The organism is Streptomyces sp. NPDC008137 (assembly GCF_042957035.1).
In the GTDB taxonomy this organism is placed as follows: Bacteria; Actinomycetota; Actinomycetes; order Streptomycetales; family Streptomycetaceae; genus Streptomyces.
Window position 1 is genome coordinate 1 of sequence record NZ_JBIBHN010000029.1, and the last position, 56863, is coordinate 56863.

General features: G+C 72.0%; 49 protein-coding genes and 2 pseudogenes (1 of these 51 cut by a window edge). 24 read left to right on the plus strand and 27 right to left on the minus strand.

The annotated features are described in order from the left end of the window. Together ACFZBT_RS32480 and ACFZBT_RS32485 are read left to right on the plus strand one after the other, a co-directional pair. A pseudogene (locus tag ACFZBT_RS32480) lies at positions 1–237 on the plus strand (hypothetical protein); the annotation flags it as partial. Between the two features lie 13 nt (positions 238–250). After that, on the plus strand, positions 251–1216 hold the full coding sequence (locus ACFZBT_RS32485; RefSeq protein WP_391111458.1) for an EamA family transporter: 966 nt from the start codon (positions 251–253) through the stop codon (positions 1214–1216). On the opposite strand, the gene ACFZBT_RS32490 is transcribed toward ACFZBT_RS32485, so the two are convergent. The 11 genes from ACFZBT_RS32490 to ACFZBT_RS32540 form a co-directional block, all read right to left on the minus strand. Then, positions 1205–2578 carry an MFS transporter gene (locus ACFZBT_RS32490; RefSeq protein WP_391111230.1) on the minus strand — a complete coding sequence of 458 codons (1374 nt, stop codon included), beginning with the start codon at positions 2576–2578 and terminating at the stop codon, positions 1205–1207. The two genes, ACFZBT_RS32485 and ACFZBT_RS32490, sit on opposite strands and share 12 nt — an antisense overlap. A gap of 200 nt (positions 2579–2778) precedes the next feature. Beyond that, positions 2779–3861 carry a zinc-binding dehydrogenase gene (locus ACFZBT_RS32495; protein WP_391111233.1) on the minus strand — a complete coding sequence of 361 codons (1083 nt, stop codon included), beginning with the start codon at positions 3859–3861 and terminating at the stop codon, positions 2779–2781. Between the two features lie 22 nt (positions 3862–3883). Next, the gene (locus ACFZBT_RS32500; RefSeq protein WP_391111234.1) at positions 3884–5272 is read right to left on the minus strand and encodes an aldehyde dehydrogenase family protein; all 1389 of its coding nucleotides are present in this window, start codon (positions 5270–5272) and stop codon (positions 3884–3886) included. A gap of 119 nt (positions 5273–5391) precedes the next feature. Beyond that, positions 5392–6720 carry an ATP-binding cassette domain-containing protein gene (locus ACFZBT_RS32505; protein ID WP_391111237.1) on the minus strand — a complete coding sequence of 443 codons (1329 nt, stop codon included), beginning with the start codon at positions 6718–6720 and terminating at the stop codon, positions 5392–5394. A gap of 183 nt (positions 6721–6903) precedes the next feature. Beyond that, the gene (locus ACFZBT_RS32510; protein WP_391111240.1) at positions 6904–8409 is read right to left on the minus strand and encodes a class F sortase; all 1506 of its coding nucleotides are present in this window, start codon (positions 8407–8409) and stop codon (positions 6904–6906) included. Then, positions 8396–8977 carry a hypothetical protein gene (locus ACFZBT_RS32515; protein WP_391111242.1) on the minus strand — a complete coding sequence of 194 codons (582 nt, stop codon included), beginning with the start codon at positions 8975–8977 and terminating at the stop codon, positions 8396–8398. Before ACFZBT_RS32515 ends, ACFZBT_RS32510 begins: the two co-directional genes overlap by 14 nt. A 93-nt stretch (positions 8978–9070) precedes the next feature. Next, complete coding sequence (locus ACFZBT_RS32520) at positions 9071–10336, minus strand: MFS transporter (RefSeq protein WP_391111244.1); 1266 nt, start codon at positions 10334–10336, stop codon at positions 9071–9073. A gap of 56 nt (positions 10337–10392) precedes the next feature. Next, complete coding sequence (locus ACFZBT_RS32525) at positions 10393–11835, minus strand: citrate:proton symporter (RefSeq protein ID WP_391111247.1); 1443 nt, start codon at positions 11833–11835, stop codon at positions 10393–10395. A gap of 135 nt (positions 11836–11970) precedes the next feature. After that, the gene (locus ACFZBT_RS32530; protein ID WP_391111250.1) at positions 11971–14214 is read right to left on the minus strand and encodes a molybdopterin-dependent oxidoreductase; all 2244 of its coding nucleotides are present in this window, start codon (positions 14212–14214) and stop codon (positions 11971–11973) included. 125 nt (positions 14215–14339) lie between these two features. Further along, positions 14340–14957 carry a TetR family transcriptional regulator gene (locus tag ACFZBT_RS32535; protein WP_391111253.1) on the minus strand — a complete coding sequence of 206 codons (618 nt, stop codon included), beginning with the start codon at positions 14955–14957 and terminating at the stop codon, positions 14340–14342. After that, positions 14954–15565, minus strand: a complete 612-nt coding sequence (locus ACFZBT_RS32540) for a hypothetical protein (RefSeq protein ID WP_391111255.1) — start codon at positions 15563–15565, stop codon at positions 14954–14956. The genes ACFZBT_RS32535 and ACFZBT_RS32540 overlap by 4 nt, the downstream gene beginning before the upstream one ends. A gap of 154 nt (positions 15566–15719) precedes the next feature. On the opposite strand from ACFZBT_RS32540, the gene hmgA reads away from it, so the two are divergent. From hmgA to ACFZBT_RS32555, 3 genes are read left to right on the plus strand one after another with little or no spacing between them, the layout of a single operon-like run. After that, on the plus strand, positions 15720–17036 hold the full coding sequence (hmgA, locus tag ACFZBT_RS32545; protein WP_391111258.1) for a homogentisate 1,2-dioxygenase: 1317 nt from the start codon (positions 15720–15722) through the stop codon (positions 17034–17036). Positions 17037–17062: 26 nt separating this feature from the next. After that, complete coding sequence (locus ACFZBT_RS32550; protein WP_391111261.1) at positions 17063–17812, plus strand: UTRA domain-containing protein; 750 nt, start codon at positions 17063–17065, stop codon at positions 17810–17812. 26 nt (positions 17813–17838) lie between these two features. After that, positions 17839–18993: a type ISP restriction/modification enzyme gene (locus tag ACFZBT_RS32555; RefSeq protein ID WP_391111264.1), complete on the plus strand. Its 1155-nt coding sequence runs from the start codon at positions 17839–17841 to the stop codon at positions 18991–18993. Here ACFZBT_RS32555 and ACFZBT_RS32560 read toward each other — a convergent pair. Continuing rightward, positions 18990–19709, minus strand: coding sequence for a TetR/AcrR family transcriptional regulator C-terminal domain-containing protein (locus tag ACFZBT_RS32560; RefSeq protein ID WP_391111267.1), 720 nt, complete (start codon positions 19707–19709; stop codon positions 18990–18992). The genes ACFZBT_RS32555 and ACFZBT_RS32560 overlap by 4 nt on opposite strands. A gap of 63 nt (positions 19710–19772) precedes the next feature. Between ACFZBT_RS32560 and ACFZBT_RS32565 the strand changes: the two genes are divergently transcribed. Both ACFZBT_RS32565 and ACFZBT_RS32570 read left to right on the plus strand, forming a co-directional pair. Beyond that, complete coding sequence (locus tag ACFZBT_RS32565; protein ID WP_391111270.1) at positions 19773–20729, plus strand: ATP-binding cassette domain-containing protein; 957 nt, start codon at positions 19773–19775, stop codon at positions 20727–20729. Further along, positions 20726–21508: an ABC transporter permease gene (locus ACFZBT_RS32570; RefSeq protein WP_391111272.1), complete on the plus strand. Its 783-nt coding sequence runs from the start codon at positions 20726–20728 to the stop codon at positions 21506–21508. Before ACFZBT_RS32565 ends, ACFZBT_RS32570 begins: the two co-directional genes overlap by 4 nt. A 183-nt stretch (positions 21509–21691) precedes the next feature. Here the strand turns inward: ACFZBT_RS32570 and ACFZBT_RS32575 are convergent, their stop codons facing one another. The 3 genes from ACFZBT_RS32575 to ACFZBT_RS32585 form a co-directional block, all read right to left on the minus strand. Next, the gene (locus tag ACFZBT_RS32575) at positions 21692–21958 is read right to left on the minus strand and encodes a hypothetical protein (RefSeq protein WP_184562045.1); all 267 of its coding nucleotides are present in this window, start codon (positions 21956–21958) and stop codon (positions 21692–21694) included. 126 nt (positions 21959–22084) lie between these two features. Then, the gene (locus ACFZBT_RS32580) at positions 22085–22903 is read right to left on the minus strand and encodes an anti-sigma factor domain-containing protein (protein ID WP_391111275.1); all 819 of its coding nucleotides are present in this window, start codon (positions 22901–22903) and stop codon (positions 22085–22087) included. Further along, positions 22900–23442, minus strand: a complete 543-nt coding sequence (locus ACFZBT_RS32585) for a sigma-70 family RNA polymerase sigma factor (protein ID WP_311124859.1) — start codon at positions 23440–23442, stop codon at positions 22900–22902. Before ACFZBT_RS32585 ends, ACFZBT_RS32580 begins: the two co-directional genes overlap by 4 nt. A 226-nt stretch (positions 23443–23668) precedes the next feature. Here ACFZBT_RS32585 and ACFZBT_RS32590 point away from each other — a divergent pair, with 226 nt between their 5' ends. From ACFZBT_RS32590 to ACFZBT_RS32605, 4 genes are all read left to right on the plus strand, one after another. Continuing rightward, on the plus strand, positions 23669–25201 hold the full coding sequence (locus ACFZBT_RS32590; protein ID WP_391111279.1) for a DUF4331 family protein: 1533 nt from the start codon (positions 23669–23671) through the stop codon (positions 25199–25201). A gap of 111 nt (positions 25202–25312) precedes the next feature. Then, positions 25313–26881: a tetratricopeptide repeat protein gene (locus ACFZBT_RS32595; RefSeq protein ID WP_391111282.1), complete on the plus strand. Its 1569-nt coding sequence runs from the start codon at positions 25313–25315 to the stop codon at positions 26879–26881. Further along, positions 26878–28491 (plus strand): nickel transporter, encoded by a 1614-nt coding sequence (locus ACFZBT_RS32600; protein ID WP_391111284.1) that lies wholly within the window; start codon positions 26878–26880, stop codon positions 28489–28491. The genes ACFZBT_RS32595 and ACFZBT_RS32600 overlap by 4 nt, the downstream gene beginning before the upstream one ends. Positions 28492–28605: 114 nt before the next feature. Continuing rightward, on the plus strand, positions 28606–30237 hold the full coding sequence (locus ACFZBT_RS32605) for a protein kinase (RefSeq protein ID WP_391111287.1): 1632 nt from the start codon (positions 28606–28608) through the stop codon (positions 30235–30237). Between the two features lie 4 nt (positions 30238–30241). On the opposite strand, the gene ACFZBT_RS32610 is transcribed toward ACFZBT_RS32605, so the two are convergent. Beyond that, positions 30242–31048: a GDSL-type esterase/lipase family protein gene (locus ACFZBT_RS32610; RefSeq protein WP_391111290.1), complete on the minus strand. Its 807-nt coding sequence runs from the start codon at positions 31046–31048 to the stop codon at positions 30242–30244. A gap of 280 nt (positions 31049–31328) precedes the next feature. On the opposite strand from ACFZBT_RS32610, the gene ACFZBT_RS32615 reads away from it, so the two are divergent. The 6 genes from ACFZBT_RS32615 to ACFZBT_RS32640 all read left to right on the plus strand — a co-directional run bounded on the left by ACFZBT_RS32615 (position 31329) and on the right by ACFZBT_RS32640 (position 37705). Next, complete coding sequence (locus ACFZBT_RS32615; RefSeq protein ID WP_391111293.1) at positions 31329–32534, plus strand: S8 family serine peptidase; 1206 nt, start codon at positions 31329–31331, stop codon at positions 32532–32534. 481 nt (positions 32535–33015) lie between these two features. Then, positions 33016–33837: a glycosyltransferase gene (locus ACFZBT_RS32620; protein WP_391111296.1), complete on the plus strand. Its 822-nt coding sequence runs from the start codon at positions 33016–33018 to the stop codon at positions 33835–33837. Next, positions 33834–34871, plus strand: a complete 1038-nt coding sequence (locus ACFZBT_RS32625; protein ID WP_391111299.1) for a glycosyltransferase — start codon at positions 33834–33836, stop codon at positions 34869–34871. The genes ACFZBT_RS32620 and ACFZBT_RS32625 overlap by 4 nt, the downstream gene beginning before the upstream one ends. After that, a complete protein-coding gene (locus tag ACFZBT_RS32630; protein WP_391111302.1) occupies positions 34864–35664 on the plus strand; it encodes a polysaccharide deacetylase family protein in 801 nt (266 codons plus the stop codon). Before ACFZBT_RS32625 ends, ACFZBT_RS32630 begins: the two co-directional genes overlap by 8 nt. Positions 35665–35786: 122 nt before the next feature. Then, positions 35787–36881 (plus strand): DUF5925 domain-containing protein, encoded by a 1095-nt coding sequence (locus ACFZBT_RS32635; RefSeq protein ID WP_391111305.1) that lies wholly within the window; start codon positions 35787–35789, stop codon positions 36879–36881. Between the two features lie 50 nt (positions 36882–36931). Continuing rightward, positions 36932–37705, plus strand: coding sequence for a DUF72 domain-containing protein (locus ACFZBT_RS32640; RefSeq protein WP_391111308.1), 774 nt, complete (start codon positions 36932–36934; stop codon positions 37703–37705). 187 nt (positions 37706–37892) lie between these two features. On the opposite strand, the gene ACFZBT_RS32645 is transcribed toward ACFZBT_RS32640, so the two are convergent. Further along, entirely contained in the window at positions 37893–38261 is a 369-nt protein-coding gene (locus ACFZBT_RS32645; protein ID WP_381432482.1) for a GntR family transcriptional regulator, read from the minus strand. A gap of 71 nt (positions 38262–38332) precedes the next feature. Here ACFZBT_RS32645 and ACFZBT_RS32650 point away from each other — a divergent pair, with 71 nt between their 5' ends. Together ACFZBT_RS32650 and ACFZBT_RS32655 are read left to right on the plus strand one after the other, a co-directional pair. Next, positions 38333–39262 carry a GNAT family N-acetyltransferase gene (locus ACFZBT_RS32650; RefSeq protein WP_391111312.1) on the plus strand — a complete coding sequence of 310 codons (930 nt, stop codon included), beginning with the start codon at positions 38333–38335 and terminating at the stop codon, positions 39260–39262. Further along, positions 39243–39743 carry a DUF402 domain-containing protein gene (locus ACFZBT_RS32655; RefSeq protein ID WP_391111315.1) on the plus strand — a complete coding sequence of 167 codons (501 nt, stop codon included), beginning with the start codon at positions 39243–39245 and terminating at the stop codon, positions 39741–39743. The genes ACFZBT_RS32650 and ACFZBT_RS32655 overlap by 20 nt, the downstream gene beginning before the upstream one ends. A 10-nt stretch (positions 39744–39753) precedes the next feature. Here ACFZBT_RS32655 and ACFZBT_RS32660 read toward each other — a convergent pair whose 3' ends face one another. After that, a complete protein-coding gene (locus ACFZBT_RS32660; RefSeq protein ID WP_391111318.1) occupies positions 39754–40386 on the minus strand; it encodes a methyltransferase domain-containing protein in 633 nt (210 codons plus the stop codon). Between the two features lie 138 nt (positions 40387–40524). Here ACFZBT_RS32660 and ACFZBT_RS32665 point away from each other — a divergent pair, with 138 nt between their 5' ends. Next, positions 40525–40659 carry a hypothetical protein gene (locus ACFZBT_RS32665; protein WP_391111321.1) on the plus strand — a complete coding sequence of 45 codons (135 nt, stop codon included), beginning with the start codon at positions 40525–40527 and terminating at the stop codon, positions 40657–40659. Positions 40660–40688: 29 nt separating this feature from the next. Here ACFZBT_RS32665 and ACFZBT_RS32670 read toward each other — a convergent pair whose 3' ends face one another. Further along, complete coding sequence (locus ACFZBT_RS32670; protein ID WP_391111324.1) at positions 40689–41138, minus strand: GNAT family N-acetyltransferase; 450 nt, start codon at positions 41136–41138, stop codon at positions 40689–40691. 182 nt (positions 41139–41320) lie between these two features. Here ACFZBT_RS32670 and ACFZBT_RS32675 point away from each other — a divergent pair, with 182 nt between their 5' ends. Next, positions 41321–42343, plus strand: a complete 1023-nt coding sequence (locus ACFZBT_RS32675; RefSeq protein WP_391111327.1) for a lytic polysaccharide monooxygenase — start codon at positions 41321–41323, stop codon at positions 42341–42343. 109 nt (positions 42344–42452) lie between these two features. On the opposite strand, the gene ACFZBT_RS32680 is transcribed toward ACFZBT_RS32675, so the two are convergent. Further along, entirely contained in the window at positions 42453–43310 is an 858-nt protein-coding gene (locus ACFZBT_RS32680) for an alpha/beta fold hydrolase (protein ID WP_391111330.1), read from the minus strand. 191 nt (positions 43311–43501) lie between these two features. Here ACFZBT_RS32680 and ACFZBT_RS32685 point away from each other — a divergent pair. Further along, positions 43502–43645, plus strand: a pseudogene (locus tag ACFZBT_RS32685) (cupin domain-containing protein); the annotation flags it as partial. A 31-nt stretch (positions 43646–43676) separates the two neighbouring features. On the opposite strand, the gene ACFZBT_RS32690 reads toward ACFZBT_RS32685, so the two are convergent. Both ACFZBT_RS32690 and ACFZBT_RS32695 read right to left on the minus strand, forming a co-directional pair. Continuing rightward, on the minus strand, positions 43677–44660 hold the full coding sequence (locus ACFZBT_RS32690; protein ID WP_391111333.1) for a hypothetical protein: 984 nt from the start codon (positions 44658–44660) through the stop codon (positions 43677–43679). Continuing rightward, positions 44657–48115: a DNA polymerase III subunit alpha gene (locus tag ACFZBT_RS32695; protein ID WP_391111336.1), complete on the minus strand. Its 3459-nt coding sequence runs from the start codon at positions 48113–48115 to the stop codon at positions 44657–44659. The genes ACFZBT_RS32690 and ACFZBT_RS32695 overlap by 4 nt, the downstream gene beginning before the upstream one ends. Positions 48116–48269: 154 nt before the next feature. On the opposite strand from ACFZBT_RS32695, the gene ACFZBT_RS32700 reads away from it, so the two are divergent. Continuing rightward, positions 48270–49274: a DUF3533 domain-containing protein gene (locus tag ACFZBT_RS32700; protein ID WP_391111339.1), complete on the plus strand. Its 1005-nt coding sequence runs from the start codon at positions 48270–48272 to the stop codon at positions 49272–49274. A 245-nt stretch (positions 49275–49519) separates the two neighbouring features. Here the strand turns inward: ACFZBT_RS32700 and ACFZBT_RS32705 are convergent, their stop codons facing one another. The 3 genes from ACFZBT_RS32705 to ACFZBT_RS32715 all read right to left on the minus strand — a co-directional run bounded on the left by ACFZBT_RS32705 (position 49520) and on the right by ACFZBT_RS32715 (position 53483). Then, on the minus strand, positions 49520–50602 hold the full coding sequence (locus ACFZBT_RS32705) for an alpha-lytic protease prodomain-containing protein (protein ID WP_391111342.1): 1083 nt from the start codon (positions 50600–50602) through the stop codon (positions 49520–49522). 447 nt (positions 50603–51049) lie between these two features. After that, complete coding sequence (locus ACFZBT_RS32710; protein ID WP_391111344.1) at positions 51050–51955, minus strand: trypsin-like serine protease; 906 nt, start codon at positions 51953–51955, stop codon at positions 51050–51052. Between the two features lie 322 nt (positions 51956–52277). Beyond that, positions 52278–53483, minus strand: a complete 1206-nt coding sequence (locus tag ACFZBT_RS32715; RefSeq protein ID WP_391111461.1) for a DUF5685 family protein — start codon at positions 53481–53483, stop codon at positions 52278–52280. 288 nt (positions 53484–53771) lie between these two features. Here ACFZBT_RS32715 and ACFZBT_RS32720 point away from each other — a divergent pair, with 288 nt between their 5' ends. Continuing rightward, positions 53772–54209, plus strand: coding sequence for a cell division protein SepF (locus tag ACFZBT_RS32720; RefSeq protein WP_184597617.1), 438 nt, complete (start codon positions 53772–53774; stop codon positions 54207–54209). 51 nt (positions 54210–54260) lie between these two features. On the opposite strand, the gene ACFZBT_RS32725 is transcribed toward ACFZBT_RS32720, so the two are convergent. Beyond that, positions 54261–55451, minus strand: a complete 1191-nt coding sequence (locus ACFZBT_RS32725) for an acyl-CoA dehydrogenase family protein (protein WP_391111347.1) — start codon at positions 55449–55451, stop codon at positions 54261–54263. Positions 55452–56117: 666 nt separating this feature from the next. Continuing rightward, positions 56118–56863 carry the final stretch of an MFS transporter gene (locus ACFZBT_RS32730; RefSeq protein ID WP_391111350.1) on the minus strand. It continues 865 nt past the right edge of the window, so only the last 746 of its 1611 coding nucleotides appear in the window; its start codon lies beyond the right edge, outside the window — the gene reads right to left on this strand; the stop codon is at positions 56118–56120.

Consider the following 56863-nt stretch of genomic DNA (forward strand, 5'->3'; position numbering starts at 1 on the left):
CCGCCCACCGCACCACCTGGCACCGTCCACCGCACCACCTCACCCCGCCCACCGCACCACCTCGCCCGCCCACCGCACCACCTCGCCCCGCCCACCGCACCACCTCACCCCGCCCACCGCACCACCTCACCCCGCCCACCGCACCACCTCGCCCCGGGCCCGATCCACACCGCCATCCCGGTCCGCCCCAGCCCATCGTCCGAAATCCGCGAGCGTCCGCTCCGGTCCCGCCCCTAGCCTCTGGAGCATGATGAACACCTCCCCGTCCCGCCCCGTCCGCCGGGAGGAGCTGCTGGCCGCCGCGGCGGCCGCGGTCACCGTCGTGCTGTGGGCATCCGCCTTCGTCTCGATCCGCAGTGCGGGTGACGCGTACTCGCCGGGCGCGCTGGCGCTCGGGCGGCTGCTGGCCGGGTCGCTGACGCTGGGCCTGATCTGCCTGCTGCGGCGGGAGGGGGTGCCGCCCCGCTCGGCCTGGCGCGGGATCGCGATATCGGGGCTGCTGTGGTTCGGCTTCTACATGGTCGCCCTCAACTGGGGCGAGCAGCAGGTCGACGCGGGCACGGCCGCCCTGGTCGTGAACACCGGCCCGATCCTGATCGCGCTGCTCGGTGCCCGGCTGCTCGGGGACCCGATGCCGCCGCGGCTGCTGGCGGGGATGGCGGTGTCGTTCGCCGGTGCGGTGACGGTGGGTCTCTCGATGTCGGGCGAGGGCGGATCCTCCGTGCTCGGGGTGGCGCTGTGCCTGCTGGCGGCGGTCGCGTACGCCGGTGGTGTCGTGGCGCAGAAGCCGGCGCTGGGCACGGCGAGCCCCTTGCAGGTGACGACGTTCGGGTGCCTGGTCGGCGCGGTGCTGTGTCTGCCGTTCGCCGGGCAGCTCGTCCGGGAGGCCGCCGACGCCCCGGCCTCCGCGACGCTCAACATGGTCTACCTGGGCATCTTCCCGACCGCCCTCGCCTTCACGACGTGGGCGTACGCCCTGTCCCGGACGACCGCGAGCCGGATGGGCGCGACGACGTACGCGGCGCCCGCGCTGGTCGTCCTGATGTCCTGGCTGTTTCTCGGCGAGGTGCCGGGGCTGCTCACCTTGGTCGGCGGTGTGCTGTGCCTGGCGGGTGTCGCGGTGTCCCGGTCGCGGTCACGGGCGGCAGCTCGGGGCGGGGCTCCGGGAGCGGCTCCGGAGCCCCGGCCCGAGGAGGCCGCGGACTCAGCCCGCTGACTCGGCCTCCGCCGCCGACTCGGTCGCGGGTTCGGCCGCCGATTCGGCCGAACGCGCCCGGTCCGCGAGGACCTTGATCGAGACCAGTGCGATCACCGAGAGCACGATGATGTAGCCGGAGACGGCCATCGAGGTGCCCGTCGCCTCCAGCAGCAGCACCATGACGAAGGGCGCGAGCCCACCGCCGGCGACGGCCGCGATCTGGTAGCCGAGGGAGGCGCCGGTGTAGCGCATCTCGGGCGTGAACAGCTCGGCGAACAGGGCGGCCTGGGGGCCGTACATGATGCTCAGGAAGCAGCTGGCGACGAACGTGCCGACCGCGAGCCACAGCAGCGAGCCGGTGTCGATCAGCAGGAAGAGCGGTACGGCCCACAGCGCGATGCCGACCGCGCCGAGGGCGTAGATCCGGATGCGGCCGACACGGTCGGAGAGCGCGGCGGCGGCCGGGATCAGCACGAGCTGGGTGAGGCTGACGCAGAGCGAGACGGTGAGCACCGCGCTCTTCTTCATGTCCAGCTCGCGGGTCGTGTAGTCGAGGACGCCGGTGATCAGGATGTAGAAGGTCGCGGTGTTGACGGCGAAGGAACCACCGGCGAGGAGCACCGTGCCGAGGTGGCCGCGCAGGATCGTGCGCAGCGGCGAGCTCTGCTCGGTCTTCTCCTTCTCCGCGAGGGCGCGTTCGGCCTCCCGGAACGCGGGGGTCTCCTCGACCTTGGTGTGGATGTACCAGGCGAGTCCGAGGACCAGCAGGCCGACCAGGAACGGCACGCGCCATCCCCAGGCGGCGAACGCCGAGTCGGTGGTGAGGGCGCCGGCGGCCAGGAAGACCGTGTTGGCGGTCACCACGCCGATCGGGACGCCGAGTTGGACGAAGCTGCCGTAGACGCCGCGCTTGCCCTCCGGGGCGTACTCGGTGGCCAGGAGCATCGCGCCGCCCCACTGGGCGCCGACGGCGACGCCCTGGGCGACGCGGAGCAGGACCAGCAGGATCGGGGCCGCGACGCCGATCGTTTCGTAGGTCGGCAGCAGGCCGATGCCGGTGGTGGCCACGCCCATCAGGGTGAGCGCGAGGACCAGCATCGGCTTGCGGCCGCGCTTGTCGCCGAGGTGGCCGGCGACGATGCCGCCGATGGGGCGGGCGAGGAAGCCGACGGCGAAGGTGGCGAACGAGGCCAGGACGCCGGCGGTGGGGCTGCCCGCGGGGAAGTAGAGATCGCCGAGGACGAGCGCGGCGGCGATGCCGAAGACGAAGTAGTCGTACCACTCGACGGCGGAGGCGAGCGCTGCCGCGGTGGCGACCCGGCGGCGGTTGCCGGCGGCCGGGGTGGTGGTGGCGGGCTGAGCGGAAGGTGCCGTGTCCATGCGGTGCACGCTCCGGTGGGTGCGGGGACGGAACGGGGGGTGGCTCGGGTTCCGGGAACGTACTGACCGGACGGTATGGACGTCAACGGGTCGCGCACCAGGACTTTTACCTGTACTTGGCACCGACCGCGCGTGCGGGCACGCCTGAGGCCCCGGCCTCGCGCGGAGGCCGGGGTGGCGAGGGTGCCGGGAGAGCCGGGCTAGAAGACGACCAGCGCCCGGCCGCCCTTGCCCGCCAGCATGTTCTCGAACGCGGCCGGGATGCCCTCCAGGGAGATCCGCTCCGTCACCAGCGCGCCCAGGTCGAGGCGGCCCGCGCGGATGTGTTCGGCGAGCACCGGGAGGTCCTCGGCCGGGTTGGAATTGCCGTAGACGCAGCCGGAGAGGGTGCGGCCCCAGTGGAAGATCTCCAGGGCGTTGAAGGTGACCTGCTGGTCCTTGCCGCCGATGCCGACGACCGTGGTGCGGCCGCCGCGGCGGGTGGAGTCCCAGGCCGTGCGGATGCTGACGGCCCGCCCGGCGCACTCGACGGCCACGTCGACGCCCTGCTTGCCGGTGAGGCCGCGGATCTCGCGGGCGGTCGTGTCGGAGGCGACGAGGTAGTCGTCGGCTCCGGCCGCCCGGGCCAGTTCCTCCTTCTCGGCGGAGACGTCGACCGCCACGATCTTCGAGGCGCCCGCGATACGCGCTGCCTGGAGCGCGGCGAGGCCCACTCCCCCGACGCCGAACACCGCGACCGTCTCGCCGGGCCGGACCTGGGCCGAGTGGTGGACGGCGCCGTAGCCGGTGAGGACCGCGCAGCCGAGGAGGGCCGCGTCGGTGAGCGGGACGCCCTCGGGCACCGGCAGGACACAGGCGGCGGACACGACCGTCTCCTCCGCGAACGCGGCGACGTTCAGGCCGGGGTGGAGGTCGGCGCCCTCGGCGGTACGGGCATAGACGTCACCGGCGCCCTTCAGGGCGTTGGCGCACAGCCAGACCTCGCCGAGCGAGCAGGCGTGGCAGGCGCCGCAGGACGGGGCCCAGTTGAGGACGACCCCGTCGCCGGGCGCGACATGGGTGACGCCCTCGCCGACGGCGACGACCGTACCGGCGCCCTCGTGGCCGAGGACGGCGGGGACGGGCACGCGCATGGTCCCGTCGGACAGGGACAGGTCGGAGTGGCAGACCCCGGCGGCGGCTAGCCGGACGCGGACCTGTCCGGGTCCGGGGTCCGGCAGGTCGATGCCGGTGATCTCCAGCGGGGAGCCGACGGCGGGCAGAACGGCGGCGCGGACAGCCATGACGGAAGGGACTCCCCTGGTTCTAGAACTGGAGGGACTTGGTCTGGAGGTACTCGGCCAGGCCGTGCACGCCGAGTTCACGGCCCACGCCCGACTGCTTGTACCCGCCGAAGGGCGCGAGGGGGTTGAAGCGGCCGCCGTTGATGTCGACCTGGCCGGTCTCCATCCGGCGCGCGAAGGCCACGGCCTCGGCCTCGTCCCCGGCCCAGACGGCGCCGGCCAGGCCGTAGACCGTGCCGTTGGCGATGCGCAGGGCGTCCTCCTCGTCGTCGTAGGGGAGGATCGACAGGACCGGGCCGAAGATCTCCTCCTGGGCGATGGTCATGTCCGGGGTGACGTCGGCGAAGACGGTCGGGCTGACGAAGTACCCGGTCTCGCGCGGGGATTCGGGGCCGCCGGCGACCAGGCGGGCGCCTTCCGTGACGCCCTTCTCGATGTAGCCGCGCACCCGCGCCCGCTGCTTGGCGTTGACGACCGGGCCGATGCGATCGCCGTACTTGGCGGCGGCCTCGGTGGCGAGTTCCACCGCCTCGTCGTACTGGTCACGGTGGACGAGCATGCGCGTCCAGGCGCTGCAGGTCTGCCCGGAGTTGGACATGACGTTGGCGACCCCGACGTTGACCGCCTTGGCCAGGTCGGCGGTGGGGAGGATGACGTTGGCGGACTTGCCGCCGAGTTCGAGGGCGACCTTCTTGACCTGCCCGGCGGCGATCGCGGCGATCTGCCGGCCGACGGCGGTGGAGCCGGTGAAGGAGACCAGGTCGACACCGGGGTGTTCGGCGAGGGCCTGTCCGGCGACCGGGCCGAGGCCGGTGACCAGGTTGAAGACGCCCGCCGGGAGACCGGCCTCGTGCACCGCTTCGGCGAACAGGCGAGCGACCAGCGGGGTGTCCTCGGCGGGCTTCACGACGATCGTGCAGCCCGCAGCGAGGGCCGGGGCGACCTTGGCGACGATCTGGTGCAGGGGGTAGTTCCAGGGCGTGATCGCGGCTACGACACCGACGGGCTCGTGGTGCACGACCGAGTTGCCGGTCTTCTCCTCGAAGGCGTACGTCGCCGCCAGCTCGGCGTAGGAGCCCGCGACCGCGATCGGCACGCCCGCGTGGACGGCCTGCGAGAACTTCAGGGGCGAGCCGAGTTCGGCCGTGACCGTCTCGGCGATCTCGTCGGCGCGGGCCGCGAGCACGTCCCGGAGGGCGGCCAGGCGCGCGGCGCGCTCGGCGGGCGGGGTCGCGGCCCACTCCGCGAGGGCGGCGCGGGCGGCCCGTACGGCGGTGTCGACGTCCTCGGCGGTGCCCGCGGGGACCGTGCCGATGACCTGCTCGTCGACCGGGTTCACGACCTCGATCACGTCCTGGCCGGCGGCCGGGCGCCAGGCGCCCCCGATGTACATGCCGTCGTGTGCCTTCATCGCGCTTCCTCCGGGGGCGGGGCGTCGTCGTCCGGTCTTCCGGAACATAAACTAGCGACGATAGTTTTCCGGCGCCAGACGTCTTGGTCACGGGTGCCCGGGTGAGGGTGTGCGGCTGCTCACCTTTCCAGGTCGGGCAGGCGCGCCGGGTGCGGGCAGACGCGGTCGCCGTTCTGGTCGAAGACGAAGAGGTGGGCGAGGTCGACGAGGAGCGGCACCTGCATGCCGTGGCGGAGGGCCAGGTCCGGGGTGGTGCGGACGATGAGGTCCCCGGGCAGGCGGGGTTCGGCGGGGGCGGCCGCCTCGGGGTGGTCCAGGGCGACCACGGGTCCGGCCCGCCCGGCTCCGGACCGCTCCCGCAGCCGGGTGAGCACCGAGCCCTCGCGGCGGCGCGGCCGGGCGGGGCGGCCGGGGCGGGGACGCGGGGCCTCCAGGTCGGGGACGACGGCGGGGCTGGAGCCGGTGTCGAAGTGGACGAGGATCTCGTGCCCCTGGAACTCCACGTGTTCGACCAGGCCGGTGATCGGCACCTCGCCGGGCCGTGCCGAGGAGTGCTTGGCGATCCGGACGGCTTCCGAGCGCAGGCCGACGATGACCTCGCGGCCCTGCTGGACCCGCAGCAACTGGTGGTCCAGGGAGAGCGGTTCGGGCAGGCGCAGGAACTGCTTGCCCAGGCTGATGGTCATCGCGCCGTCCAGCGGGGCACGCACCAGGCCGCGCAGGAGGTTGATGCGCGGGGTGCCGATGAACGCGGCGACGAAGACATTGCTGGGCAGCGCGTACACCACGCGCGGGCTGTCGGCCTGCTGGAGCACGCCGCCGCGCAGTACGGCGACCCGGTCGCCGAGCGACATGGCCTCGGCCTGGTCGTGGGTGACGTAGACCGTGGTGACGCCCAGCTCCCCGGTGAGCTGGGATATCTCGGCGCGCAGATGGGTGCGGAGCTTGGCGTCGAGGTTGGACAGCGGCTCGTCCATCAGGAACGCGGAGGGGTGGCGGGCGATGGCCCGGCCCATGGCCACACGCTGGCGTTCGCCGCCCGAGAGCTGGCGGGGCAGGCGGTCGAGGAGGTCCTCGATGCCCAGCATGCGGGCGGTGGCGTCCACGCGGGGGCGGGGGTCCGTGCCCGGGGCCTCGATACGCAGCGGGAAGCCGATGTTGGCCCGGCTGGTCATGTTCGGGTAGAGGGCGAAGTTCTGGAAGACCATCGCCATGTCCCGGCCGGACGGCGGCAGGTCGTTGGCGTACTCGCCGTCGAGCAGCAGCTCGCCCTCGTCGATCTCCTCCAGCCCGGCGATCATTCTGAGCACGGTCGACTTGCCGCAGCCGGACGGGCCGAGCAGCACGAGGAACTCGCCCGGGGTGATGTCCAGCGACAGCCGGTCCACCACGCGGGAGCCGCGCGTGTAGGCCTTGCTCACGTCGTGCAGGGAGATGGCGCGTGTCATGAGATGCCCCCGAGGGGTCTTCAGGGCGCTGGTGCTCCGCGGACCGGAGGCCCCGCTCGGGTCGTACGGGGCTGTGGGTCACGGAAGTTAACGGAATGTGTGCGGCCGAGGGAAGACACCGGGCGGGATCGGGGGCTTCGGTCCATCTGGTGAGAAGGCGGACGGCCCGATTCGGCCAGGGCGTCACCGGACGGCGGTGAGGTGGGCGAAGACCACGACGTTCCCGGAGTAGCCCTTCCTGCGGTCGTAGGCGCCGCCGCAGGTGATCAGGCGCAGCTCGGGCCGGCCCCGGGCGCCGTACACCTCCTGGCTCGGGAACCGCGCCTTCTCGTACGACTTGATCGCGTCGACCGTGTAGACGGCGATCCGCCCGTCGGCGCGGCGGGCCTCGACGACCCGGCCGCGCTTCAGCTGCGTCAGCCCCGCGAAGACGGCGGGACCGCGGTCCGTGTCGAGATGCCCGACGGCGACGGCGATGCCCTGCTCTCCGGGCGAGGCGCCGTGCCGGTACCAGCCGACCAGTTTCGGGTTGTCCTCCGGGGGCGCGGTGAGACGGCGTTCGCGGTCGAGGCCCAGGGGCATGATCGGGGCGTCGACACGGAGGTAGGGGATGAGGAGGCGGGTGGCCGGGGAGGGGGGCAGGGGGCCGGGGGCGGTGGGCCGCCGGGTGCGGGCGGGGGGTCGGGTGCGGGCCGGGCCGGGGGTGCCGGCTGTGGGGCGCGGGGGCGGTGGGGTTCGGCTGCCTGTGGGGGGCTTGGAGGTGTGGGGGCCGGAACCTTGGGGCGGGGCCGTACGGGACGCGGATGCCTGGGGCGTGCCGGTGCCGGGGCCTGTAGCGGCGGTTCGGGAGGGGCCGGGCCGGGCGGACGGGGAGCCTGATGAGTTTCCCGGGAGGGTGGAGGGCGCGGCGGAGCGGCCGGGCGGGGTGGCGGCGGCGTCGCCCGAAGGGGCCGGGACCGTACCGGAGGTACTTGTCAGGGCCGCCGCGGCGGCGCCGGCTGAGCCGCTCGGGAGGGCCGTGACCGTTCCGCCGGGCACGTCGCCCGGGTCCCAGCAGACACCGAGCAGCAGCAACGAGAAGGCCACGGCGATCGTCCGCGCCAGCCGGTAGGCACGCGTCCGGTACCAGGGCCTGCGAGACCGCCGGGGCCAGGCCTCCGGGCCTCTGCCCCCGGCCCCACGGCGGCCTCCGGGCCGACCGGGCACACCGGGCACACCGGGCCGACCGGGCCGATCGAGACTCCTGGGCTCACCGCGAGCCCCGACCCCGCGCCGAACCACCGGCTCGGCACCCGACCTGCCCCCTCCCCCACCCCTGGGCCGACCCGCCCCGATGGCGGCGCAACCAGCCCCACCTCGCGGAGCGCCCGGGACGCCGACGACCCCGGTCCCTCGGCGACTCACCGGAGCGGCGGCGTATCCGGACCCGCCCCCACGCCGGGACACCGAGGCGGCCGCGAACTCTTCCCCGGCCCCGCGCCGCCCCACGGCGCCGGAACCGGAACCGGAATTGCCTCCAGGCCGCCCCACCGCATCGGAACCGGTCCCGCCCCCACGCCGACCCCCCGGGACAGCTCCGGATTCACCCCCACCCCGACCCACCGAACCCGCACCACCGCCCGCCCCGGACTCGCGCCGCCCCACAGGAGGAGCGGCGCGATACGCGGATGGTGTCCTACGCCGCGCCATCAGGGCGGCGGCGGAGGCGGAACCAGACCGCTCCGGCGACGGCGGCCAGGCCGACGGCGGCGGCTCCGGCGACCGGGGTGAAGGCCTCGGCACGGGCGATGCCGCCACCGCCCGCCGGCGCCCCGCCGTTCGGGGTGATGGTGGCCTTGGAGTCCGGGCAGGCGACCTGGAACACCTTGAACTTGCCCGCGCCGTGGGCCCGGTCGGTGAGCCATGTCAGCTTGTACTGCCCGTTGGGCAGGTCGATGAGCGGGCTGCGGCCCGCACCGGCCGCGTTGAGGGTGACCGAGCCGCTCTTGGCCGGCACCTCCGGCAGGGCCTGGATGGTCCAGTTGACCGTCTCGCCCGCCTCGAAGTCGAACGCGGCGAGGTAGAAGTCGCAGACCTTCGAATCGTTGCGGCGATCAGTGGCGGCCGTCTCGGTCGCGTGGATCTTGACGTCCCCGTTGTCCCCCGGAGCGGCGACAGCGGGCACCCCGCTCAGGGTGGTCCCGGCGAGGGTGAGAGCGGCGAGGACGGCGGTGCGGGTGCCGGCACGGCGCGCGAGGGGTACGACGGGCATGAACATGCCTCCAAGTCAGATGATTTTCATACAAACACCTCGTCACCTGACTATCTGCCACATGTCACCCGGAAACGCCGGAGCAGCGCCCACGACGCGTCAGATGTCGCTCTTCCGGCCCAACGGCAACCCGTCCCGCCGGGGTTCGGGGTCGTCGTCCGCTTCCCCTGCTTCCCCTGCTTCCGCCGCCTCGTCCGGCTCGCGCGGCGTCCGCACCGCGACCCCCGCGGACGCCAGCAACAGCACCCCGAGCATCACGAACGGCGCCGCCACCCCCGCGACCCCGGCGATCAGCCCGGCCGCGGCGGGCGCGGCGACCTGGCCGAGCCGGTTGCCGGTCAGACGGAGGGCGAGAGCCGTGGAGCGGGCCTCTTCGGGTGCCGCCTGGACGACCGTCGTCATGGACAGCGGCTGCCCGACGCCCAGGCAGAAGCCGAGCAGGACGAGCAGCAGCCCGAGCGCCCACACCGGCACCGGCAGGGCGATCCCCCCGCAAAGCAGGGCCGCCAGAAGGCACGTCACGGTGAGCAGCATGGTCCGGCCGAGCAGCCGCAGCAGGGGCGTCAGCACCAGGCGGCAGGCGATGGTCGCCGCCGCGCGCAGACTGAGCAGGACGCCGATCACGGACGGCGCGATGCCCCGGTGCTCGCCGACCACCGGGAGGTACGCGGTGAGGATGTCGGTCGCGGACAGCACGGCGAGGCTGATGAGGATGCCGGCGGGCACGCCCCGGGTGCGCAGGATGCTCCGGACCGGGACCCGGTCGCCCTTGTCCGCGCGGGACGTGCCCGCCGTACGGCGGTGCTCGATGCGCCACAGCGAGGTGAACGCGACCGCGCCGACCCCGCCCGCCACGACCAGGGCGAGCGCGCTGGTGCGGACCATGTCCTCGCCGCCGATCAGCGCGCCCGCCGCGATGGGGCCGACCAGCTGGCCGAGGGCGGCGCCGATGGTGAAGTGGCCGAAGTTGCGGTCCTGTTCGTGCGGCGCGGACTGGCGGGCGACGAGGGACTGGGAGCCGATGACGAAGCAGAGGTGACCGAGGCCCATCACCCCGCTCCACAGGGCCATCGTCCCCAGGGAGCCGGCGACGCCGCTCAGTGCGCAGCCGCCGGAGATGAGGACCACGCCGAAGGGCAGGAGGGGTGCGCAGCGGCCGTGGTCGGTACGGCGGCCCAGGGGGACGGCGGCGAACAGCGGAAGCAGCGCGTACACACCGGCGATCACACCGACGGCGCGTTCGTCCGCGCCCAGCGCGAGGGCCCGGTAGGAGACGGCGGGCCGGGCCATCGACACCGCCGCCTGGGCGAAGCCGAAGGCGATGACGAGGCGGAGCAGCCAGCCGCGGTTCCCACCGGGCCTCACAATGTCCTCCAACGGGGATCGAACAACATCAGTCCGGCGACCTCAGCCGAGCAGGGTCAGATGATTCCGAAGAGGATGCCCGCCCCGAGGATGACCAGGCAGGTGAGGGCGGCCCACTTCACCACGAACTTGGTGTGGTCGCCGAACTCCACCTTGGCCATGCCGACCAGGACGTAGACGGCCGGGACCAACGGGCTCGACATGTGCAGGGGCTGGCCGACCAGCGAGGCGCGGGCCATTTCCACCGGGGAGACGCCGTGCGCGGCACCGGCCTCGGCGAGGACGGGCAGGACACCGAAGTAGAAGCCGTCGTTCGACATGAAGTACGTCAGCGGCAGGCTCAGCACACCGGTGACGAGGGCCATGTGCGGGCCCATGCTGCCGGGGATGACGTCCACCATCCACTTGGCCATGTTGTCGACCATGCCGGTGCCCTGGAGGACGCCGGTGAAGACGGCGGCGGCGAAGACCATGCCGGACACGTTCAGGACATTGTCGGCGTGCGCGGCCAGGCGGGCCTTCTGGTCGGGGATGTGCGGGAAGTTCACGGTGAGGACCAGCGCGGCACCGATCAGGAACAGCACCGGGATCGGCAGCCACTCCATGATCATGGCGGTGAGCAGGGCGACCGTGAGCAGCGCGTTGAACCAGTAGAGCTTGGGGCGCAGGGTGGCCCGGTTCGGGTCGAGGCCCTGGAGGCGGTCGTCCTCGGCGTCGTCCTCGGCGTCGGTGCCACCGCCGGAACCCGCGCCCGCGCCGGCACCAGCGCCGGCACCCGCGCCGCCGCCCTTGCGCATGTCGGCCTTGCCGTCGCCCGGGCCACCGGCCCCGACGAGGACCGTCTCGGTCTCCTTCTCCTCCTCCAGCACCTCGTCCAGCGTCAGCACGCCGAGCCGCCGGCGCTCACGGACACCGAGCACGTAGGAGAGGCCGAAGACGAAGAGCAGCCCCACCAGGAGCGCCGGGATCATCGGGACGAAGATCTCGCTGGCGTCGAGCTTGAGCGCGGTCGCGGCGCGGGCGGTCGGGCCGCCCCAGGGGAGGGTGTTCATCACGCCGTTGGCCATGGCGGCGACACCGGTCATCACGACGAGGCTCATCTTCAGGCGCTTGTACAGCGGGTACATCGCCGAGACGGTGATCATGAAGGTGGTGGAGCCGTCGCCGTCCAGCGAGACGATCGCCGCGAGCAGGGCGGTGCCGACGACGATGCGCATCGGGTCCGCTTTACAGAATTTGAGGATTCCGCGGACGATCGGGTCGAAGAGACCGACGTCGATCATCACGCCGAAGTAGACGATCGCGAACATGAGCATCGCCGCGGTGGGGGCGAGGTCGGTCACGCCGTCGAGGACGTAGTCGCCGAGCTTGGCGCCCTTGCCGACGAACACGCAGAAGAGAGCGGGAATCAGCACGAGCGCCGCGATCGGCGACATCTTCTTCATCATGATCAGGACCAGGAAGGTCGCGATCATGGCGAAGCCGAGGATTGTCAGCATGAGTGGGTACCTAACGTTCGCCCTTGAACATTCCACCAGGGCCGGCGGTTCCCGAGACGTTAGGTCCCGCAAAGCAGCGTTAACAAGACGTTGACGTGCGAGCAATAAGCGCAAAACTGCTGGTCACAGCTTTGCTCAGGTCAGGGGCATGAGCTTTTCGGCCGCCGGGGCGCATTCGACGGGCACTCCGTTGAGGACCGCGTTGCCCGACAGCGGGTCGAGCAGCCGGCCGTCGAGGATCTGGTTGACGTTGACGCCGGGGTCGGTAGAGGCGTGGCTGAGGCGGGTGCCGGGCCGGTCGTGGCCCCAGCCGTGCGGGAGGCTCACCACACCCCTGCGGACGGCGTCCGTGACCTCGGCGGGCGCGGTGACCTCTCCCCCGGCGCCCTTCACCCGCACCGGCGCCCCGTCCGTCACGCCCAGCCGTTCGGCGTCCTCGGGGTGGATGTGCAGGGTGCAGCGGTTGGAGCCGCCGGTCAGGGCGGGCACGTTGTGCATCCAGCTGTTGTTGGAGCGCAGATGACGGCGGCCGACCAGGACGAGCCCGTCGGGCCGTTCGGCCAGGGCCGCGCGCAGCCGGGGCAGGTCGCCCGCGATCGGCCCCGGCAGCAGCTCCACCAGGCCGCTGCGGGTCTTCAGCGGCTGCGGGAGCCGGGACCGCAGCGGGCCGAGGTCGATGCCGTGCGGATGCGCGAGCAGCTTCTCCAGGCAGAGCCCGTCCGGTCGTACGCCGAAGCCGTCGCCGTAGGGGCCGAGGCGTAGCATCATGTCCAGCCGTCGTTCGGGGCCGGTGTCGCCGGTGAGCTGCGCGGCGAGCTCGCGGGGATCGCGGCCGTGTACCGGCGAGTGGGGTTCCGTGACCGCCTTGCCGAGGGTCTGGTCGATGACCATCCGGTCGACGGCGGCGGGGTCGGCTCCGTGCATGCCCGTCGCGGCGAGGATCAGCCGGGCCAGGATCTCCGTCTCCGCCATGCGGCCGGGTTCCAGCGGGACCGCGGGGCGGGTGTAGCGGACCTGGTTGCGTACGGCGAGGGTGTTGAAGGCGAAGTCGTGGTGCGGGCTCTGGGAGGGCGGGGGCGGGGGCAGCACCACGTGGGCGTGGCGCGAGGTCTCGTTGAGGTAGGGGTCGACGCTGACCATGAAGTCGAGCGAGTCGAGCGCCTTGTCGAGCCGGTCGCCGTCGGGCGCGGACAGTACGGGGTTGGCGGCGACGGCGATCAGCGCGCGGACCGGCTCGCCCTCCTCGGTGGCGGTGTCGATCTCCTCGGCGAGGGCCGACAGGGGCAGCTCGCCCTTCGCCTCGGGGTGCCGGCTCACCCGGGAGAGCCAGCGCCCGAGGGCGAAACCGCGGCCGGGTCCGGCGGGGCGCGGGGTCTTGTCGGTGGCGGCCTGCGGGAAGAGCGCGCCGCCCGGCCGGTCGAGGTTGCCGGTGAGGATGTTCAGGACGTCGACGAGCCAGCTGGCCAGGGTGCCGTGCGGGACGGTGCAGCTGCCGATGCGGCCGTAGACGGCGGCGGTGGGGGCGGCGGCCAGCTCGCGGGCGAGGGTGCGGATGACGCCGGCCTCGACGTCACAGGCCTCCGCGACCGCCTCGGGTGTGAACTCCTGCAGCTCCCCGGCCAGTTCCTCGATGCCCTCGACGTGCGGGGTCGGGTCGACGAGACCCTCGTCGTAGAGCACCTGCGCCATCGCCGCGAGCAGCAGCGCGTCGGCGCCGGGCCGGACGGCGATGTGCCGGTCGGCGAGTTTCGCGGTGCGGGTGCGCCGCGGGTCGATCACGACGAGGGTGCCGCCCCGGGCCTTGAGCGCCTTGAGCTTGCCCGGGAAGTCGGGGGCGGTGCACAGACTGCCGTTGGACTCCAGCGGGTTGGCACCGATCAGGAGCAGATGGTCGGTGTGGTCGAGGTCGGGCACGGGGATGGCGTTCGCGTCGCCGAAGAGCAGTCCGCTGGAGACGTGCTTGGGCATCTGGTCGACCGTGGACGCGGTGAAGACGCTGCGGGTGCCGAGCCCGGCGAGCAGCAGCGTCGGATAGAGGGCGCCGGCCATGGTGTGCACGTTGGGGTTGCCGAGGACGACGCCGACGGAGTTCGGGCCGTACCGCTCGACGACCGGCCGGATACCGGCGGCGACGGCGTCGAAGGCCTCCTCCCAGGTGGCCTCGCGCAGCTCGCCGTCCCTGCGCACCAGCGGGGTGCGCAGCCGGTCGGGGTCGGAGTCGACGGCTCCGAAGGACGCGCCCTTGGGGCAGACGAACCCCTCGCTGAACACGTCGTCGCGGTCACCTCGGGCCCGGGTGACGCGCGTCCCCTCGATGGTGAGGGTCAGGCCGCAGGTGGCCTCGCACAGGGGACAGATACGCAGGGCGGTGCGGGACACGGGTCCTCCCGGGGGCGGCGGCTTCGGTGACGCGCGAACGCGCCGAGCATACCGACCGGTATGCATGGAGGGGAGTCCCTGACGGCATCGGATCGCGGGAGGGGCCCTGACCTCCGTGCACCGGGTCAGTCGAGCACCCGGGACAGATACGCCCGGAGCATCTCCCGCATCTCCTCGATGATCTTCGGGTCCCCCTCCGGCGCGACCCGGAAGGCCAGGTGCACGAGCGTGTCGGCGGTCTCCACGGCGATGAGGAACACCCGGCGCAGCTCCTCGTCGGGCTCGCGGTCGAGGTAGCCGGAGAGGAGTTCGCCGAGGAGGTCGGCGACACGGTGGTTGGGTTCGCTGCGGCGGGCGCCGACCGGGATCTGGTTGCCGAAGTCGACGAGGGAGAAGCCGGGCGCGGTGCGCTTCATCTCCAGGTACTCGTCGAGCACGGCGTCCATGGCCACGCGCCAGTCCCCGCCGCCCGTCTCCCGCAGGCGCTCGGTGACGCGGGCGGAGTACCGCTCGAGGTTGCGCTGGGCCAGCGCGTCGGCCATCTGGCGCTTGTTGCCGAAGAAGCGGTAGACCGAGCCGATGGGGACGCCGGCCCGCTGGGCGACGGCGCGGGTGCTCAGGTCGTCGTAGCCGACCTCGTCGAGGAGGTCGGCGCAGGCGTCGAGGATCCTGGTCAGGCGTTCGGCGCTGCGCCGCTGGACGGGCGCACGACGGAGCGATGTCGCGTGAGGCACGGGCTTCATGATGCCTTTCCGGCGCGGTCCGGTGAACCTCGCCCCCTGGTCCGGGACCGGTTGTCCGTCGAGTGCGTCCGCGCTTCCCCCGGTGCGCTCACGCTCGGCGTCGCACCCGGGACGGGGTCCGACGCGGTGATGTCGGCCGTGCTCTCCACGGGCCTGCCGTCCACCGCCCAGGCGGTGCCGTCGTCGGCGTAGAGGCGGGCCGTGACGTGGTGCGTGCCGCGCGGCACGAGGTGGGCGGCCAGCCGGTACTCCGTGGTGCGGAGCCGGGTGACGAGGCGGCCGTCCACATAGAGGTGCGCGAGTCCGCGCCCGGCCACCGCCTCCCCCTCCGCCCCCGCCCGCGAGAAGCGGAACTTGCGGACGGCCAGCCGGACGTCCCAGCCGCCACCCGCGTCGGGCTGCACCTCGATGCCGACGTCCGGCGCGTCCCGCCGCGCCATCTGACGGAAGGGCCGCCCCTCGGAGTCCCGGTCCTCCAGGAGCGTGCCCACGGGCGTGGGCGAGGCCCCGCTCGCCCGCTCCCGCGCCTCCTCGGAGGCACAGCCGGCGGCTCCGGCCAGCAGGACGCAGACCGCGAGCAGGGTGCGAGGTCCACGTGTCCACGTCATGTCCGTGAGCGTAGAGCGCGCGCCCGGCCGGGCGGATCGTCCTCAAGTCGGGTTCGGGTCATCCGTCGAGAGGAGGGTGCGTGTCCCTCTTGCGCCGGGGAAAACGCAATCCTACGGTGTTCCATAGGAATCGGACGGCAAGGGAGCAGCGATCGTGGGCACGGACGTGCGGAAGACCGCCGAAGGGCTGACCTATCTCTCCGGATTCGGCAACGAGCACAGCTCCGAGGCCGTCCCGGGCGCGCTGCCCGAGGGCCGCAACTCGCCCCAGCGGGCCCCGCTCGGGCTGTACGCGGAGCAGCTGAGCGGTACGGCCTTCACCGAGCCGCGCTCCCACAACCGCCGCTCGTGGCTGTACCGGATCCGCCCGTCGGCCGCGCACCCGGCGTTCACCCGGACCCACAACGGCTCGGTCCGCACCGCTCCCTTCACCCAGACCGTGCCCGACCCGAACCGGCTGCGCTGGAACCCCCTTCCCGACCCGGCCCCCGAGACCGACTTCCTGGCCGGACTGTGGACGCTGGGCGGCAACGGCGACGCCACCCAGCGCACCGGCGTCGCCGTGCACCTCTACGCCGCCAACGTCTCGATGGAGCGGGTGTTCAGCGACGCCGACGGCGAGCTGCTGATCGTCCCGGAGCGCGGCGGGCTGCTGCTGCGCACGGAGTTCGGCCTGCTCCATGTGGAACCGGGCCATGTCGCGCTCGTCCCGCGTGGGGTCCGCTTCCGTGCGGAGCTGCTGGATGGATCCGCCCGCGGCTATGTGTGCGAGAACTACGGCGCACCCTTCCGCCTCCCCGACCTGGGCCCGATCGGCGCGAACGGCCTCGCCAACCCCCGGGACTTCCGCGCCCCGGTCGCCGCGTACGAGGACGTCGAGGGCCCGGTGGAGGTGGTGAACAAGTTCTGCGGCAACCTCTGGACGGCCACCTACGACCACTCCCCGCTGGATGTCGTCGCCTGGCACGGCAACCATGTGCCGTACGTCTACGACCTCCGCCGTTTCAACGCGCTCGGCACCATCACCTACGACCACCCGGACCCGTCGATCTTCACTGTGCTGACGTCTCCGTCGGACACCCCGGGCCTGGCCGGGGTCGACTTCGTGGTGTTCGCGCCGCGCTGGCTGGTGGGCGAGGACACCTTCCGGCCGCCGTACTTCCACCGGAACGTGATGAGCGAGTACATGGGCCTGATCGAGGGCGCCTACGACGCGAAAGCGGAGGGCTTCGTGCCGGGCGGCGGTTCGCTGCACAACATGATGTCGGCGCACGGCCCGGACCGGGAGACCTTCGAGCGGGCGAGCGCCGCCGAGCTGAGGCCGCAGAAGATCGACGACGGTCTGGCGTTCATGTTCGAGACCCGCTGGCCGCTGACCCTCACCCCGCACGCGGCCCGGGCGGAACACCTCCAAGAGCGTTACGACGACGTCTGGCAGGGCCTGGAGCGCCACTTCCGTCCCTTGCACTGAACACCCCCGACCGGTACGGATGGCCCGTGACCTCCTTCGCCCCGGACTCGATCGTCCTGAACCGCAAGCTGCCGCTCTGGTACCAGGTGTCGCAGTCTCTGCGCGCCTCGATCCTCGGCCGCTCGCCGCAGGACCCGCTGCGCCTGCCCACCGAGGAACAGCTGGCCGGGCACTACGGCGTGAGCGTGCTGACCATGCGGCAGGCACTGAAGGAACTGGAGGACGAGGGGCTGATCACCCGCCACCGCCGGCGGGGCACCTTCATCGAGCCGCACGCGCGCCGGGGTTCCCCGGTCCGGCTGCTCGGCTCGGTGGACGCGATCGTGGCCCAGCAGTCCGGCATGACGACCGAACTGCTCGACCACGGCACGATCCCCGTGCCGGGCGAACTCGCCGAGTTCTTCGGGGAGGTGCGGGAGGTCTCGACGTACCACCGGCTGCGGAGCGACGAGAAGACGGGTGAGCCGACGAATCACGCCCGCAACTACGTCCGTCCCGAACTGGCCGCGCGGATCGACCTGGACGACCTCCTCCGATGGCCCATGACCAAGGTGCTGCGAGACGTCGTCGGGGTGGACATCAGCCGCATCACGGACACGGTGGAGGCCCGGCTCGCCGACCCCGAGACGGCGAAGCTGCTCCAAGTGCCGCTGCTCAGCCCGATCCTGCACTACACGGGCATCACCTATGACACCGACGGCCGGCCGCTGGACGTGGCCGTCATCCAGTACCGGGGCGACCGGTTCTCCTTCACGGTGACCCTGGACGCCAACTGACCCGCGTGTCGGAGCCACACCGTACGATGCCCTGCGTGACGCACGACGACGCTCCGCCGCTGGCGGACCTCATGCCGTGGTCCGTCGCAGCGCCGCGGCTCGGCCGGGGCTGGCCGGCGGCCCCCGACGCCGCGTCCCTGAAGGCCCGCTGGGACGCCTTGGTGAAGGCCGGGGGACCCGACCGCGAAACCCTGTTCGAGCCGACCCGCTCGCGCACGCTGCACTCGGCGGTGGGTCAGCTGCCCGGCCGGACGGGCGGCACGGAGAAGCTGCTCCGCGCCTCGGGCCCGTGCCCCGAGCCGGTGCGCGTGCTGCGCGCGCCCTTCGACGAGCAGTGGCTGATCCCCGACCAGCGGCTGATCGACGCGGCCCGTCCCGAGCTGTGGCGGGTGGCGGACGAACGGCAGGTCTTCGTGGTGGAGGTGCCCGAGGCCCTCGCACCTCCCCTCCTCGTCACCTCACTGCTCCCGCTGCTCCGCCCCGGCCGCGTCCGCCCGCTGTTCCGCCGGCCGGGCGGGCGGGAACCCAACCTGGCCCCCGGCCTCCTGGAGCACCTGGGCGCCCGCCTGGGCGACGCCCCCGCCCCACTGGACGTCCTGGCCTGGATCACGGCCACGGCGCGCCCTGACCTCACCGTCCCCCTCACCGGTGACGCGGACGCGTGGGCACAGGGCCTGGAGCTGGGCCACCGCCTGCTGTGGCTGATGCGCCGCGACGGCGAGCGCCCGAAGCTCCCCGGCGGCCGCCGCCCCTACGTCCGCGCCCCGTTGCCCTCCCGGCCCCTGACCCTGGACTACGACAGGGACGAGGAGACCCTGCTGCTGGGCGAGGGCCGCGTCTCCCCGGTGCCGCCGGAGGCCTGGGACTTCGAGTCGGGCGGGGTCCGCGTCCTGGAGGAGTGGTTCGCCGCGCGGGTCACCGAGGGCGAGCCGGGCACCCTCGCGGCGATCCGCCCCGCGACCTGGTCGCAGACCTGGACGTCTGAGCTGCTCGAACTGATCACGGTCCTCGCCCTGCTGGCCGAACTGCGCCCCCTGGAGGACCTGACGGTCCCCGACCCGGTCACGACGGCCGAACTCCGCGAGGCGGGCGTCCTCCCGGTGCCGGCCGCGGTCCGCCGGCCTGCCTCCGTGCTGGACGGCCCCGAGGAGGGCCCGGAGGGCCAGCTCGCGCTGCTCTAGCCGGACCGCCGGGGGTCGTAGGCGTCCAGGACGCGTTCGAGCGCCCGCCTGAACACCGCCTCCAGATCGATCGGCCCGCTCTGCTCCATGAAGGCCGCCGCCAGTCGCGGATAGGCGCCGGTGGCCACCTGGCTGCCCAGGTAGGCGATCCGCACCGCGTTCTCCTCCTCCTCGGACCACGGCATGGAGCGGGTGCGCTCGGCGGTCGCGATCTCGTTCGCGGTGTACGTCGTCACCACGCCGTTGAGCAGCGCGATCAGCTCCGTCTTCGTGCCGGCCGGAGCGTCGAGCGGTTCGAGACAGGCCAGACAGTGTTCCAGGTATCGCAGGGTGTTGGGGCTGAAGCCGTACACGCCCGACATCAGGCGCGGCACCCAGGTATGGCGGCACATGATGGCCCGCGTGTCCTCCGCGTTGCGGAGCATGTCGGCGCGCCAGTCGCCCGTGGGTTCGAACATCTCGTGCTCGGCGCCGACGGCGTCCACCATCAGCTCGTACAGGTCCTCCTTTCGCGGGACGTAGTTGTACAGCGACATCGTGCCGCAGCCCAACTCCGCGGCGACATGCCGCATGGACACCCCGTCGAGCCCCTCCGCGTCGGCGATCCGCACCGCCGCGGCGGCGATGCCGGCGCGGGTGAACGCCGGTTTCGGCCCACGGCCGGTGCGCTCGGGGCGCGCCCAGATCACTTCGGGTACGGCCGCTCGGCCCGCCATCGATCATCACCTCGGCCACCATCCTAGTTACGTACACCGTACGTAGTGCGCTATGGTCAAGCCATGACTTCTACGTACGCTGTACTTAGTGAAGGTCTCGAGAAGCGGTTCGGGGAGGTCCATGCCGTGCGCGGACTGGACCTCGCGGTGGCCGAGGGCACGGTGTGCGGGGTCCTCGGGCCGAACGGGGCGGGCAAGACCACGGCAGTGCGGCTGCTGACCACGCTGCTGCGGCCGGACGCCGGTTCCGCGCGGGTCGCCGGGCACGACCTCGTCCGAGAGGCCGCCGCCGTACGGAGCCGGATCGCTGTCACCGGGCAGGACACCTCGATCGACGGGGACCTGACCGGACGCCAGAACCTGAAGCTGTTCGGCCGGCTGCACCGGGTGCGCGGTCCGGCCGCCCGGACCGCGGAACTCCTCGACCGCTTCGGTCTGACGGAGGCCGCCGACCGGCCCGCGTCCACCTACTCGGGCGGCATGCGCCGCCGCCTGGACCTGGCGGCGAGCCTGATCCGCCGCCCCGACGTGCTGTTCCTGGACGAGCCGACGACCGGCCTCGACCCGGTCAGCCGCAACCTCATCTGGGACGCGGTGCGCGATCTGACCGCCGAGGGCACGACCGTGCTCCTCACCACCCAGTACCTGGAGGAGGCCGACCGACTCGCCGACGACATCGCCCTGGTGGACCGCGGCCGGGTCGCGCACACCGGGTCGCCGGCGCAGCTCAAGGCGCTCGTCGGGGCGCACGCCGAGGTCGTCGTGACGGATGCGGACGTACTGGTGAGGGCGGCGGGCGTGCTCGACCGGCTCACGGGCGCTCAGCCGTCGTTCGACCACGAGCGCAACGCCGTGGGCGCGGTCAGCAAGGACCCGACCCTCACCCTCCCGCTGCTGGTGCGCGCCCTGGACACCGCGGGCGTACCCCTGCTCGACGTGAGCCTGCGGCCACCGACCCTGGACGACGTGTTCCTGCGCCTGACCGAGACCACCACAGAGGAAAGGAAGGCTGCCGCATGAGCATGCTGGCGTACGACGGGACCGCGATGCTGGGACGCCAGTTGCTGCGGATGCGGAACAACCCGGGACTGCTGATCCTCACCCAGACGATGCCGGTCAGCATGCTGCTGTTCTTCGGCTATGTGTTCGGCAGCGCGCTGGCGATGCCGGGCGAGGCGTACCGGTCGTTCCTCGTACCGGGCCTGCTGGTGGCGACCGCCGCGGGCGGCATCATGACCGGTATGTTCCAGGCCGCCCAGGACACGCACCGGGGTGTGACGGACCGCTTCCGGACGCTGCCGATGAGCCGGGCGGCCGTACCGCTGGGGCAGGCCACGGCGGACGTGGTGCTCACGGCCGTCGGGACGGTGCCGTTCCTGCTGGTGGGGCTCGCGGTGGGCTGGCGGGTCGAGGGCGGTCCGCTCGAAGCGGCGGGGGCCGTCGGGCTGTTGCTGCTGTTCCGCTTCGCGTGCACCTGGGCCGGGATCTACCTCGGCCTGCTCACCCGGAACGAGGAGGCGGCCGGTCAGCTGGGCGGGGCGACCTTCCTGCTGCCGCTGCTGTCCAGTGCGTACATCCCGACGACGGGTCTGCCGGGGTGGCTGCGGACGGTCGCCGAGTGGAATCCGATCAGCGCGGTGGCGACGGCCCTGCGGGATCTGTTCGGGAACGCTCCGGTGCCCGGCGGAGCGGCCTGGCCGGTGGCCCATCCCGTCGCGGGGTCGCTCCTGTGGTGCGCCGTGCTGCTCGGGATCTTCGTGCCGCTGGCCGTGCGTCAGTACGCGCGCGGGGAGCGGTGAACGGGCGGCCGGGAGTACGGAGCCGGACGACGCCCCCGGTCACTGCCGGGCGGGGATGAGGCACCGACGGGGGGATGAGCCGCGCTCGGGAACACACCTGGCGTTGCTGCGTGCCGTGGGGATGACGGACGACGAGTGCGCAGCGTGACGCCGGGGGCGGTGTGACCGCCCGAGCGCGGGCCCCTACCTGCCGCCGAAGAGCGAGCGGCGCAGGCGGCGCAGCGGTGCGAAGAGCGAGACGCGGCGTACGCGCGCTCCCCTGCCACTGCGGTCGTGCGGCTGGCGCGCGGTCAGTTCACGCATCAGCGAGGTCGCCTCGACCGTCTCCCGCTGCGGGACGGCGGGACCGCCCAGCACCGACAGATGGCGGTCGAGGCGCGAACTGGTCGCGCTGCTCCCGCAGGTGATCGCAGGGACCCTCGCCCTGCTGCGCACTGTTATCTGTTCCATGTCACTCCCCACCCGTACGAGTCCACCCGGCCCGGGCAGGTTAACCCTATCGCCCCGCCCGGGCACTCGTGTATCGCGGTCACAGGATTCACCTTCCCCATAAGGGGGTTGACGATGTATCTCCGATTACTCTCCGAATCCAACAGATTTCAGGGCGAGTTGGACGATGGGCTGGGTGGTGGGCTGCGAGGACCCGCCGGCGGGCTCGACGGTTACGGCCAGTGACGTCGCGGAGGAGCCGAGACGGGTCGCGACCAGGGGCGTGTCGCCTTTCAGGAGCCCCAGGGAGCGTGGTTGCGCGCCTGGGCGCATGAGCCACAACTGGTGCACCCGGCCGCCCGGCGGGGTGCTGTATCCGCCGAGGGTGACCACCGCGCTCCCCTCCGTCGCGGAAGCGATCACTCCGATCGTTCGGCCCCGCGTGTCCCGGCCGCTGCTCGCACGGGCGTCCGGAGCCGCCAGAACGTGGGCGATCTCACGCGACCGGTCCCGCTCGGCGGCCAGTTCGTCCTGGGTCCGGTTCGCCTGGACGGCGAACAGCGAGGCGACGACGAGGGCCGCGGCGGCGGTCGCCGTGGCGAAGGGCACGAACAGCGGGATCCGGCGCCGCCCGCGCTGCCGGGGCGGCGGCTGGTTGCCCCACACGTGCGGCGGCAACTGTGTCGCACGCGCGCGGGCCGGTTCGCGTGCCGCCTCCTGGGGCACCGGGTCCTGCGGAGTCGTCCGTACGGCGGCCATGACGCGGTCGCGCATGGCGGCCGGGGCCGGGGCGGCCGCCGACCAGGCGAGCCGGACGGCGTCCTCGGACAGGTCACGCACCTCGGCGGCGCAGCGGTCGCAGTCCTTCATATGCCTCTCGAAACGGACCCGCTCCGGGGGTTCCAGGGCGTCGAGCGCGTAGGGCGCGGCGAGCGAGTGCGGGTCCTCGCGGCGGAAGAGACTCATGCCACGCCTCCCAGGCACTCGCGCATCCGGGTCAGCCCGTCGCGCATCCGCGTCTTGACGGTGCCCAGCGGCAGGGAGAGCCGCTCGGCCACCTCACGGTAGGTGTAGCCCTCGTAGTAGGCGAGGGTGACGGACTGGCGCTGGAGTTCGGTGAGGCGGTCCAGGCAGCGGCGCACCCACTCGCGTTCGAGTCCCGCCTCGACCTCCTCGGTCACCTGGTCGAACGCGGGGAAGTGGGCGCGCCAGGCCTCGCGCTGCTCGCGCTCCCCCGCCGCGCGGGCGCTGCGCACCCGGTCGACGGCACGGCGGTGGGCGAGGGTGAGGATCCAGGACAGCGCGCTCCCCCGGTCCGGGTCGAACTTCGCGGCGGACCGCCACAGTTCGAGCAGCACCTCCTGAGCCACCTCCTCCGACTGGGCCGGATCGCGCACCACGCGCCGTACAAGACCGAACACCGGGCCGGACACCAGTCCGTACAGCTCCTCGAAGGCCTGGTGGTTCCCGCCCGCCACGAGCAGCAGCAGTTCGTCCGCCTCCACTCGTTCCCCCTCTCCGAGGCCGCATCGGGCCTGTCCCCTCACACGAGGTATTCGCAACGCACACACCTCCGGATGGGGTTACGGATCATCTCGCCGAAAACGCGGGTCCCCGACGATGAAACAACTTTTCAGTCGCGCCGTAAGAACGTTTGAGATTCGACCAATCCGCTCTGCCGACCACTCCGAATGGCGTGTGTCAGGCAAGTTGGCACCGAGGACGGACGGCATGACACCTAGCTTCAGGACCGGCGCGGGGCGCCGGAGCATCGCGACTGTGATCTGTGGTGCGCTGGCCACCGGCGGGCTCACCGCCGCCGGTGTGACCGCGCTGGCGCCTGAGGAGGCCTCCGCCTCCAGCCACCGCGAGGCCCCGCTGATCTCGGGGACACCGCAGTTCGACAACACCGACGTGTACGCGTTCGTCAGCCCGGACAAGCCGGACACGACGACCATCGTCGCAAACTGGATCCCGATGGAGGAACCGGCGGGCGGGCCCAACTTCTTCACGTTCGCCGAGGACGCCGAGTACGACCTGCGCATCGACAGCAACGGTGACGCGCAGGAAGACCTGCTGTTCCGGTACACGTTCAAGACGCACACGAAGAACGACAAGACGTTCCTGTACAACACGGGCCCGGTCGAGAGCCTCGACGACCCCGACCTCAACATCACGCAGACGTACGACATCGAGCTGATCAAGCTGAAGGACCTGAAGGCGGTCTCGAAGACCAAGGTCGCCGACGATGTGCCGGTGGCACCGTCGAACGTCGGCAAGGCGTCGATGCCGGACTACAACACCCTGCGCAAGCAGGCGATCCACAAGCTCGCCGGGGGCGCCCAGACGTTCGCCGGGCAGGCCGACGACCCGTTCTTCCTGGACCTGAGGGTCTTCGACCTGCTGTACGGCGGGAACCTCTCCGAGGTCGGCAACGACACGCTCAAGGGCTACAACGTCAACTCGATCGCGCTGCAGGTCCCCAACAGCTTCATCGCCGAGTCGCACGAACAGCCGATCGTCGGAATCTGGTCGACGACGCAGCGCAAGAACGCCAAGGGCTACTACTCCCAGGTCTCGCGCCTCGGCATGCCGCTGGTGAACGAGGTCGTCAACCCGATCAAGGACAAGGACAAGTTCAACGCGTCCGCGCCCCGGGACGACGCCCAGTTCCTGGAGAACGTCACCAACCCGGAGCTGCCCAAGCTCATCGAGGCGATCTACAAGATCCCCGCGCCCGACGAGCCGCGCAACGACCTGGTCGACGTGTTCCTCAAGGGCGTCAAGGACCTCAACCAGCCGCCGCACGTGACGCCGTCGGAGCAGCTGCGGCTCAACACGTCCATCAAGCCGGCCGCCAAGCCCAAGCGGCTGGGTGTCCTGGACGGTGACAACGCGGGCTTCCCGAACGGGCGTCGGCTCACCGACGACGTGATCGACGCGTCGCTCCAGGTCGTCGAGGGTGAACTGCTCGGTGCCAAGAACGACCTCGGCGACGCGGTGAACGAGAACGACAAGAAGTTCGGCAAGTCCTTCCCGTACCTGGCCAACCCGACCGAGGGTTCGCGCGGCCCGCTCGCCAAGGGCGTGGACGGCGGCAACGACGTCCGCAGCCAGCTGGGCGACGCGCTGCAGCCGGCCGGCGCCGAGGGCTCGGACGACATGCGCCTGATCGCCGCGTCCGCAGGAGCCGGCGCGGGCGGGATCGTCCTGATCGGCGCGGCCCTGATGTGGTGGCGCCGGATGCGGAACCGGGCGTACTGACCCGTTCCGTTCCCCCTGTCCGGCGCGGCCCGTTCCCACCCATCCCCCACGGCACGGGCCGCGCCTTCCACCTCCCCACACCCGCACCCGCACAGCCGACTGAGGAGACCCATGCCTCCGCGTACGACGGACAGCGCACCGGAGAAGCGCGACGACGACAGCGCGCCGACCGCACGGCCACGCCCGGACCACGAGCGGGCCGCGGAGGCCTCGGAGGCGGGGGCCGAGCACGCTGTGGACGAGAGTGGCTCCCGGTCGGACAGCGAGAGCGCACCCCCCGCCGGTGAGGTCGTCGACCAGCGCGTGGCCGCGCTGCGGCGGACCGCAGACGGCGCCCGGCGCTGGCGAGCGGCTCATCTGGCCGGGTGCGCCGCGCTGCTGGCGGTGGCGCTCACCGGTGGGGCCATCGCCTTCGGGGGTGCGGGGAACGGCCGGGCGGGCGCCGACGCGGCCGCCGTGTCCGCGGCCGGGGCGTTGTCGCCGGGCGCGCTGGCCCGGGGGGATCTCGACTCGGGGATCGCGTCCCTGCAGAAGCATCTCCGCGCCCAGCCGAGGGACTTCGGCAGCTGGGCCACCCTCGGCGTGGCCTACGTCGAGCAGGCCCGGACGAAGGGCGACCCCTCGCGCTATCCGCAGGCCGAGCGCGCGCTGAAGCGGTCCCTCGCACTGGAGCCCGGCAACGACCCGGCGCTGGCCGGCCGGGCCGCCCTCGCCGCGGCCCGGCACGACTTCCCCGGCGCCCTGAAGTACGCCGACCGGGCCCTGGAGCAGAACCCCTACAACGAACGCGCGCTGTGCACCCGTATCGACGCCCTCGTCGAACTCGGCCGGTACGGCGACGCCGAGAAGGCCGCCGACACCGCCGACGACAGGCGCCCTGGGATACCCGTCTTCACGCGGTACGCGTACGTGCGGGAGCTGCGCGGCGACGTCCGCACGGCGCGTGAGGTGCTGGAACGCGCCCTGGACTCCGCCGACTCACCCGCAGACGTCGCCTACGTGGCCACCGCCCTCGGGCAACTCGCCTGGAACCAGGGCAACTACAAGGCGGCCCTCGACGGCTACGCCCGCGCGCTCGCCGCCGACGACTCCTACCTGCCCGCCCTGGAGGGCCGCGCCCGTGCCGAGGCGGCGGACGGTGACCGTACGGCCGCGGTGAAGGGCCTGGAGCAGGTGGTCGCCCGCTTCCCGCTGCCCGGCCCGCTCGTCGCCCTCGGTGAGCTGTACGAGGACCGCGGTGGCGACGGCGACCGGGCGAAGGCGGGTGACCAGTACGCGCTGGTCGACGCCTGGACGGCGCTGGCCCGCGCCGGCGGTGTCAACGCCGACCTCGACTCGGCCATGGCCGCCGCCGACCACGGCGACAAGAAGGAGGCCCTGCGCGCCGCCCGTGCCGAGTGGGACCGCCGCCACAGCGTGCACACCGCCGACGCGCTCGCCTGGGCCCTGCACGTCAACGGCCGCGACGAGGAGGCCCTGCCGTACGCCCGCCGGGCCACCGCCACCGGCTACCGCAACGCGGCCTTCTTCTTCCACCGCGGGATCATCGAACGCGCCACCGGCGACGAGCGCGAGGCCCGCGACCACCTCAAGGCCGCGCTCGACCTGAACCCCGGCTTCTCGCCCCTCGGCGCCCGCGAGGCCCGTACCGCGCTCAAGGACCTGGAGAAGAACCGGTGACCCTGCGCCGACTGTTCGCGTCCGGCGCCGCCGTCCTCACGGCCGCCTGCGCGCTCACTCTGCTGCCCGCCGCCACGGCGAGCGCCCACCCGCTGGGCAACTTCACCGTCAACCGCTACGACGGTCTCGTCGCCGCCCCCGGCGAACTCCGGGTCCGGCACGTCGAGGACCTCGCCGAGATCCCGGCGACCCAGGCGAAGCCGGACGTCGAGCGGCTGGGCATCGCCCTGTGGGCCCGTGAGCGGTGCGCCACGGCCGCCGCGGAGAGCAGGGTGACCGTCGACGGCCGCACCGCCGCCCTCACCGCCGAGCGCAGCCGGGCCCGGGTGCGGGCCGGGCAGGCGGGGCTCGACACCCTCCGCGTGGAGTGCGAGCTGACCGCTCCCCTCCCGTCGGACAAGGAGAGCGTGTCGCTCGGCTTCCGCGGCGCGGGCGCCTCCTCGGGGCCGGGCTGGCGGGAGGTCACGGCGCGTGGCGACCGTATGACCCTCACCGCCTCGGACGTACCCGAGAAGTCGATATCGGCCGAACTGACCAAGTATCCCGAGGAGTTGCTCTCCTCTCCGGCCGACACCGCGTCGGCCGCCCTGCGGGTGCGTCCCGGCGGGGCGGCGCTGGCCGAGGAGGAGTCGGACGCCCCTGCCGCCTCCGTGCTGCCGCGCGGCGCCGACCGCTGGACGCGTGCCCTGGACGAGCTGGTCGCCCGGCACGACCTCACCGCGGGCTTCGCCGCGCTGGCTCTCGGCATCGCCGTCGTCCTCGGCGCGATGCACGCGATCGCCCCCGGCCACGGCAAGACCATCATGGCCGCGACGGCGGCAGCCCGGGGCGGTCAGGCCCGGATGAAGGACGTCCTGCCCATGGCCGCCTCGGTGACGGTCACCCACACCCTGGGCGTGGTCGCCCTGGGCGTGCTGGTCACGGCCGGTTCGGCGGCGGCCCCTTCGGTGATCGCCTGGCTCGGCGTCGCCAGCGGCCTGTTGGTCACACTGGCGGGCGCGAGCCTGGTCCGGCGCGCGCTGCGCGGCCGTGCGCACACGCACGGACACACCCATGGCGGCCACACCCACACACACGACGACAAGAGCCACGCCCACAGCCACCAGCACGACGATCACCACCATCACGACCACAAGCACGACCACGCGCACGGCCATGACCACAAGCACGACCACGCGCACGGCCATGACCACGACCACGACCACTCCCACCCGCACACGGTCGTGCACACCCACGGCGGCTTCACCCACTCGCACCCCGTCGCCCCCACCCTCCGCGGCACGATCCTCATGGGCTTCGCGGGCGGACTCGTGCCCAGCCCGTCCGCCGTGGTGGTGCTCGTCGGAGCCGCGGCCCTCGGCCAGGCCTGGTTCGGTCTGCTGCTCGTCGTCGCGTACGGCGTCGGGCTGGCGCTCACCCTGACGGCCTGCGGATACGCCGTCGTCAAGGCGGGCAGCGGGATGACCCGGCTCCTGGACCGGCGTCCCCGCTGGACGGCGGGCCCGATGGCGGCCCTGGTACGCCGCACCGCACCCCTCGGTTCGGCCTTCGCCGTGGTGGTGCTCGGCGCCGGACTGGTGTTCAAGGGGGCGGCATCCGCACTCGGCTGAGCTACGTTCGTGAGAAAACAGGCGTCAAAGGGAAAGCGGACGTCGTGAGGAAATCCGGCCTCGTGGGGAAAACAGACCTCGTGGAGATTTCGCCCGGCTGCGAATGGGGGCTCCGTGTCCGAAGAACCGGGCCATGAGCGAGTGATCGCGGGCCGCTACCGGCTCCTGGCGCCGCTCGGCGAGGGCGGCATGGGGACGGTGTGGCGCGCCCGTGACGAGGTGCTGCACCGCGAGGTCGCCGTCAAGGAGGTGCGCGCCCCGGCCGGCATCGCGGCCGACGACGTGCAGCGGATGTACGCCCGGCTGGAGCGTGAGGCGTGGGCGGCCGCCCGTGTCGCCAGCGGGAACGTGGTGACCGTATACGACGTGGCGACGGACGGCGGTCGGCCGTGGATCGTCATGGAGCTGGTCCGCGGGCTTTCTCTGGCGGAGGTGCTGGAAGCCGAGGGCCCGATGCCGCCGCAGCGGGCCGCGCACATCGGCGCCGAGGTGCTGGCCGCGCTGCGGGTGGCGCACGAGGCCGGGGTGCTGCACCGGGACGTGAAGCCGGCCAACGTGCTGATCTCGAACGACGGCCGGATCGTGCTCACCGACTTCGGGATCGCCATGGTCGAGGGCAGCTCCGCGCTGACCATGACCGGCGAGGTCATCGGCTCGCCGGAGTTCCTCGCCCCGGAGCGGGCGCTCGGCCGCACGCCGGGCCCGGAGTCCGACCTGTGGTCGCTCGGGGTGCTGCTGTACGCCGCGGTCGAGGGCCACTCCCCCTTCCGTCACGACACGCCGCTGAGCACGCTGCGCGCGATCGTCGACGAGGAGCTGCCACCGCCGCACCGGGCCGGTCCGCTCGCCCCGGTCATCGAGGGACTGCTGCGCAAGGATCCCGAGCAGCGGCTGCCGCCCGAGCGGGCCGAGCAGGACCTGCGGGTCATCGCCGCGGGCGGCGCGCCGAGCGCTGACACCACCCGGGCCGTCCCGTTCCCGCCTCCGGCCGCGGCCCGCCCCGAGTCCGCCGCCACGCCCCCGATGCCGTTCCCGGGGCAGCCGATGCCCTCCGGCGCGGGGGCGACGACGACGGCCACCCGTCAGGATCGCGACCGCCGGACCGGCCGGGTGCTGGTCGCGGGCGTGGTCGCCTTGGCCCTCGCGGTGGGCGGGCTGACGTACGCGCTGCTGAACAACGGCGACGGCGACCGGGACCAGGGTGCCGGGGCGAGTACGCCCGCCGAGACAAAGGGCCCGCCGCGGAACACGGGGAGCGGCAAGTCCAGTCCGTCCCCGACACCGAGCGAGAGCGAGAGCGAGGAGAGCAGTCCGCCGCCGCAGTCGGTGCGGGTGGCGTTGGAGGGCTCGCGTACGGACTACTCGGGTCCGTGTCCGCCGCCGAACGCGGAGGCGCCGAGGTTCACGGCGACGTTCACGGTGGGGAGGCTGCCGGCCGAGGTGCGCTACCGCTGGGTGACCCAGGACGGCTCGGTGCTGGACGGGGGCTGGAAGACGATGTCGTTCCCGGAGAGCGGCGGCCGCACGAAGCAGGACGCGCTGAACGTGACGACCCGCGAGGAGTCCGGGACGATCGAGAACGAGATCAGCGTCGAGGTACAGGAGCCGGTGCGCACGACGTCCGAGGCGGTGCCGTTCTCTCTGACCTGCGAGTCGGAGACCCCGACGGGCGGGGCCTCCCCTTCTCCTTCGGACACGGACCCGGACTCCGACTCGGGTTCCGGCTCGGACTCGGACTCCGGATGACCGGTCAGTCGTTGGCGTTGAGCACCGGCAGATAGCCACCCGACTGGCCGGGGGCCTTCGGGTGGTAGGACTCGCCGATGTTGAGCCAGCTGACGCTGTGCAGCCAGGAGTCGCCGGAGCAGATCTCGTGGCCGGTGAAGGCGTTGCGTACGTCGCCGAAGGTGAAGCCGTGGTCGGCGGCGCGCTTGGCGACGGCGGTGTTGAGGTAGTCGGAGGCGTCGTTGATGGCCTTGCGCTTGGTCTCGGAGAGGCCGAGACAGGTCGTGCCGAGCTTGTAGAAGCGGGGGTAGCCGAGGACGACGACGCGTGCGTTGGGTGCCTTGGAGCGGATCGCCGAGTACACGCCGTCGAGCTTGCCGGGCAGCGTGGAGTCGACGTACGCGCGGGCGGTGTTGATGCGGGAGACGCAGGAGCTGTCGGACTGGGTCACACAGGTCGTCATGACGTCGGCGAATCCGGCGTCGTTGCCGCCCACGCTGACGGACACGAGGGCGGTGGCGCTGCTCAGAGGGCCGAGCTGACCGGACAGAACATCACCCGTTCGGGCGCCCGAGCAGGCCGTGAAGTCGAAGGTCGAGGGTGAGTGTGCGGCGGCCCAGAGGTAGGGATAGGCCTTCGTGCTGCGCTTGCAGTCGCCGCTGGAGCTGATGTAGCTGCCGGCGCCCACCCCGGAGGAGTAGGAGTCACCGAGCGCCACATAGCCGCCAGTTGCGGCGAGAGAGGACGCCTGCGCCGTCGCTGCCCCGGTGAGGGCGGTACCGACGGCGAGGAGGAGCGAGCTCACGAAGACGACAATGGGGGAACGTCTCATGGAACCTCCCTTTAGCAGGATTTCTGCCATAACTGTCGTAGCAGCTACGCGTGTTGACAGGAAGTGTCCATGCCAAGTCCGTTGATTTATTTCGTGCTCATGACAGATTTGTTGACGGGTGCTCAACTCTCTTGTTCTACGCCGGTAGATGGTCGACGCTTTACTCCGGCCGAGAGCGGAACGCGACGCTCCTCGGCCGGAGTGCGCGAGCACGCGCACCGCCCCCACATGACGCGCGCCCCACCCAGGCGCGCGCCGCCTAGAGGAGGACTCCCTCGTTATGGCACAACTGCGTAGCAAGAGACTCGGGCTCGCCGCGATCACCTCTCTGGCGACCGCCGCCCTCGTGGGCGGGTTCACCGCCCTGCCCGCCCAGGCCGCCCAGGCCGAGGGCCGGGTGCTCGCCGCGGACTCCCCGACCGCGATCAAGGACAGCTACATCGTCACACTCAAGAAGAGCGCGGGGCTGAAGGCGTCCTCGGCCGCGGGCAAGGGCCTGGTGAAGGAGTACGGCGGCACGGTCGAGCGGACCTTCGGCAAGGCGCTGAACGGCTACTCCGCGGCCCTCTCCGCCACGGAGGCCAAGCGGCTCGCCGCCGACCCGGCCGTGGCCTCTGTCGAGCAGAACCAGCGGGTCCAGGCAGACGCCACCCAGACCAACGCCCCCTGGGGTCTGGACCGTATCGACCAGACCTCGCTCCCGCTCTCCGGTACCTACACCTACCCGGACAGCGCGGGCGGCGGCGTGACGGTCTATGTGATCGACACCGGTGTGCGCGTCACCCACCAGCAGATCAGCGGCCGTGCCGCGCACGGTTACGACGCCGTCGACGGCGACAACAACGCCTCCGACGGCAACGGCCACGGCACCCATGTGGCCACCACGATCGCGGGCACGACCTACGGTGTCGCCAAGAAGGCGAAGATCGTGGGCGTGCGGGTGCTGAACAACAGCGGCTCCGGCACCACGGCCGGCGTGATCGCGGGCATCGACTGGGTGACGCAGAACCACTCCGGCCCCTCGGTCGCCAACATGTCGCTCGGCGGCGGCGCCTCGGCCTCGCTGGACACGGCGGTCCGCAACTCCATAGCCAGCGGCGTCACGTACGCCGTCGCCGCGGGCAACAGCAGCACCACCGCCTCCTCGTCCTCCCCGGCCCGGGTCACCGAGGCCATCACGGTCGGCGCCACCACCAGCACCGACGCCAAGGCGAGCTACTCCAACTACGGCTCGGTCCTGGACATCTTCGCGCCCGGCTCGTCCATCACGGCCGGCTGGCACACCAGCGACACCGCGACCAACACCATCTCCGGCACCTCGATGGCGACCCCGCACGTCGCGGGCGCGGCGGCGGTCTACCTGGCGGGCCACACCTCCTCCACCCCGGCCCAGGTCGCCTCGGCCCTGGTCGCCGGTGCCACCACCGGCAAGGTCACCAGCGCGGGTACGGGATCGCCGAACCGGCTGCTGAAGCTCGTGCAGTAACCGGCGAGAACGCCGGCACCTGAAGAACCGTTCCCCGGAGGCTTGCCCGAGCCGCCGGGGAACGGCCGTTTCCGTGACCGGAACCGTTCAACTTGCGACGCATAAAACACATCACGTAACGACCAAACCAACAAAAACGTGAGAGGCCGTTCCAGGTCTTGCCATACAGGTTCAATCGTCAATACCGTCATACATCTCACCCGCATCGGTCCGTCAGCAAGCGGCTCTAGGGGAGGGCTCAAGGACCGCGACGTACCGGCGCGGGGCGCGGTAGGGGGGTGCCGTGCTCGGTGACCGCTTTTGGTGGCCGGGCCGTGCCGCGCGGTCGGCTGCCGTTTTCGCGGCCGGCCAGTTTTGCCAGCTCACCCGGCGTGCCCGAAGCTCCATCTCGGCGTGCCACGGGTGAGAACCCCCCTTTCGAACCGGATTGGATCCGGACTGCCCTGGGGGGGCGGTCCACCGGACGAGAGGGCCCAGACTCATGAGCTCAGTTCTGCAGCCGGCCGCCGCGGAGCAGCATCCGCCGACCGCCTCCAAGTACCGACCCGTCTCCTCTCACCTGGCCATCGCGCCGCCGGTGAGCGTGGTCATCCCGGCCATGAACGAGGCGGAGAACCTTCCCTACGTCTTCAAGACCCTGCCCGACTGGATACACGAAGTGGTCCTGGTCGACGGGAACTCCACCGACGACACGGTCCAGGTGGCCCGCGAGCTGTGGCCCGAGGTCAAGGTCGTCGAGCAGCGCGGCAAGGGCAAGGGCGACGCCCTGATCACCGGGTTCCAGGCCTGCACCGGCGACATCATCGTGATGGTCGACGCGGACGGCTCGGCGGACGGGGGCGAGATCCTGTCGTACGTCTCCGCCCTGGTCTCCGGCGCGGACTTCGCCAAGGGCTCCCGCTTCGCCAACGGCGGCGGCACCGACGACATGACCTTCATCCGCAAGCTCGGCAACTGGGCGCTGTGCACGGCCGTCAACCGCAAGTTCGGCGCCCGCTACACCGACCTGTGCTACGGGTACAACGCGTTCTGGCGGCACTGCCTCGACAAGATCGACCTCGACTGCACCGGCTTCGAGGTCGAGACCCTGATGAACATCCGGGTCGTCAAGGCCGGCCTCAAGGTGCAGGAGATCCCGAGCCACGAGTATCTGCGCATCCACGGCACCAGCAATCTGCGGGCCGTGCGGGACGGGCTGCGCGTGCTGCGGGTGATCCTCCAGGAGCGCTCCAACCGCCGTGCGCTGCGCCGCCGTTCGGACCGGTCGCCGATGGTGGACGCCCTGCGGGGAGAGGTGTCTTGAGCGGTCCCGGCATCTCCGTCGTGATCTGCGCGTACACCGAGGACCGCTGGGAGGACATCCTCGCGGCGGTCTCCTCGGTGCGGGCGCAGTCACGGCCGGCCCTGGAGACGCTGCTGGTCGTCGATCACAACGACACGCTCCGGGAGCGGCTGGCCAAGGAGTACGAGGAGTACGACGAGCCCTCCGAGGGCGCTGTGGTGCGGGTGCTCGCGAACGCGGGCCCCCGTGGCCTGTCCGCGGGCCGCAACACCGGGATCGCGGCGGCGCGCGGTGAGGTCGTCGCCTTCCTCGACGACGACGCCGTGGCCGAGCGCGACTGGCTGCGGCATTTCGCCGAGGCGTACACCGACCCGCGGGTGATGGCGGTCGGCGGGCGTACGGTGCCGGTCTGGGCGTCGGGGCGGCGGCCGGACTGGTTCCCGGAGGAGTTCGACTGGGTGGTGGGCTGCACCTACCGGGGTCTGCCGCGCGGCCGGGTCCGGGTGCGCAACGTCCTCGGTGGCAACGCCTCGTTCCGCCGCAGCGCCTTCGACGCGGCGGGCGGCTTCGCCACCGGCATCGGCAGGGACGGCGACAAACGCCCGCTGGGCTGCGAGGAGACGGAACTGTGCATCCGTCTCAGCCGCGCCCGGCCCGACGCGGTACTGCTGATCGACGACCGGGCAGTGATCCACCACCGGGTGCCCGAGGTCCGCGAGCACTTCCGCTACTTCCGTACGCGCACCTACGCCGAGGGCCTGTCCAAGGCCCTGGTGGCCCGGAGTGTCGGCGCCGAGAAGGGGCTGGAGTCGGAGCGCCGGTATACGACCCGGGTGCTGCCGGCCGGGGTGGCGCGGGGCCTTCGGGACACGCTGCTGGCCCGGCCGGGCGGTGTGGGCCGGGCGGGCGCGATCGTCGCCGGGGTGCTCACGGCGGCGGGCGGATACGTGGTGGGGAGCGTGCGGGCCCGGCGGGGCGGGGCGACGTTCTCGGTGCCCGTGGTGCAGACGGCGCAGCCGTCGTCCGCGCCGGAGGAGGTGCGGGTCCGTGAGTGACGTACGCGTACCGATCCTCATGTACCACGCGGTCGCGACCGATCCGAACGACGCGACCCGCGCCCTGTCCGTGACCCCGGCGGCGTTCGCCGAGCAGATGGCGGTGCTCGCGGACCGAGGTCTGACACCGCTCACCACGGCCGGACTCGCCGCGTGCTGGCGCTCCGGCCGGCCGCTGCCCGAGCGGCCGGTCCTCATCACCTTCGACGACGGCTACGAGGGCGTGCACCGGCACGCGCTGCCCGTGCTCGCCAAGCACGGCTTCCCGGCCACGCTGTTCGTCTCGACCGGGTGGCTGAAAGGGCCGTACGACACCGGCGGCGGCCTGGACACCATGCTGGACTGGGACCAGGTCCGTGAGCTCGCCGCGGCGGGCGTCGAGATCGGCGGGCACAGCCACACCCACCCCCAGCTCGACCAGGTCTCCGACGCCACGCTGCGGTTCGAGCTGATCCACTGCAAGGAGATCGTGGCGGACCAACTGGGCACCGTGCCGGCCTCGTTCGCCTACCCCTACGGCTACTCCAGCCGCCGGGTCCGGCGGGCGGTGCGCGAGACGGGGTACTCGCAGGCACTCGCCGTGGGCAACGGCCTCGCGCGCCGCGCGCAGGGGCCGTACGCCCTGCGGCGCGTGACGGTGCGCCGCGGCACGGAGATCGACGAGTTCGAGCGGGTGATCGAGGGCCACGCGATCGCCCGTACGTTCGCCGGGGACCGTGCCCTGACCAAGGGGTACGCCCTGGTCCGCAGGACCCGGCAGGCACGCCGGCTGGTGTCCCGCTCCGGGGGCTGACCCGCCCGGGCTTCGGGGCCTGACCCGCACAGGCTTCGGGGCCTGACCCGCGCGGGGGGAACCCGCCGCGTGCACCGGGAAACCGGGTGCACGCGGCGCCCTGGTGCCGGATCATGGCGGGCATGTCTGGAAACCCGCACGAGGCGCTGCCGATCCGGCTCAACGTCGACGACTCCGACTCCCCGTCCGATGTCGTCGACGCGCTGTTCCTCGGCCGCTTCGCGACGGGCGAGCAGCCGTACTCCCACGCGGCGAACATCGACCGCGTACGGTCCGGGGCGGCGCTGATGCCGCCCGGCGCCCGTGTGCTGCGCGTCGCGCGGGACGACGACCGCAGCGCCACGCTGGCGGAGGGCGACGGCTGGACGCTGCTGGTCTCCCGCTGGAACCGGGGCGCCGACGTCACGGTCACCGCCACCAGCGCGGAGCTGGCACAGAAGGTCCTCGACCAGGCCACGGACGGCGCGGCGGACGAGCCCGAACCACAGCCCGAGAACGTCACGATGGGCTTCTGGTACGTCTCCCCGCGCCGCGGCCCGCACCGCACGACCCGCCAGATCGCGGCGGGCACCTGGGAGGAGGTGCGGCCCAACTACACCGCGCCGGTGGCGGACGCCATGGACCGCCTGATGAAGACCACCCCGGAGGACATCGCAGGCCGGCTGCTCCTGCTGCACGGCCCGCCGGGCACCGGCAAGACGTCCGCGCTGCGCACCCTGGCCCGTTCCTGGCGGGACTGGTGCCAGGTGGACTGCGTGCTGGACCCCGAGCGGCTCTTTTCCGACGTCGGCTACTTGATGGACATCGCGATCGGCGAGGAGGACGCGACGGGCAAGGGCCGCTGGCGGCTGCTCCTCCTGGAGGACTGCGACGAGCTGATCCGCGGCGAGGCCAAGCACACGGCGGGCCAGGCCCTGTCGAGGCTGCTGAACCTCACGGACGGACTGCTCGGCCAGGGCCGCAACGTCCTCGTCGGTGTCACGACCAACGAGGACCTGGAACGCCTGCACCCCGCCGTAGTCCGCCCCGGCCGCTGTCTCGCCCGGATCGAGGTGGGTCCGCTGACCCGCTCGGAGGCGGTGGGCTGGCTGGGCCACGAGGACGGTGTCGGCCGCGAGGGCGCGACCCTGGCCGAGCTGTACGCGCTGCGCCGCGGCACGTCACCGACGGCCCTGCCCGAGCCGCGCGGGGACGCCGACGCGGGGCTGTATCTGTAGGAGGTCCCCCTCTGCGGGACGTCCCCGCCGACCGGTGTTTTGATGGGGTTATGACCCTGTTCGTCGGCACGTCCGGGTGGCAGTACAAGGACTGGCGGAACGTCCTGTACCCGTCCGGGCTGCCGATGCGGCTCTGGCTGGAGGAGTACGCCCGGCACTTCGCGACGGTCGAGATCAACAACGCGTTCTACCGGCTGCCGGCACGGGAGACCTTCGAGGACTGGCGGAGGCGGGTGCCCGGGGACTTCGTCGTCGCGGTCAAGGCGAGCCGCTATCTGACCCACATCAAGCGGCTCAAGGACCCCGAGGAGCCGGTGCACCGCCTGATGAGCCACGCGGCGGGCCTGGGGAGCCGCCTCGGCCCGGTCCTCCTCCAGCTCCCGCCCAACCTGCGCGCCGACCCCGGCCTCCTGGACGCCTGCCTCGCCTGCTTCCCCGACTCGACCCGGGTCGCGGTCGAGCCCCGCCACGACTCCTGGTGGACACCGGAGGTCCGCACGGTCCTGCGGTCCCGTGGCGCGGCCCTGTGCTGGACCGACGTCCTGGCCCGTCCCGCGACGCCGCTGTGGCGCACCACCGACTGGGGTTACGTCCGCTTCCACCAGGGCCGCGCCCACCCCTGGCCCCGCTACGGCCGGCGCTCCCTGGCCACCTGGCTCGACCGCATCGCCACGACCTGGCCGGGCGGCGAGGACGTCTACGCGTACTTCAACAACGACCCGGGCGGCGCGGCGGTGGAGGACGCGAGAACGTTCGCGCGGGTGGGGAGGTCGGCGGGCCTGGAGATCACACGGACACCGGGGCGTCTGGCGCGGGCCGGCTGACGGGACTTTCCTCTCCGCCGACGATGTGCGACGGAAGGCCGTACGTCGGCCGCGGCACCGTTGTGGCCGGTCGCGCAGTTCCCCGCGCCCCCAGGGGGCGTCGCCCTGGGGGCGGGGGGAACTGCGCGAACAACCCCCACCGGCCCGCACCCGGACGACAACCCGACCCGACCAGCAACCCGACGCCCTACTCCCCGTAAGCCGCCCGCAGGGCATCCCGGACCGCCGCCAGCGCGTCGGCCTCCGTGAGCCCGAGCCGCCGGGCCCGCTCCACATAGGCCTGCGCCGCGGTCGCCAGCTCCCGGTCCGCCGCAGCGCCCGCGGCTGCCACGAACGTCCCGTTGCGCCCCCGCGTCTCGATCACGCCGTCCGCCTCCAGCGCCCGGTACGCCTTGGCGACGGTGTTCGCGGCGAGTCCCAGCGACTCGGCCAGCCCTCGCACGGTCGGCAGCCGGTACCCCACCGGCAGCGCGCCCGACCGGGCCTGTTCGGAGATCCGTGCCCGCACCTGCTCGTACGGCGGAGCACTGTCATCGATGTCGATCTTCAACGTCACAGGCCGATTGTCCCGTACCCGGCGGAAAATGAGAGGCACCCGGAGTGCGCCTCCACGTAACGTCCGCCTCCATGACCGTGATCGTGCGCGACCTGCGCCCCGACGTCCGAGCCGATGCCGAGGGGTTCTCCGACACCCGTCGCCTCGCCCTTCCCTACATGTTGTCCACCCCCGAGTCGGTGGTGCACACCCTGACGCACGCCCACCCGGACGCCCACTTCGGGCAGCTCGTCGCCGAGGAGGACGGCGAGATCATCGGCACGGCCCAGATCAGCGTCGCCCACGACAGCCCGGAGCCCGGCCAGGGCTCCGCCAACATCTACGTACGCCCCGGACACACGGGGCGCGGCGCCGGGTCGCTCCTGCTGCGCACCGCCGAGGAGCGCCTGGGACTCCTGGGTGTCACCAAGCTGTTCACCTGGGTGCTGGACGAGCCGGGCAACCGAGCCTTCGCCGAGCGGCACGGCTTCCGGGCCAGCCGTTCCGCCTGGTTCCTGCGCCTGGCTATGGCGGACGGCACCCTGCCGCCCCGCCAGGACCTGCCGGCGGGCGTCGAGCTGCGCACGGCCGCCGACTTCGCGGACGACCCGCGTCCCGTGTTCGAACTGGACGCGGAGGCCTCGTCGGACGAACCGAGCGACATCGACGTGGAGTTCACGGACTACGAGGCCTGGATCGAGGAAACCTGGAAGCAGCCGCTCCTGGACCACGAGCTGACCACGATCGCGGTCGTCGACGGACGCCTCGCCGCCTTCACCGCGGCCTACACCGACGGCGGCTCCCGTTACGCCACCGCCATGACCGGCACCGCCCGCGCGTTCCGGGGCCGGGGCCTGGCCAAGCTCGCCAAGAACGACTCCCTGCACCGCGCCCGCGCCGCGGGGTACACGGAGGCCTTCACCGGCAACGACACCGGCAACGAACCGATGATCGCCATCAACAAGTGGTTCGGCTACGAGACCTGCGCGAAGGAAATACGGTATGTCCGCGAACTCGGCTGACCGGCTGCAGCAACTGGACGTCGCGCTCGTCAAGGCGGGCCGCACGAAGATCCGTTACACCGGTGAGCTCCTGGCGGACGACGGCACCCGCGTCACGGTCCGCGCCCCGTGGGCGGGCAGCGGCGTACGCGACTTCGGGTTCGTCCGCTTCGAGCCCGGGGACGTCTTCACGGAGTACTACTGGCGCGACCGCTGGTACGCGGTGAAGGAGGTCCGCTCGGCCACGGGCACGCTGAAGGGCTGGTACTGCGACATCACCCGCCCCGCCGTCCGGTCCGGCCAGGAACTGCTCGTCGAGGACCTCGACCTGGACCTCTGGCGCTCCGCCGACGGCACGGACGTACGCCGCCTCGACGAGGACGAGTTCGCGGAAAGCGGCATCGCCGAGACGGACCCGGCGGCCGCGGCCGCCGCCCTGGCCGCACTCGACGAACTGGAGACCCTGGCCCGCGACGGGGACTTCCGCACGCTCCTGGCCTGACCTCTCCGTTTCAGCCCGTCACCGCGACCACCGCATACCGCTCGTCGGCCACTTCCCCGCCCCACAACAGCGGATCGCCCGACAGCCGCTCCACCCGCACCTGCCCGGCGACCGGGGCGAGGAGCGCGGCGAGCCGCTCCGCCGGTATACCGACCGGATCGACAGTCCCCCACACGCCCTCGACCAGCACGAGCCGCCCTCCCGGCCGCAGCAGCCCGGCCCAGTGCCGCAGGGCGCGGCCGGGGTCGGGCAGGGCCCACAGGACATGCCGTACGAGAACGACGTCGTAGCGCTGCTCCCCGATCGGCGGGGCCGCTGCATCACCGACGAGGAACACCGCGTCGCGCCCGGCCAGTTTCTCCCGGGCGAGCGTCACCATCGCCGGCGAGAGGTCCACACCCGTCACCCGGTGTCCCTGTTCGGACGCGAGGAGCGACAGGCTGCCGGTGCCGCAGCCGAGGTCGAGGACATCGCCCGCGCGGGCGGGCAGCCAGCCGCGCAGCCGCCCGGCCCAGGCGCGGCGCACCCCGTGGTCGCGCAGCCCGTGGTCCGGCTCCTCGTCGAAGGAAGCGGCCCGCGCGTCCCAGTCCACGTCCGGGCGAGGGGTGTTCGTCGAGGTCACAGGTTCACCGTCATGCGTCATGGGCCCAAGAGTGACACCCGCCACTGACACTCGAATGGTGACAGGCGCCACAGACAGACCGGGAGCGATGAGGAACTCTCCCCCGAAAGGTCTACCTCCGTGAGAACGCGGAACCCGGTAGCCCCCAAGGAGGCAGCCATGCGCCGTGTGACCGTGCAGAAGCCCCTGAAGAAGTCGGACGTCCGCAGGATCCGCGAGGAGACCGACGAGTGCCCCGGCGGGCGCCCGGAGGTCCGCAAGGACGTCGCACGCACATGGTGGCCGGACAGCTGACCGGCCGGTGCCGAGAACATGAGAGGCGCTCAGAGCAGCCGCTTGCGGTAGTGGACGCGGTCGTAGGGCCCGTCCACCCGGCGCTCCACGAGCTCGTAGCCGTACCTCGGGTAGATCCGCTGGTTCTCCCACATCATCGCGTTCGTGTAGAGCCTGATCTCGGGCAGGCCCAGCGCACGCGCGCGTGCCTCGACGAAGCGAAGCAGCCGTCGCCCCACTCCCCTGCCGTGCGCGGTGGGGTGGACGGCGATGGTGTCGAGGAAGAGATGGTCCTCGAAGGCCTCTACCACGACGAGGCCGCTCACGGGCTCGCCTGTCACGAACACCTTCCCCGCGGCCACGTTCGCCGCGTGGTCCTCCTCCATGGGCTGCGGTACCCGGCCGATGCGCTCGATGTAGGGGCGGAAGGCCGCGTCGATCACGCTCTGGACGACCGGTACGTCGGCCGCTCCGGCCGGCCGGATCTCCTCGTCTGCCATGCCGCGACGGTACCTACCTGATGCCAGTCTGAGCACTCCCTTAACGCGGCCATAAGGATCTCCTCCACCCGTCTCCAGCAGGCGATTTCACGGTTCTGAGGGGCTAGCTTCGGATCACCCCCACGGGATCCGGCCCACTCGGGCCCGGCCCTGTCCCATGCACCGTTTCGAGGAGTTCCCGCATGCCCGCACGCCGCACGGTAGCCACCGTCGCCGCCCTCGGCAGCCTGCCGCTCGTCCTGACCGCGCTGACCGCCACACCGGCGGCCGCGCACGGCTCCATGGGCGACCCGGTCAGCCGGGTCTCGCAGTGCTACGCCGAGGGCCCCGAGAGCCCGAAGTCGGCCGCGTGCAAGGCGGCCGTCGCGGCGGGGGGCACCCAGGCCCTCTACGACTGGAACGGCATCCGCATCGGCGACGCGGGCGGACGGCACCAGCGGCTTATCCCGGACGGCAAGCTGTGCAGCGCGAACAACGCCCAGTTCAAGGGGCTCGACCTGGCCCGCGCCGACTGGCCCGCGACCAGCGTGCGCAGCGGCTCGCACACCTTCAAGTACCGCGTGACGGCGCCCCACAAGGGCACCTTCAAGGTGTACCTCACCAAGTCCGGCTACAACCCGGCCAAGCCGCTGGCCTGGAAGGACCTGGATCTGAAGAACCCGGTGGCGACGTCCACCGACCCGGCGGCCAAGGGCGGTTTCTACACCTTCTCCGGCACCCTGCCCCAGCGTTCGGGCAGGCATCTGCTGTACGCGGTCTGGCAGCGGTCGGACAGCCCGGAGGCGTTCTACTCCTGCTCGGACGTCTCCTTCGGAGGCGGCGGTGACAAGGGGAAGGGCGGCACGGGCCCGGCCCCGGCCCCGACCGCCTCGGCTCCCACCAAGAAGCAGATCGAGGACGGCAGCGACAAGTCGACGATCGAGAACCACGGGCACGGCGACCACGACGCCAAGACGTCGGCGGAGCCGGCCGCCGCCCCGGAGAGCACCACCTCGGGGAACACCGCCTCGGACGAGCCGAAGGCGGCAGCCGCTCCCAACCGCCCCAAGGCGGCCGGTGCCACCGAGAACCTCGCCGAGACCGGTGGCGACACCAGCACGACGTACCTCGCGATCGGCGGCGCGGCCGCGCTGGCGATCGGCTCGTCGGCCCTGTTCCTCACCGCCCGGCGCCGGGCGGTGAGCGGCGGCCGCCACGGCCGCTGACCAGCGTCCGCCCCCTGACTCGGGGCCTGCCCGGCGGCTCAGGCCGGACAGGCCCCGAAACGTTTCCTCTACACGTGTCAGCGGTACGCGTGTCATCGGCCTACACGTGTCAGTCGAACGCCGAAGCACAAGTGGTGGGCCGGGCCCGCTCAGGATCCAGCGCGTTGGCCACCTCGTGGAAGGCGATCCGGTCGAGCAGCCCGATGGCCACATGCTCCGACAGATCCACCGGGCACAGATCCTGGAGCAGGACGTTGCGCACGTCCGGCCCGCTCAGGTACTGGCTGCGCCACGGCGTGACCACCTCGTCGTACTTGGTGGCGATGACGGTGTAGCGCACGCCCGGCACAGTGTCGCCGCCCGCGTTCAGCCGCTCGAGGAAGTCGGAGCCGGCGACCTGGTCGGCGAGGGCGGGGGTGTTCTTCGCCAACAGGTCCGCGGCACCCGGGAAGTAGGGCAGCAGGTTGGCGAATCCGCTCAGGGTGGTCCCGTGGTTGGAGGGTGCGATGCCGACCAGGGCGTTCACCTTGGCCGCTCCGCCGAGGAACCGCAGGTACCAGCGGGGCATCATGCCGCCCTGCGAGTGTCCGACGACGTCGGTCTCGGCGGCGCCGGTCGCGGCGAGCACCTTGTCGACGAAGTCCTTCAGCTGTCCTGCGGACTTCTCGACGGGCCCGAGGCCGTGGAAGAAGGGGACGCCCTCGAGCTGGCCGTAGTCGAGGGAGAAGACGCAGTAGCCGCGGACCTTCAGATAGGGGGCGAGGCCCAGCCAGTTGTCGACGGAGTTCCCGAGGGTGCCGTGGACCAGGACGACGGGGCGGGGATGGGCGGCGGACGGCTTGCAGGAGTAGTCGTTCCAGCCGGCGCTGGGGGCGGCGGCCTGGGCGGTGGTGGCGGGGACGGTGACGGCCGCGGCGGTCAGCAGCAGCGCGGCCAGGGGTCTGAGCACTCGTTTCCAGGGCAGCATCGAGTGATCTCCTTGCGGGTCAAGGGAAGTGCGACGGCACGACGCCTGTGATCCGGATCACGAGGATGCTGTTCACTCGTCAAGTTACGGGCGAGTAGCCAAGCTGGGAAGTTACGCGTCAGTAAAAACTTCCAGCGGCAACCGGCACCGACCACCCCACCCCTGCCACCGCCCTCACCAGGCAGGTCGCAGACACGGTGATCATCAACCCCGGCACCACCTTGACCGTGGAGAACCCGACCGACCGGACCGCGTACTCCTGGGTCACCACCTCCATCGGCCTGGAGGCCCACCTGGCCGACGGCACCCGCATCGCACCGCCGTGGGCCAACTGACGTCACATGGGGGGGAATCACGTGGGGGGATTCACGCCGCCCGTCCCCCTAGCCCCCCGGGCATCACCGCCCGCGGCCCGAACTTCGCTCGCGCGCGGTCCGCGACCTCCTCGATACGGCGGACCCGCTCGTCCACGGGGTCGAAGGTCAGCTGGTAGGAGGCCTGGTCGGCGGGGTCGAGCCCCTCGGCGCGCAGGACGATCGCGCGCACCCGGGCGCGTTGCAGCCCGAGCGCCTCGTACATGCCGTACGCCGTCCTGGTCAGCGCCGGTGAGTGCGCGGTCGGTTCGGTCAGTGTGCGGCTGCGGGTGGTGGCCGACCGGTCGGCGTAGCGCACGGTGAGGGTGAGTGTGCGGCAGACCTTGTCCAGGGCGCGCAGCCGGGCCCCGATCTCCTCGGCGGCCGACAGCAGCGCCCGGCGGTGCCGGTCCGGGTCCAGTTCGTCACGCTCGAAGGGGCGTTCCGTCGCGAGGGACCGGGAGACGGCGTCCGGGACGACCCGGCCGCGGTCGACGCCGTTCGCCTTCTCGCGCAGCTCACGGCCGGCCTTCGCACCGACCAGCCGCTGGAGCGTGGACAGCGGGGCGGCGGCGACCAGGCCGAGGGTGTCGAGGCCGTAGTCGCCCAGCGTACGGGCGGTTTTGGTACCGATGCCGGGCAGCGCGGCGACGGGCTTCTCCGCGAGGAACTCCGCGATGGCGTCCCGTCCCTCGGGCACCGCGGACGTCACCCCGGGCACGGCGTCGCCCAGCGCGACCCGGGCCAGCATCGGCCCGGGCCCGGCGCCGATCACGCAGTCGACGCCGTACAGCGCGAGCGAGCGCACCCGGATCACCGAGGCCAGGGCGACGGCGTCCCGCCCGAAGTACCGCTCGGCGCCCCGCAGGTCGGCCAGCGCCCCGTCCGGCGGCAGGGCCTGGACGACGGGCGTGAACTCCTCGAGCATCCCGAGCAGTCGGGGCAGCTCGGCCTCGCGCGCCGGAGGCAGCTGGAAACGTACGCAGAGGATGGTCATCCCGCACTCCCCGGACTCTGGTGCCACAACTTCCGTCCCACCGCGGGTCCTTCGCCCGCGGGACGCAGATCGGCCCAGGGGTGCATCTCGTACCCCGTGGGCATGCGGATCTTCCGCTGGTCCGTCGGCTCCTGGTCGGCGGAGCCGGCCGGTTCGGGCGCTCCCGCACCGTTGTCACCGAAGACGCCGGCGCCGGCCAGCCTGGCGGCGACCCCCTCCAGCCCCTCCTCCCGGCGCACCTCCAGCAGTTCCGCGAGGTTCCAGGCGGCGGCGCCCACCACGCTGAGGCTGCGCGGGCCGCGCCGCTGCACCACCCCGCGCACCAGCAGCAGCCAGGAGTGGAAGACGGTGTGGGCGCAGGCGTCGTGGGAGTCGTCGAAGAAGGCGAGGTCGACCAGGCCCGTGCCGTCGTCCAGGGTGGAGAAGATGACCCGCTTGCCGGACCGGATCGGCGGCGTCTGGGTGGCCGCCTTGGCACCCGCGACCAGCACGGTCTCCCCGTGCCGCGCCTCCCGCAGCCGCCGCGCCGAAACGACGCCCAACTCGTCGAGGAAGGCACGGTGGTCGTCCATCAGATGACGCGAGGCGTCCATGGACAGCACGCCCAGCTCGGCACTGAGCCGCTCCGCCGAGGTGAGGTCGGGCAGCCCGGCCGGGGCGGTCTTCCGCCCCCCGGCCAAGGGCAGCTGCCCACCGCCCGCACCCCGCGCCCCCCGGTGCAGCTCGGTCAGATGCAGTTGCAGATCACGGCGGTTGGCGCCGAACGCGTCGAGCGCCCCCACCTGCGCGAGCCGCTGGGCCAGCGGACGGCTGGGCCGGCCGCGCTCCCAGAAGTCGACCAGCGAGGCGTACGGCTGCCCGTCGGCGATCCGCGCCGCCTCGGCCTCGCTGACGCCGTGCACATCGGAGAGAGCCAGCCGCAGCCCCCAACTACCGGACACCAGTTCGATACGGTGTGCGACTCCCGACGCGTTCACGTCCAACGGCAGCACCGGCACCCCCCGCCGCCGCGCGTCCGCCAGCAGCAGCCGCTTCGGATACATCCCGGGATCGTGCGTCAGCAGCCCGGCGTAAAAGGCAGCCGGATGATGCGTTTTCAGCCACGCCGACTGGTAGGTCGGCACGGCGAAGGCGACCGCGTGCGCCTTGCAGAAGCCGTAGCTGCCGAAGGCCTCGACGATCTCCCAGGTCCGCTGAATCGTTTCCGCGTCATAGCCCCTGGCCGCCGCGTGCTGCGCGAACCACACCTTGATCCGCCCCTGCGACTCCGGATCCGACAGCCCCCGCCGCACCCGGTCGGCCTCACCCCGCCCGCACCTGGTCATGATGTCGACGATGTCGATGATCTGCTCATGGAAGACGACGACCCCGTACGTCTCCTTCAGCGGCCCTTCCAGGTCCGGATGCGGATAACGGATCGGCGCCCGCCCGTGCCGCGCCTCGATGAACGGCCGCACCATGTCGGCGGCGACCGGCCCGGGCCGGAACAGCGAGATGTCGACGACGAGATCGTGGAACGTGGCCGGCTGGAGCCGCCCGACCAGGTCCCGCTGCCCCGGCGACTCGATCTGGAAGCACCCGAGCGTCTCGGCGGACCGAATCAGCTGGTATGTCTCCGAGTCCCCAGGCGGCAGGGCATCCAGATCAACCCTCGCCCCCGACACCCGCTCCACTTCCGCCACCGCGTGCGCCATCGCCGACTGCATCCGCACACCCAGCACGTCCAGCTTCAGCAGCCCGAGGTCCTCGACGTCGTCCTTGTCGAACTGCGACATCGGAAAACCCTCGCCGCTGGTCGGCATGACCGGCGTACGCGCGAGCAGCGAGGCGTCCGACAGCAGCACCCCGCACGGGTGCATGGCCACCCCGCGCGGCAGGGCGTCCAGCCCCTCGACCAGCTCCCACAACCTCCCGTACTTCTCCTTCTCCCCGGCCAGCGCGCGCAGCTCGGGCAGCTCCTCCAGTGCCGCACGGGCGTCCCGCGCCCGGATATGGGGGAAGGACTTGGCGACCCGGTCGATCTCGGCCGGGTCCATCGACAGCGCGGCCCCCACATCCCGGATGGCGTGCCGCACGCGATACGTCTCCGGCATCGCGACCGTCGCGACCCGCTCGGTGCCGAACCGGCCGATGATGGCGCGGTAGACCTCCAGCCGGCGCGCGGACTCCACGTCGATGTCGATGTCGGGCAGCACGACCCGCTCCTTCGACAGGAACCGCTCCATCAGCAGCCGGTGCTCGATCGGATCGGCGTGCGCGATCCCGAGCAGATGGTTGACGAGCGACCCCGCCCCGGACCCCCGGGCGGCCACCCGGATCCCCATCCCCCGCACATCGTCGACCACCTGGGCGACGGTCAGAAAATAGGAAGCGAAGCCATGGTGGGCGATGATGTCCAGCTCATGGTGCATCCGCTCCCAGTACTCCCGCCGCCGGTCGTACCCGCGCAGCACCATCCCCGCCACCGCCCGCGAGGCCAGCGTCCGCTGTGCGGTACGACGCCCGGCGCCGACCAGCTGCGGCTCGGGAAAGTGAACGGTGCCGATGCCGAGATCGTCCTCGGGATCGACCAGGCATTCGGCTGCCGTCGCCTCGGTCTGCTCCACCAGCCGATGCGCGGTGTCCCGCCGGAACCCCGCGGCCTCCACGACCCTCTCCGCCACCCTGAACATGGCTCCCGCCCCCTTGAGCCAGGCCTCGCCGGAGTCCAGCTCCTTGGCCGGGTCGATGGGCACCAGCCGCCGGGCGGCGTCCAGCACATCGGCGACCGGCCCCAGCCCCGAGTCGGCGTACCGTACGGCGTTGCCGAGCACGGGCCGGATCCGCTGCTCGGCGGCGAACCCGACGGTACGGGCGGCCAGCCGCAGGGACCCCGGACCCGTGCCTTTTCGGCCATGCCAGACGGCCTCCAGCCGCAGGTCGTCGCCGTAGACCTCCCGCCAGGGCCCGAGCAGCCGCGCCGCACGATCGGGCCGCCCCGCGGCCAGGGCACGCCCGACATCCGACTCGGGCCCGAGCAGCACGGTCAGCCCCTCGGCCCGGTGCCGCTCCCAGGGCAGCAGCGGAGTGGGCCCCTCCCCGGCGTGCGCCGCCGAGACGAGCCGGCACAGCTCGGCCCACCCCCGGGCACCGTCCCGGGCAAGAAAGATCACGCGGGGAGCCGACTCGTCGACGAAGGCCCCGCCCCGCACCGGAGTCCGCCGCCGCCCCCGCCGGTCCCCGCTCTCCGGAGCCCGGGCGCCCGCCACCGCCAGATCCGCCCCGAACACCGGACGGACCCCCTCCTTCGCGCAGGCCTTCGCGAAGCGGACGGCACCGGCGAGCGTGTCGCGATCGGTGAGAGCCAGGGCGTCCATGCCCCGCTCGGAGGCACGCTCGGCCAGCCGCTCCGGATGCGAGGCTCCATATCGCAACGAGAATCCGGAGACGGTGTGCAGATGCGTGAACCCCGGCACACGCACCTCCCGCACTCGTGAGCCACACCAGCTCTCGAACATCTGTTCCCAGCTACCTCACCCCCACCATAGACCAATTTTCGAATGTGTGTACGACATCCGTTCGGCCCCGCCCCACCTGCGGAAACACCCGGCCGCCCCCGACCGTGGAGGCATGCCGCACAGCTCGTTCCTCAGCGAGGTGAAAGACGCCGTCACCCCCCGGGCCACCCTGCTCATCCTCGGCGTGATCGCTCTCCAGCTGCTGTTCATCGCCTCGTACGTGGGGGCACTGCACGACCCGAGACTCAAGGACGTGCCCTTCGGGGTGGTCGCCCCACAGGCCGCCTCCGCACAAGCGGTGACCCGACTGGAACGACTGCCCGGCTCCCCGCTGGACCCCCGCGCACTGCCCGACGCGGCCACGGCCCGGAACCAGATCACGAACCGGGACATCGACGCCGCCCTGATCATCAACCCGGCGGGCTCCGACACCCTCCTCCTGGCCTCCGGCGGCGGCAGGGTCCTCGCCAGCACCCTGACGACCCTCGTCACCACCCTGGAGAAGTCGGAGAACCGCAGACTCCGCACGGTCGACGTCATCCCGTCCGCCGCCCACGACCCCAACGGACTCTCGTCCTTCTACCTGGTGGTCGGCTGGTGCGTGGGCGGCTACCTGGGCGCGGCGGCCCTCGCGATCAGCGCGGGAGCCAAACCCTCCAACCCCACCCGCGCCGCGATCCGCCTGGCGGTCATGGCCCTGGTCGCGATCATCGGCGGCCTCGGCGGAGCCCTCATCACCGGCCCGGTCCTGGACGCCCTGCCCGGCAGCACAGCGGCCCTCTGGGGCCTGGGCACCCTGATCATCTTCGCGGTGGGCGCGGCCACCCTCGCCCTCCAGGGCATCTTCGGCACGATCGGCATCGGCCTGGTGATCCTGCTGGTGGTGATCCTCGGCAACCCGAGCGCCGGCGGCGCCCTCCCCCCACCCCTGCTCCCGCCCTTCTGGAAGGCGATCGGCCCCGCGCTCCCCCCAGGAGCCGGCACCTGGGCCACCCGCTCGATCGCCTACTTCGAGAACAACGCCATGACCACATCACTCCTGGTACTGACGGCCTGGGCGGTGGCGGGAGCGGCCCTCACCCTGGCGATGGCCGCGACCCGCCGCACAACGCCGTAGCCGACACACGCACCGGCCCGCACCCGCCGGACGACGCAAGGGGCCGTGTCGGGGGGTGTCCGCCCGCAGCGGTTGTCGCGTCAACGAACAGTCAGTCGGCACGCAACCCCATCGCGACGTTCCGAGGACGGACACCCCCCGACACGGCCCCGACCCCCCACCGGCCGACGCCAGGCGCAACGACGGCCGACACACGCAAAAGCCCCGCCCCTCACACAAGGGGCGGGACTTCACAAACCCGCGATTCAGCCGATCTCGGTACCGGTCGCCGACAGCGCCTCGGTCACCGGCTGGAAGAACGTCTCCCCACCGGAGGTGCAGTCACCGCTGCCTCCGGACGTGAGCCCGACCGCCTTGTCGCCCGAGAAGAGCGAGCCGCCGCTGTCACCGGGCTCGGCGCAGACGTCGGTCTGGATCAGCCCGTTGACGATGTCACCGTTGCCGTAGTTCACGGTGGCGTCCAGCCCCGTGACCTTCCCCTCGTGCACCTGCGTCGTCGACCCGCTCCGCGTGACGGCCATACCCACGGTCGCCTCGGCGGCACCCGAGATCTTCTGGGTGGAGCCGTTGTAGAGGTTCACCTCACTCGGGTGAGCCACCTCAGCCGTGTACTTGACCAGCCCGTAGTCGTTGTCCGGGAAGCTGGAGTCCGCGTTGGTGCCGATCTCCTTGCCGCTGGAGTCCGACCAGGTGGAGATGCCCTCGGTGCAGTGCCCGGCGGTCAGGAAGAACGGCTCGCCGCCCTTGACCACGTTGAAGCCGAGCGAGCAGCGGCCGCTGCCACCGGTGATCGCGTCGCCACCGGCGATGAAGGGCTTGTACTCCCCCTTCGACCTCTTCAGCTCGGCCTTCGTCCCGAGCCCGTCGACGACCTTCGTCAGCGTCGCCCACTCGGCCTTGGAGACCGTACGGTCGGCGGTCACGACGACCTTGTTCGTGGTCGGGTCGGTCACCCAGGCGGTGCCGGGGATCGTCGCGTCCGCCTTCAGTGTGCTGCGGGCGCTCTTCAGCTCGGCGAGGGAGTTCGCCACGACTCTCGCCTTGGCGCCGGCCTTCTCGACGGCCTTGGCCGCGGCCTCGTCGAGCACGTTCACCACGAGGTTCTTGCTCTTCGTGTCGTAGTACGTACCCGCCGAGTCGGCGCCCAGGTCCTTGGCCAGCGTCGAGGCGAGCTTTCCGGCCGCGGAGACCGACAGCGGCTGAGGCTCGGAGGCCTTCGCAGGCTCGCTGGCATTCGCAGACTGGAAGGTCACTCCGGCGGCGACGAGTGCGGCGACACCCGCACCTGCCAGGGCTGCACGCCGCTTGGGTATGCGTCGGTGCTTCAACTCACGTCCTCCTGTGGGGGGTCGGCCCGGGAGGTTGTGGGGACCTCGCGAGCCGGAAGGCCTTGTTGACGAGCGCCCACTATTCCGAGGACAACGGGGAGCACACAAGGTCGAGTTCAGGACGCGCGTAGATGACGAACCCCACGCCCCCACATTTTGACCGCGCACGGTCAAATCGGACCCAACTCGCACGCGCTTCACGCGCGTTCACACTGCAAACATTACGCGTGAGTAATGTGTGTGCACTCTGCGAGGTCTGGCCATGGCTGAAAATCACCCAACCAAGTGACCCCAATCGGCATCCGAGGGGCGGACATTGATGCACTTTTCCTTGCATTCCCCCTGAACCATGACAAGCACCTACGAACTCCCCACTCCACAAAGGAAAGCCCCCGCACGCCGTACGTGCGGGGGCTCGAGAAGCTGCCTGCTGCTGCCCGGCAGGGCCTAGTACACGCTGACCCCGTAGGCGCTCAGGGCCTCCGTGACGGGCTGGAAGAACGTCGTACCGCCGGAGGAGCAGTTGCCGCTGCCGCCGGAGGTCAGACCGTACGCGGTGCCGTTGCTGCCGTAGAGAGAGCCGCCGGAGTCACCGGGCTCGGCGCAGACGGTGGTCTGGATCAGGCCGGAGACGATGTCGCCGCCGCCGTAGTTGACGGTGGCGTTGAGGGCGGTGACCCGGCCGCTGTGCGTACCGGTCGTGGAGCCGTCACGGATGACGGTGGTGCCCACGCTCGGGGTGGCCGCGCGCGTGATGTCCACGCCGTTCGCGGTGCCGGGCCTGGACACGGACCCGCTGTAGCGCACCAGACCGTAGTCGTTGCCCGGGAAGCTGGAGCCGGCGGTCGAGCCGATGACCGTGGTGCGGCCGGAGTTGGAGTACCAGGTCCCCGCGCCGTCGGTGCAGTGGCCGGCGGTCAGGAAGAACTGCTGACCGCTGCTGTTCTGGACGTTGAAGCCGAGGGAGCAGCGCCAGCTACTCGCATAGATGGCGTCGCCGCCCTGGATGAGCTTGTTGAACTCGCCGGGGGTGCGCTTGATCGTGAGCGCGTCGGCGTTGGCGCCGGCCTGCTGCTTGATCTTCGCGATCTCGGCCTGGGTGACCGTACTGTCGACGGTGACGAGCACACGGTCGGTCTTGCTGTCGACGGCCCAGGCGGTGCCCGGGATGTCGGCCTTCAGTATCGAGCCGCTCGCGCTCTTGAGCTCGGCGGCGCTGAAGGTGGTGGGGGTGTCGGACGCGTTCGCGCTGGGGATCGCGATCGCTGCGGCGGCGACGAGGCCGGTGGAAACGGCGATCAGCCGGGTCCGTCTCGAGATGCCGCTGCGGGGGGTGGTGCGCTTGATCCTCACTTTTCGTTCCTCCACAGGGGAAGTAGGGGGCCCTCGTGGGGTCTCGGGCCCGTGAGGCGCAGCCTGGGACCGCGCGTCCGGTTCCCGAACACGCCGTGCCCCTGACAAGCGCTGTGGGGGAGTATTCGGCCGAACGGCCGGTAGGCGCAAGGGTGCCTTTCGGCCGTCAACCTTTGAACGATCTTCGCGCTGTGCGCTCCCGCCGCACCTCATGTGCCTGCCCGACGTGTCTCAAGCCGGCGCCCGCTCCCCGGCGGCGTCGGCGAACACGGCCCGCAGCGAGCCGTCGTCCGGTCACGTCCACGGCCGTCCCGCCGGTGCCTCAGCAGTTGCAGCCGCAGTCGCAGCCGTCGCAGCCGCAGTTGTCACAGCAGTTGCCGCAACAGTCGCAGCAGCTGCAGCAGTCCCCGCATCCGCTGCAGTCGCAGTTGCCGCACTGTCCTTCCTTGCGCTCGCCCGTCCACGGGTCCTGGTACGTGCCGCAGCACATCTGACACGTACAGGCGAGCCCGAGCCACACCGCGCACCCGGCGAGCGGGCCGCGCCGGTTGCCGCGCGGCGGCTCCGGCGGCAACGGGACGCCGGGACCGCCCGGGGCGCCGGTGCCGGGCGGCGCATGAGGACCGGCCGCCTCGGGGCCGGCGGTGTGAGCGCAGGTGGCCGTACCGAAGGCACGGTCGACGGAGGTGCGCAGCTCGTGCACGAGGAGCCGGTGGACCAGCCGCCCGTCGGTGAACTCCGCCTCCCGCAGCGCCAGCCGGACGCCGTGCACCGCGTCGTCGGCGAGCCGCCGGGCCTCCACGAGGGAGGTGCCGGTCGCGGTGATCGGGTTCCAGGCGCCTGACGCGGCGTCAGCGTGCCGGTCCTGCACGGCGTCCAGGAGGTGGGCGAGGCGCCCGAAGAGGCGTCCGGCCTCGGCGAGCGGCCCGGCGTTGTACGGCCGGCCGGCGAGGACGGCGGTGTGCGCGAAGGCGGCGGCGGTCGCGGTCTCGGTCGGTTCGGTCACCGTCAGGATCGGTGTCCCGGGCCCGGCGAGCGCCTCTATACCGCCCTGCCGGTCCACGGCATCGACCAGGACGGCCGTGTCGAACCCGACGGCGGAACCGGTGCGCGCCCCGGCGCGGTCCCAGCCCTTCGCGACCCGGCGCGCGGCGCGCGCCACCGGCGCCCGCGCCAGCAGCCCGTCGCCGTCGGCGACATGGTCGCGCACCTTCGCGGAGGCGAGCACCAGCGACACGGCCGCCGCGAGCCGCGCCCCCTCACCGTGCGCGACGGACGCGGTGCGCATCCCGCGCAGCGGACACGGCCCCGCCGTACGCCGTCCCACCCCACCCGACGCTCCGGTCACAGGGCGTGTCTGAGCCTCCGTCAATACAGAGACGAGAAGCCCGTCATAGTTCGTCACGATGCGCGCGAGCTGACCGTGGTCTCCGCGCAATGCGAGACACAGCCCACACAAATGCGCCATCCACTGAGCGGTGAGACTCTCACCGAGCCGATGCCTACAGGGCCTGACCATTCCGAACACGACGTCCCCCGCGCTCCGTACGTTGTTTCGGTGCCGCATGGTATCGGCCAACCTGTTCACCCGTACGCACTCCCCATCACCCAAACGCCGTGAAGAATCATATTTCACTCACAGTCAGCAGTCGTTTACGACAAGGCCCTTGGGAAACACGGACTCTCGACGGAATCGCTGTGCACCAGTACCGTCACAAACCCCCCGTGCGGCGTCTATCCACTTGGCGCGCCATCCGCATCATGGACGACCATAGGGATGCGGAATGCAGAAAGACCGCTGTGAGAGGAGGCGTCCATGGGATCGGTACGCAAGGCAAGTGCCTGGCTTGGCCTCGTCGACGACAACGAAGACGAGCGTTACTACGACGACGACTACTCCGACGGGACCGAGTCCGGGGAGGCCTGGGTCACCGATCCGCGTGTCAAGGTGGCCTCGGACGTCGCCGAGGAGAGAGGCCGTCGCATCGGCACGGTGACCCCGGACAGCTTCCGGGACGCCCGCGCGATCGGCGAGCTGTTCCGCGAGGGCGTGCCGGTCATCATGAACCTCACGGCCATGGACGCCGCCGACGCCAAGCGCGTGGTCGACTTCGCGGCCGGGCTGATCTTCGGCCTGCGGGGTTCGATCGAGCGGGTGTCGACGCGTGTGTTCCTCCTGACCCCGGCCAACACGGAGATCGTGAACGGCGACCCGGCCGGGCACCGCACGGACGGTTTCTTCAACCAGAGCTGAGGCAGGGCCGCTCACCGGCCCTGCCCCCGCGCGGGGTTCACCGGACGGCGTCTACCGGAAGGCGTCGAGTCCGGTGAGCGCCTTGCCCAGCACGAGCTGGTGCATCTCGACGGTGCCCTCGTAGGTGAGCACCGACTCGAGGTTCGTCGCGTGCCGCATCACGGGGTATTCGAGCGAGATCCCGTTGGCGCCGAGAATGGTCCGGGCCGTGCGGCAGATCTCGATCGCTTCCCGGACGTTGTTGAGCTTGCCGAAGCTGACCTGCTCGGGACGCAGGCGGCCGGCGTCCATCCGCCGCCCCAGATGGTGGGCGAGCAGAATCCCCTTGTGCAGTTCGACCGCCATGTCGGCGAGTTTGGCCTGGGTGAGCTGGAAGCCGCCGATGGGCCGCCCGAACTGCTCCCTCGACTTCGCGTAGTCGACCGCGGCCTCGAAGGAACTGCGGGCCGCGCCCATGGCGCCCCAGACGATTCCGTACCGGGCGTGGGACAGACAGCTGAGCGGTCCGCGCAGACCGGTGACCTCCGGAAGTACGGCGTCCGCGGGCAGTCGTACGTCGTCGAGGACGAGTTCGCTGGTGACGGAGGCGCGCAGGGACCACTTGTGCTTGATCTCCGGCGCGGAGAACCCGCTGCTGCCGGTGGGCACCACGAACCCCCGGACCCCGTCGTCCGTCTGCGCCCACACGACGGCCACTCCGGCCACGGACCCGTTGGTGATCCACATCTTGCGACCGTTGAGCACCCAGTCGGAGCCGTCGCGTTTGGCGTACGTCCGCATGGAGGCGGGGTCGGAGCCGTGGTCGGGCTCGGTGAGCCCGAAGCACCCGATGATCTCGCCGGAGGCCATGCGGGGCAGCCACTCCCGCTTCTGTGCCTCACTCCCGAACCGGTGGATGGCGTACATGGCGAGGGAGCCCTGCACGGAGACGAGGGAACGAATGCCTGAGTCGGCGGCCTCCAGCTCCAGGCAGGCGAGCCCGTACTGCACGGCGGAGGCGCCGGCGCACCCGTACCCGCTCAGCGACATGCCGAGCGCGCCGAGCCCTCCGAGCTCCCTCGCCAGCTCCCGGATCTCCGGCAGCTCCCCCTTCTCGTACCAGTCGGCCACGTACGGCAGCACCCGGTCCGCGGCCCAGGCCCTGACGGTGTCCCTGATCCCGAGGTCCTCCGGATCCAGCAGATCGTCGAGACCGAGCGGGTCGCCTGGGTCGAAGGGAGGAATCCTGGACGACTCGGACATGCTGACACCCTCCGAAACTCTTTAACTAGCACCGCTAGCCAAGACGCTACGACGCCTGCCCACCCACGCACCACCCGTAGCTCCCGACTGACGAGTGAAGGCCCCCCGTGGGGGCGGAACACCATCGCCGCCCGCGGGCCCGATCCCCCACATCCATTCCCCCGGGCACAGCCCGGGGGAACCGCCGCTGAACCACCCCACCACCGAACCGCCAAACCACGGCACCCCGCACCACCGAGCCACCGCACCACCGCACCACCGGGCCACCGGGCCACCGGGCCACCGAACCGCCAGGCCGCCGGGCCACCGGGCCACCGGGCCACCGGGCCACCGGGCCACCGCACCCCCGAGCCGCGGGGCCACCGCACCACCGGGCCACCAGGCCACCGCACCCCCGGGCCGCCGGGCCACCGGGCCACCGGGCCGCCAGACCGCCAGACCGCGGGGCCACCGAGCCGCGGGGCCACCGCACCCCCCAGCCGCGGGGCCACCGCACCACCGGGCCACCGCACCACCAAGCCCCCGACCACCCCAACGGCAGCCGGCTCCGGCCCAAGCCCGACACTCCCGCCCCAGACCCCCGCAAGCCGCCCGCGGCGCCCCGCCCCCACGGGCGACCCGGGCCCCTCGATCGGGAGTTACGGGCGGTGCGTGGGTGGGCAAGATTCACACCGAGACGCGCGACTCCGCGGCATCCCTCGGCGCGGGTACCTCCACCGCACCCGCCGCCTCCTCCTCACACTGCATGGTCCGCGGCAACCGCAACGCCATCGCCGCCCCGAGCAGCAGCAACCCCGCGCTCACCAGCAATGTCACATGCAGCCCGTGCACGAACGCGTCCCGGGCGGCATGCCGCAGCGCGGCCCCGGCCGACCCGCCCAGCTGCGCGGCGACCTCGTAGGCCTCCCCCAGCGAATGCCCCGCCGAGGAGGACGCAGACTCCGGCACTCCCGACACACTCGACAGTCCAGGCGCGTACGCCGCGTTCATCACGCTGCCGAGCAGCGCGATCCCGATCCCCGCCCCGAGCTGGTACGACGTCTCCCCGATCGCCGCCGCCCCGCCGGCCTGCTCCTGCGGCGCCTCGCTCAGCATCGACTCGTACGCCCCGAACAGCGTCGTCTCCAGCCCGAAGCCCAGCAGCACGAACGCGGCCAGCATCAGCGCGCACTGGTCCGTACGCCCCAGCGCCGTCAGCAGCAGCACCGCGAACGCCGTGACACAGAACCCGACGCTCACCATCCGCCGCGGCCCGAACCGCCGCAGCATCCGCGCCCCGGCCAGCCCAGCCGCCATCGCGGCGAACGTCAGCGGCAGCAGCCGCAGCCCCGTCTCCAGCGGCGACAGCCCGAGCACCAGCTGGAGGTACTGCGCCGCGATCAACTCGAGACCGACCAGCGCGAGCATCGCCA

Excerpts from the sequence above, each read along its gene's own strand:
- ACFZBT_RS32590 (WP_391111279.1), top strand. The coding sequence starts at position 23,669 with ATGACACCTAGCTTCAGGACCGGCGCGGGGCGCCGGAGCATCGCGACT.
- ACFZBT_RS32575 (WP_184562045.1), bottom strand. The coding sequence starts at position 21,958 with ATGGAACAGATAACAGTGCGCAGCAGGGCGAGGGTCCCTGCGATCACC.
- ACFZBT_RS32615 (WP_391111293.1), top strand. The coding sequence starts at position 31,329 with ATGGCACAACTGCGTAGCAAGAGACTCGGGCTCGCCGCGATCACCTCT.
- ACFZBT_RS32510 (WP_391111240.1), bottom strand. The coding sequence starts at position 8,409 with ATGGCGCGGCGTAGGACACCATCCGCGTATCGCGCCGCTCCTCCTGTG.
- ACFZBT_RS32620 (WP_391111296.1), top strand. The coding sequence starts at position 33,016 with ATGAGCTCAGTTCTGCAGCCGGCCGCCGCGGAGCAGCATCCGCCGACC.
- ACFZBT_RS32690 (WP_391111333.1), bottom strand. The coding sequence starts at position 44,660 with ATGACCATCCTCTGCGTACGTTTCCAGCTGCCTCCGGCGCGCGAGGCC.
- ACFZBT_RS32580 (WP_391111275.1), bottom strand. The coding sequence starts at position 22,903 with ATGAGTCTCTTCCGCCGCGAGGACCCGCACTCGCTCGCCGCGCCCTAC.
- ACFZBT_RS32700 (WP_391111339.1), top strand. The coding sequence starts at position 48,270 with ATGCCGCACAGCTCGTTCCTCAGCGAGGTGAAAGACGCCGTCACCCCC.
- ACFZBT_RS32485 (WP_391111458.1), top strand. The coding sequence starts at position 251 with ATGAACACCTCCCCGTCCCGCCCCGTCCGCCGGGAGGAGCTGCTGGCC.
- ACFZBT_RS32500 (WP_391111234.1), bottom strand. The coding sequence starts at position 5,272 with ATGAAGGCACACGACGGCATGTACATCGGGGGCGCCTGGCGCCCGGCC.
- ACFZBT_RS32535 (WP_391111253.1), bottom strand. The coding sequence starts at position 14,957 with ATGAAGCCCGTGCCTCACGCGACATCGCTCCGTCGTGCGCCCGTCCAG.
- ACFZBT_RS32655 (WP_391111315.1), top strand. The coding sequence starts at position 39,243 with ATGTCCGCGAACTCGGCTGACCGGCTGCAGCAACTGGACGTCGCGCTC.
- ACFZBT_RS32650 (WP_391111312.1), top strand. The coding sequence starts at position 38,333 with ATGACCGTGATCGTGCGCGACCTGCGCCCCGACGTCCGAGCCGATGCC.
- ACFZBT_RS32490 (WP_391111230.1), bottom strand. The coding sequence starts at position 2,578 with ATGGACACGGCACCTTCCGCTCAGCCCGCCACCACCACCCCGGCCGCC.
- ACFZBT_RS32505 (WP_391111237.1), bottom strand. The coding sequence starts at position 6,720 with ATGACACGCGCCATCTCCCTGCACGACGTGAGCAAGGCCTACACGCGC.
- ACFZBT_RS32660 (WP_391111318.1), bottom strand. The coding sequence starts at position 40,386 with ATGACGCATGACGGTGAACCTGTGACCTCGACGAACACCCCTCGCCCG.
- ACFZBT_RS32495 (WP_391111233.1), bottom strand. The coding sequence starts at position 3,861 with ATGGCTGTCCGCGCCGCCGTTCTGCCCGCCGTCGGCTCCCCGCTGGAG.
- ACFZBT_RS32720 (WP_184597617.1), top strand. The coding sequence starts at position 53,772 with ATGGGATCGGTACGCAAGGCAAGTGCCTGGCTTGGCCTCGTCGACGAC.
- ACFZBT_RS32525 (WP_391111247.1), bottom strand. The coding sequence starts at position 11,835 with ATGCTGACAATCCTCGGCTTCGCCATGATCGCGACCTTCCTGGTCCTG.
- ACFZBT_RS32610 (WP_391111290.1), bottom strand. The coding sequence starts at position 31,048 with ATGAGACGTTCCCCCATTGTCGTCTTCGTGAGCTCGCTCCTCCTCGCC.
- ACFZBT_RS32595 (WP_391111282.1), top strand. The coding sequence starts at position 25,313 with ATGCCTCCGCGTACGACGGACAGCGCACCGGAGAAGCGCGACGACGAC.
- ACFZBT_RS32565 (WP_391111270.1), top strand. The coding sequence starts at position 19,773 with ATGACTTCTACGTACGCTGTACTTAGTGAAGGTCTCGAGAAGCGGTTC.
- ACFZBT_RS32555 (WP_391111264.1), top strand. The coding sequence starts at position 17,839 with ATGCCCTGCGTGACGCACGACGACGCTCCGCCGCTGGCGGACCTCATG.
- ACFZBT_RS32570 (WP_391111272.1), top strand. The coding sequence starts at position 20,726 with ATGAGCATGCTGGCGTACGACGGGACCGCGATGCTGGGACGCCAGTTG.
- ACFZBT_RS32675 (WP_391111327.1), top strand. The coding sequence starts at position 41,321 with ATGCCCGCACGCCGCACGGTAGCCACCGTCGCCGCCCTCGGCAGCCTG.
- ACFZBT_RS32665 (WP_391111321.1), top strand. The coding sequence starts at position 40,525 with ATGCGCCGTGTGACCGTGCAGAAGCCCCTGAAGAAGTCGGACGTCCGC.
- ACFZBT_RS32680 (WP_391111330.1), bottom strand. The coding sequence starts at position 43,310 with ATGCTGCCCTGGAAACGAGTGCTCAGACCCCTGGCCGCGCTGCTGCTG.
- ACFZBT_RS32670 (WP_391111324.1), bottom strand. The coding sequence starts at position 41,138 with ATGGCAGACGAGGAGATCCGGCCGGCCGGAGCGGCCGACGTACCGGTC.
- ACFZBT_RS32640 (WP_391111308.1), top strand. The coding sequence starts at position 36,932 with ATGACCCTGTTCGTCGGCACGTCCGGGTGGCAGTACAAGGACTGGCGG.
- ACFZBT_RS32725 (WP_391111347.1), bottom strand. The coding sequence starts at position 55,451 with ATGTCCGAGTCGTCCAGGATTCCTCCCTTCGACCCAGGCGACCCGCTC.
- ACFZBT_RS32540 (WP_391111255.1), bottom strand. The coding sequence starts at position 15,565 with ATGACGTGGACACGTGGACCTCGCACCCTGCTCGCGGTCTGCGTCCTG.
- ACFZBT_RS32635 (WP_391111305.1), top strand. The coding sequence starts at position 35,787 with ATGTCTGGAAACCCGCACGAGGCGCTGCCGATCCGGCTCAACGTCGAC.
- ACFZBT_RS32515 (WP_391111242.1), bottom strand. The coding sequence starts at position 8,977 with ATGTTCATGCCCGTCGTACCCCTCGCGCGCCGTGCCGGCACCCGCACC.
- ACFZBT_RS32560 (WP_391111267.1), bottom strand. The coding sequence starts at position 19,709 with ATGGCGGGCCGAGCGGCCGTACCCGAAGTGATCTGGGCGCGCCCCGAG.